Origin of the sequence: Acinetobacter sp. YH01006 (genome assembly GCF_013420445.1) — a bacterium.
GTDB classification, from domain to species: Bacteria; Pseudomonadota; Gammaproteobacteria; order Pseudomonadales; family Moraxellaceae; genus Acinetobacter; species Acinetobacter pseudolwoffii.
In genome coordinates, this window is sequence record NZ_VOYB01000001.1 from 230,687 (window position 1) to 288,357 (window position 57,671).

At 43.8% G+C, this 57,671-nt stretch carries 47 protein-coding genes (2 of these 47 running past the window's edge); 19 read left to right on the top strand and 28 right to left on the bottom strand.

Features of this window, described 5'->3' with window-relative positions; all coding sequences use genetic code 11:
- From FTT73_RS01145 to tatA, 4 genes are all read right to left on the bottom strand, one after another.
- Positions 1-1,450, bottom strand: the 5' portion of a protein-coding gene (locus FTT73_RS01145) for a PhoX family phosphatase (protein ID WP_180190883.1). Its footprint begins 881 nt before the window's first position; 1,450 of the gene's 2,331 nt are visible here — the first part of the coding sequence; its start codon is at positions 1,448-1,450; its stop codon lies off the left edge, out of view.
- 185 nt (positions 1,451-1,635) lie between these two features.
- The gene (tatC, locus tag FTT73_RS01150) at positions 1,636-2,415 is read right to left on the bottom strand and encodes a twin-arginine translocase subunit TatC (protein ID WP_180190884.1); all 780 of its coding nucleotides are present in this window, start codon (positions 2,413-2,415) and stop codon (positions 1,636-1,638) included.
- Entirely contained in the window at positions 2,412-2,834 is a 423-nt protein-coding gene (gene tatB / locus FTT73_RS01155; RefSeq protein ID WP_180190885.1) for a Sec-independent protein translocase protein TatB, read from the bottom strand. Before tatB ends, tatC begins: the two co-directional genes overlap by 4 nt.
- Positions 2,835-2,843: 9 nt before the next feature.
- A complete protein-coding gene (tatA, locus tag FTT73_RS01160; protein WP_100355649.1) occupies positions 2,844-3,062 on the bottom strand; it encodes a Sec-independent protein translocase subunit TatA in 219 nt (72 codons plus the stop codon).
- A gap of 185 nt (positions 3,063-3,247) precedes the next feature.
- Here tatA and FTT73_RS01165 point away from each other — a divergent pair, with 185 nt between their 5' ends.
- Positions 3,248-4,129: a permease gene (locus FTT73_RS01165; protein ID WP_180190886.1), complete on the top strand. Its 882-nt coding sequence runs from the start codon at positions 3,248-3,250 to the stop codon at positions 4,127-4,129.
- Positions 4,130-4,259: 130 nt separating this feature from the next.
- Here FTT73_RS01165 and rdgB read toward each other — a convergent pair whose 3' ends face one another.
- The 8 genes from rdgB to FTT73_RS01205 all read right to left on the bottom strand — a co-directional run bounded on the left by rdgB (position 4,260) and on the right by FTT73_RS01205 (position 15,103).
- Positions 4,260-4,886, bottom strand: coding sequence for an RdgB/HAM1 family non-canonical purine NTP pyrophosphatase (gene rdgB, locus FTT73_RS01170; RefSeq protein ID WP_074383999.1), 627 nt, complete (start codon positions 4,884-4,886; stop codon positions 4,260-4,262).
- A gap of 102 nt (positions 4,887-4,988) precedes the next feature.
- The gene (locus FTT73_RS01175; protein ID WP_005095562.1) at positions 4,989-5,579 is read right to left on the bottom strand and encodes a tetratricopeptide repeat protein; all 591 of its coding nucleotides are present in this window, start codon (positions 5,577-5,579) and stop codon (positions 4,989-4,991) included.
- On the bottom strand, positions 5,576-6,169 hold the full coding sequence (gene metW / locus FTT73_RS01180) for a methionine biosynthesis protein MetW (protein ID WP_005095565.1): 594 nt from the start codon (positions 6,167-6,169) through the stop codon (positions 5,576-5,578). The genes FTT73_RS01175 and metW overlap by 4 nt, the downstream gene beginning before the upstream one ends.
- Positions 6,169-7,329 (bottom strand): homoserine O-acetyltransferase, encoded by a 1,161-nt coding sequence (locus FTT73_RS01185; protein WP_005095567.1) that lies wholly within the window; start codon positions 7,327-7,329, stop codon positions 6,169-6,171. Before FTT73_RS01185 ends, metW begins: the two co-directional genes overlap by 1 nt.
- A 113-nt stretch (positions 7,330-7,442) precedes the next feature.
- Positions 7,443-9,140, bottom strand: a complete 1,698-nt coding sequence (leuA, locus tag FTT73_RS01190) for a 2-isopropylmalate synthase (protein ID WP_180190887.1) — start codon at positions 9,138-9,140, stop codon at positions 7,443-7,445.
- A gap of 428 nt (positions 9,141-9,568) precedes the next feature.
- Entirely contained in the window at positions 9,569-10,252 is a 684-nt protein-coding gene (locus FTT73_RS01195) for a Fe2+-dependent dioxygenase (RefSeq protein ID WP_005095572.1), read from the bottom strand.
- Between the two features lie 72 nt (positions 10,253-10,324).
- On the bottom strand, positions 10,325-12,655 hold the full coding sequence (locus FTT73_RS01200; protein ID WP_180190888.1) for a TonB-dependent siderophore receptor: 2,331 nt from the start codon (positions 12,653-12,655) through the stop codon (positions 10,325-10,327).
- A 312-nt stretch (positions 12,656-12,967) separates the two neighbouring features.
- Positions 12,968-15,103, bottom strand: coding sequence for a TonB-dependent receptor domain-containing protein (locus tag FTT73_RS01205; RefSeq protein ID WP_180190889.1), 2,136 nt, complete (start codon positions 15,101-15,103; stop codon positions 12,968-12,970).
- Between the two features lie 266 nt (positions 15,104-15,369).
- Between FTT73_RS01205 and tig the strand changes: the two genes are divergently transcribed.
- The 5 genes from tig to FTT73_RS01230 all read left to right on the top strand — a co-directional run bounded on the left by tig (position 15,370) and on the right by FTT73_RS01230 (position 21,144).
- On the top strand, positions 15,370-16,701 hold the full coding sequence (gene tig / locus FTT73_RS01210) for a trigger factor (RefSeq protein WP_180190890.1): 1,332 nt from the start codon (positions 15,370-15,372) through the stop codon (positions 16,699-16,701).
- Positions 16,702-16,858: 157 nt separating this feature from the next.
- The gene (locus tag FTT73_RS01215) at positions 16,859-18,046 is read left to right on the top strand and encodes an RNA-guided endonuclease TnpB family protein (RefSeq protein ID WP_218955672.1); all 1,188 of its coding nucleotides are present in this window, start codon (positions 16,859-16,861) and stop codon (positions 18,044-18,046) included.
- 265 nt (positions 18,047-18,311) lie between these two features.
- Positions 18,312-18,917, top strand: coding sequence for an ATP-dependent Clp endopeptidase proteolytic subunit ClpP (gene clpP / locus FTT73_RS01220; protein ID WP_005095582.1), 606 nt, complete (start codon positions 18,312-18,314; stop codon positions 18,915-18,917).
- 29 nt (positions 18,918-18,946) lie between these two features.
- On the top strand, positions 18,947-20,257 hold the full coding sequence (gene clpX, locus FTT73_RS01225) for an ATP-dependent protease ATP-binding subunit ClpX (RefSeq protein WP_005095585.1): 1,311 nt from the start codon (positions 18,947-18,949) through the stop codon (positions 20,255-20,257).
- Between the two features lie 170 nt (positions 20,258-20,427).
- Entirely contained in the window at positions 20,428-21,144 is a 717-nt protein-coding gene (locus FTT73_RS01230) for a DUF2846 domain-containing protein (RefSeq protein WP_100357538.1), read from the top strand.
- Positions 21,145-21,575: 431 nt separating this feature from the next.
- Here the strand turns inward: FTT73_RS01230 and FTT73_RS01235 are convergent, their stop codons facing one another.
- Positions 21,576-23,102, bottom strand: a complete 1,527-nt coding sequence (locus FTT73_RS01235) for a fumarate hydratase (protein WP_074384007.1) — start codon at positions 23,100-23,102, stop codon at positions 21,576-21,578.
- Positions 23,103-23,792: 690 nt separating this feature from the next.
- Here FTT73_RS01235 and FTT73_RS01240 point away from each other — a divergent pair.
- On the top strand, positions 23,793-24,032 hold the full coding sequence (locus tag FTT73_RS01240) for a DUF2171 domain-containing protein (protein ID WP_005095591.1): 240 nt from the start codon (positions 23,793-23,795) through the stop codon (positions 24,030-24,032).
- A gap of 426 nt (positions 24,033-24,458) precedes the next feature.
- Here the strand turns inward: FTT73_RS01240 and FTT73_RS16245 are convergent, their stop codons facing one another.
- From FTT73_RS16245 to FTT73_RS01260, 4 genes are all read right to left on the bottom strand, one after another.
- Entirely contained in the window at positions 24,459-24,590 is a 132-nt protein-coding gene (locus FTT73_RS16245; protein WP_257232843.1) for a hypothetical protein, read from the bottom strand.
- A 236-nt stretch (positions 24,591-24,826) separates the two neighbouring features.
- Positions 24,827-26,965 carry a phosphate acetyltransferase gene (gene pta / locus FTT73_RS01250; protein ID WP_180190892.1) on the bottom strand — a complete coding sequence of 713 codons (2,139 nt, stop codon included), beginning with the start codon at positions 26,963-26,965 and terminating at the stop codon, positions 24,827-24,829.
- Positions 26,966-27,019: 54 nt separating this feature from the next.
- Positions 27,020-28,240, bottom strand: coding sequence for an acetate/propionate family kinase (locus tag FTT73_RS01255; protein ID WP_005172750.1), 1,221 nt, complete (start codon positions 28,238-28,240; stop codon positions 27,020-27,022).
- Between the two features lie 449 nt (positions 28,241-28,689).
- Positions 28,690-29,955: a glutamate-5-semialdehyde dehydrogenase gene (locus FTT73_RS01260; protein ID WP_034609142.1), complete on the bottom strand. Its 1,266-nt coding sequence runs from the start codon at positions 29,953-29,955 to the stop codon at positions 28,690-28,692.
- Between the two features lie 322 nt (positions 29,956-30,277).
- On the opposite strand from FTT73_RS01260, the gene FTT73_RS01265 reads away from it, so the two are divergent.
- Entirely contained in the window at positions 30,278-31,615 is a 1,338-nt protein-coding gene (locus tag FTT73_RS01265) for an alpha/beta fold hydrolase (RefSeq protein WP_005172747.1), read from the top strand.
- Positions 31,616-31,639: 24 nt separating this feature from the next.
- On the opposite strand, the gene FTT73_RS01270 is transcribed toward FTT73_RS01265, so the two are convergent.
- Together FTT73_RS01270 and nagZ are read right to left on the bottom strand one after the other, a co-directional pair.
- Positions 31,640-32,506: a class I SAM-dependent methyltransferase gene (locus FTT73_RS01270; RefSeq protein ID WP_180078134.1), complete on the bottom strand. Its 867-nt coding sequence runs from the start codon at positions 32,504-32,506 to the stop codon at positions 31,640-31,642.
- Positions 32,507-32,626: 120 nt separating this feature from the next.
- Positions 32,627-33,649 (bottom strand): beta-N-acetylhexosaminidase, encoded by a 1,023-nt coding sequence (nagZ, locus tag FTT73_RS01275; protein WP_180078136.1) that lies wholly within the window; start codon positions 33,647-33,649, stop codon positions 32,627-32,629.
- 199 nt (positions 33,650-33,848) lie between these two features.
- Between nagZ and FTT73_RS01280 the strand changes: the two genes are divergently transcribed.
- The 7 genes from FTT73_RS01280 (at position 33,849) to FTT73_RS01310 (ending at position 43,916) form a co-directional block, all read left to right on the top strand.
- The gene (locus FTT73_RS01280; RefSeq protein ID WP_180078138.1) at positions 33,849-36,035 is read left to right on the top strand and encodes a carboxy terminal-processing peptidase; all 2,187 of its coding nucleotides are present in this window, start codon (positions 33,849-33,851) and stop codon (positions 36,033-36,035) included.
- A 439-nt stretch (positions 36,036-36,474) separates the two neighbouring features.
- Positions 36,475-38,325, top strand: a complete 1,851-nt coding sequence (locus tag FTT73_RS01285; protein WP_180190893.1) for a bifunctional diguanylate cyclase/phosphodiesterase — start codon at positions 36,475-36,477, stop codon at positions 38,323-38,325.
- 299 nt (positions 38,326-38,624) lie between these two features.
- Positions 38,625-40,217, top strand: coding sequence for a peptide chain release factor 3 (locus tag FTT73_RS01290; RefSeq protein WP_005095608.1), 1,593 nt, complete (start codon positions 38,625-38,627; stop codon positions 40,215-40,217).
- Positions 40,218-40,324: 107 nt separating this feature from the next.
- Positions 40,325-41,149 carry a hypothetical protein gene (locus FTT73_RS01295; protein ID WP_159516228.1) on the top strand — a complete coding sequence of 275 codons (825 nt, stop codon included), beginning with the start codon at positions 40,325-40,327 and terminating at the stop codon, positions 41,147-41,149.
- 49 nt (positions 41,150-41,198) lie between these two features.
- The gene (locus tag FTT73_RS01300; RefSeq protein WP_005172733.1) at positions 41,199-42,161 is read left to right on the top strand and encodes an RsiV family protein; all 963 of its coding nucleotides are present in this window, start codon (positions 41,199-41,201) and stop codon (positions 42,159-42,161) included.
- Positions 42,158-42,982, top strand: a complete 825-nt coding sequence (locus FTT73_RS01305) for a TatD family hydrolase (RefSeq protein WP_005172732.1) — start codon at positions 42,158-42,160, stop codon at positions 42,980-42,982. Before FTT73_RS01300 ends, FTT73_RS01305 begins: the two co-directional genes overlap by 4 nt.
- Before the next feature lie 127 nt (positions 42,983-43,109).
- Positions 43,110-43,916, top strand: coding sequence for an enoyl-ACP reductase (locus FTT73_RS01310; protein WP_005095616.1), 807 nt, complete (start codon positions 43,110-43,112; stop codon positions 43,914-43,916).
- Between the two features lie 211 nt (positions 43,917-44,127).
- On the opposite strand, the gene secB is transcribed toward FTT73_RS01310, so the two are convergent.
- From secB to rsgA, 4 genes are all read right to left on the bottom strand, one after another.
- Positions 44,128-44,586 (bottom strand): protein-export chaperone SecB, encoded by a 459-nt coding sequence (gene secB, locus FTT73_RS01315; RefSeq protein WP_004278389.1) that lies wholly within the window; start codon positions 44,584-44,586, stop codon positions 44,128-44,130.
- 38 nt (positions 44,587-44,624) lie between these two features.
- Positions 44,625-44,882: a glutaredoxin 3 gene (gene grxC / locus FTT73_RS01320; RefSeq protein ID WP_100329331.1), complete on the bottom strand. Its 258-nt coding sequence runs from the start codon at positions 44,880-44,882 to the stop codon at positions 44,625-44,627.
- A gap of 18 nt (positions 44,883-44,900) precedes the next feature.
- Entirely contained in the window at positions 44,901-45,308 is a 408-nt protein-coding gene (locus FTT73_RS01325; protein ID WP_005095619.1) for a rhodanese-like domain-containing protein, read from the bottom strand.
- A 93-nt stretch (positions 45,309-45,401) separates the two neighbouring features.
- A complete protein-coding gene (gene rsgA, locus FTT73_RS01330) occupies positions 45,402-46,460 on the bottom strand; it encodes a ribosome small subunit-dependent GTPase A (RefSeq protein ID WP_074384016.1) in 1,059 nt (352 codons plus the stop codon).
- Positions 46,461-46,584: 124 nt separating this feature from the next.
- Between rsgA and orn the strand changes: the two genes are divergently transcribed.
- The 3 genes from orn to FTT73_RS01345 all read left to right on the top strand — a co-directional run bounded on the left by orn (position 46,585) and on the right by FTT73_RS01345 (position 50,303).
- Positions 46,585-47,142, top strand: a complete 558-nt coding sequence (orn, locus tag FTT73_RS01335) for an oligoribonuclease (protein ID WP_004278381.1) — start codon at positions 46,585-46,587, stop codon at positions 47,140-47,142.
- Positions 47,143-47,598: 456 nt separating this feature from the next.
- Complete coding sequence (locus FTT73_RS01340; RefSeq protein WP_100329241.1) at positions 47,599-48,369, top strand: ThiF family adenylyltransferase; 771 nt, start codon at positions 47,599-47,601, stop codon at positions 48,367-48,369.
- 98 nt (positions 48,370-48,467) lie between these two features.
- Positions 48,468-50,303 (top strand): tetratricopeptide repeat protein, encoded by a 1,836-nt coding sequence (locus FTT73_RS01345; RefSeq protein WP_180190894.1) that lies wholly within the window; start codon positions 48,468-48,470, stop codon positions 50,301-50,303.
- A gap of 69 nt (positions 50,304-50,372) precedes the next feature.
- Here the strand turns inward: FTT73_RS01345 and FTT73_RS01350 are convergent, their stop codons facing one another.
- From FTT73_RS01350 to FTT73_RS01360, 3 genes are read right to left on the bottom strand one after another with little or no spacing between them, the layout of a single operon-like run.
- Positions 50,373-51,797: an efflux transporter outer membrane subunit gene (locus tag FTT73_RS01350; RefSeq protein WP_180190895.1), complete on the bottom strand. Its 1,425-nt coding sequence runs from the start codon at positions 51,795-51,797 to the stop codon at positions 50,373-50,375.
- A gap of 10 nt (positions 51,798-51,807) precedes the next feature.
- Positions 51,808-53,784, bottom strand: coding sequence for a MacB family efflux pump subunit (locus tag FTT73_RS01355; protein WP_180190896.1), 1,977 nt, complete (start codon positions 53,782-53,784; stop codon positions 51,808-51,810).
- Positions 53,785-53,786: 2 nt separating this feature from the next.
- Complete coding sequence (locus FTT73_RS01360) at positions 53,787-55,151, bottom strand: MacA family efflux pump subunit (RefSeq protein WP_180078148.1); 1,365 nt, start codon at positions 55,149-55,151, stop codon at positions 53,787-53,789.
- Between the two features lie 591 nt (positions 55,152-55,742).
- Here FTT73_RS01360 and FTT73_RS01365 point away from each other — a divergent pair.
- Entirely contained in the window at positions 55,743-56,192 is a 450-nt protein-coding gene (locus FTT73_RS01365) for a bacteriohemerythrin (protein WP_005172715.1), read from the top strand.
- Here the strand turns inward: FTT73_RS01365 and holA are convergent.
- The gene (gene holA, locus FTT73_RS01370) at positions 56,189-57,187 is read right to left on the bottom strand and encodes a DNA polymerase III subunit delta (RefSeq protein ID WP_074384021.1); all 999 of its coding nucleotides are present in this window, start codon (positions 57,185-57,187) and stop codon (positions 56,189-56,191) included. The two genes, FTT73_RS01365 and holA, sit on opposite strands and share 4 nt — an antisense overlap.
- Before the next feature lie 9 nt (positions 57,188-57,196).
- On the bottom strand, positions 57,197-57,671 hold the 3' portion of the coding sequence (locus FTT73_RS01375) for a hypothetical protein (protein WP_074384022.1). The gene runs 59 nt beyond the window's last position; 475 of the gene's 534 nt are visible here — the last part of the coding sequence; its start codon lies beyond the right edge, outside the window; it ends in the stop codon at positions 57,197-57,199.

The window sequence follows — 57,671 nt, forward strand, 5'->3', positions numbered from 1 at the left end:
CGTTATTCATATATTTGTCACCAGCACGGTAGCCGGTATTGATATCTTTTGGATCCCATTTTGCATCAGAGACAAATTTGTAAATGTATTCACCACGTGAGTCATCGCCCATGTAGAAGGCAAACTGTTGACCTTCAACGGCACGGCTAGCACGACAGTCTTCATGCGCAAAACGACCTAAAGCTGTACGTTTTACTGGGTTTGAGCGACTATCAAATGGATCAATCTCTACAATCCAGCCAAAGGTATTCGGTGCATTACGATAGTCTTGACTTGCTGACGCCTTAGTAACGTCCGCTGACCAACGGTCATACATATCTTGTGATTCAAGACTTGCTGGCGCTGTTTCCCAGGCATAACGAGAAGATTTATCTAAATAAATAGTGCGGCCTTGGTCATCCAGTTCAGGGATTTTTTCACCAAAGGCATCTTTAATATAAATGATGCTGCCTTTCTCATCACGTTTAACTGTACCGTCGGCATTTTTTTCAGTTTGATAAGAAATCTCTAAACCTAAGCCATAACGTTTAAGTGCTATTTTTTCAGCTTCAGTGCGTGCTGCATACTGGTCTGTTCCTGAACGTTGGAAATAACCAATAAAATTTTCTTCGGCAGTTAAATATGTACCCCATGGTGTATAGCCATTACCACAGTTATTTTGTGTACCGCGAGTTTGACGACCGTTAGGAGAGAAAGCTGTGTGGATTAATGGAGAGGTCGTTACCGGCCCAGCAAAATCCATCACTGTTGAAGCCGTAATACGGCGGTTAAAGGGAGATGATTTTACAATTTCAACAGCCTGAGACTCTGTATTTTTCTTAACATGCACAATTGAAACACCATGTGCATTCACTTCACGAATGACTTCATCTTCTGGACGGCGACCATCTACTTTAGTTGCACCCTTAGGGTGTAAAAAAGTTTGATTGATGTATTCATGGTTCATCACCAGCAGGCCATGCTCAGATGCATTTTCCTCATAACGGCCAGTTTTAGTGCTTAAACCAAAATAGCTCATACCATCATGGCAGTCACCCGCACGGAATTGAAAGCTTGGACCCGATGGAACCTCGCTATCATTCCAGTCTGGGTAAAGTGGATGAATCGAGTCACCCATTGCATAGAGGACAGTGGCTGTATAGCCTTCAGGAACAGTAACCCAGTCATCCAGGTTTTTCTTCACCGGGCTAAAGCTTAATTTTTCTGGACGTACATTGTTGTCCGCTGGAGGAGTTGGTTTGTTCTCATCATCCCCAATATTTGCATTATCATCGTCATCGCTACATGCGGTCAGGCTAGAAGCCAAAGCCAATGCTGCAGCGCCACTAGCTGTTTTTTTAATTAAGCTACGACGAGAAATACGCTGCTCTAAAATATCACGAAAGTGCATGTTATTTGAGTTGTTATTATCTAGCTCTTGATCTTCATGATAGGGTGTTTGGTATGTCATTTTTAGTTCCTAGCAAAAAAGGCTTGGTTATAAAGTTATGAACAAATTAGACCTAAAGTATGACAAAATGGTTAAGTCTATATTTCAATAAAGTTAAATAAATCAATATATTGGTGTAAATTTAAACAAAAAGACAGCCAAGGCTGCCTGAGTTAAATACGATTCTTTTTGTTTTTGGATTCTTGTTATTGTTGATCGGTTAAACGGCGTTTTTCGATCAGTTTTCCGGCCAGCAAACCCAGTTCAAACAGCAACCACATCGGTACAGCTAACATGATCATCGACAGTGCATCTGGTGGTGTCACGAACATCGCGACAAAGAAACAGCCGACAATAATAAAGCGCCGTTTCTCCACCAGGGTTTGTGTTGAAACTGCCCCAATCAGGATTAAAACCAAGGTAATAATCGGGATTTCAAAGGTAAAACCAAAGACCAGAAACAGCTTTAAACAGAAGCTAAGATAACTGTTAATGTCGGTCATCGGTGCCACAGTTTCCGGTGAGACACTGATAAAAAAATGCAGGATCGAAGGTAAGGCCACAAAGTAGGCAAAGCTGATCCCGGTATAAAACAGCACAATACTGCCGATCAAAAGCGGCAGCGCCAGACTCTTTTCTTTGGCATATAACGCCGGTTTAACAAATGTCCAGAGCTGATACAGAATAAACGGCATTGTGATCATCAGCGCCACAAAGAAATTCAGCTTAAACGGTGCCATGAATGTTGCCGTCACATCCGTGGCAATCATGGTCGAGCTGGCAGGCAATTGTGCCCGTAAAGGTTCAGATAACCATTGATAGGTCTGATTGGCGAAAGGCAGCAAACAGAAAAACAGGCCAATCAGGACAGCAACCACTTTAAACAGATGTTTTCTTAACACCACCAAATGCTGGGTAATCGGCATCTCTTCAAGGTTCAGCGCTGCAGCATCATTTGAGGCAGGTGTGGTCGGTAAAGACGTCATACGGCCACCTTCATTTCTGTATAGCGTTGTTGGGAAATCACTGCTTGAGTTTGTGCAGGCTGAGGTAAATACACCGCTGATATGGGCTGTACCACAGGCTGATAGCGAAGCACGGGCTGGGCAGCCTGAGGCTTTATTTTTAATTCATCAGTTGCAATCGGCTGCTGCAAATCTGCCATTTGTGCCTGCATCTTGGCTTCGAGTTGCTGGATCCGCTGCATTTCGGCCTGCATCTGTTCTCGCAGTTCGGACAAGCGTAATTCACGATCCAGATCGTTCTGAACATTGCTGATCATGCGCTTTGCTTTGCTGTACCATTTACCAGCAAAACGCGCAGCTTCAGGCAGTTTTTCCGGACCGAGTACCAGTAATGCAATAATGGCAAAACACAGCAGCTCGGTCATTCCGATATTGAGCATAGCGGACTCTTAACTCTTGATCGAGGTTTCAGGGGTTTTGACTTGTGCATCAATCGTTCGCGGTTCTTGCAGCTTGGCCATTTCTGCTTCTTCATCTTTGACTGATTTTTTAAAGTCTTTAATTGCACCGCCGACATCTTTACCCAGGTTTTTCAGCTTCGATGTACCAAACAATAAAATCACCACAATTGCAAAAATCAGCACATGCCAAATTGATAATCCTGCCATTATTTTATCCTCTATATTTCATGCCCCTATCTCAGCAGGCTTGTATGACAATGCAGTGACGCTTTAATGACAGTTTGCCGACACGGCAGCAGGGTAATGAGTAATTCATATGAAAAATCTATCATTAGATGAAAAGGATGCTGTGCTAGCATATAACCTGATATGGAAATCTCAGCAGCACTGTCATGGCCTTGATTCTTCCCCTGCTGTCTTTTTTGATTGGTTATTGGGGCGTGCAATATTTAAAGCCAATTCGACCTGTCTTGGCGGCTTTATTGGCACGTGTCCTGATTCCTGTGCTGATTATTTACAATATGGTGTTTTATAAAGCGGGCAGTCTGTGGCTGATGGGCTTTAGTATTTTTAGTTCAATTGTGCTGTTTAGCCTGTTTTATTATTTTGCCAAAGATAAATTGCGTGCGCTGTGTTTTAGCTATTTGAATGGCGTATGGCTCGGTCTGCCATTTGCCTTAGCAGTGTTTGGCACTGACGCAATGTCGACCATGATTGCACTTTATATTGGTGGCTCATTATTTGGGAATGTCAGTGCTGTCATTGCCGTGAGCCAAACTCGCCAAGATTGGACATTTATTCTGAAAAATATCCTGCAATCGCCACCGGTGATCGCACTCAGTATTGCAGGGGTTTTATCATTTTGGGACTTTAGTCATTATGAGTTTCATCCCACCCTTCAATGGGCATATGCAGCCAATAAATTTTTAGTCACTTTTGCAGGAATGTGCATTTTGGGCATGTGGCTTCGTCATGTCCGTATTCAGCTGAGGGATTTAAAGCGCAGTCTGGTGCTGATCAGCGGGCGCTTTATTTTTGCATTAGGCTTGGCTGGTATTGCCTATATATTCTTGCCGATTCCACATCAGCTCCTGACTTATAGTGTAATGATGATGTATTTCTTATTGCCACCGGCAGCGAACATCGTGGCTTTAGAAACCCATTATCAGGGCACAGGGCATTCCGCTAAATATATTGCTTCGGGGACGATTGCGAGTGCAATTTTGATTGGGATCTATGGGCTGGTGTTGCATGCGGTGATGCCTACGCTATAAAGTTTCCTTTTTTGGAGAGAAGGCTAGAAAGAGTTATAAAGTCCCCCTTTGAAAAATGGGGATTTAGGGGGATTCATTAATGTTTAAATCTCTCCCAACCTCCCTTTGGAAAAGGGAGGGGTAAAACAAATTATTTCGCCAAACTGGCTTTAAACAGCTGCATGGCCTGACCACGATGACTGATTTTATTCTTTTCTTCTTTGCTCATTTCTGCACTGGAAATACCGAGTTCCGGCAACCAGAACAGCGGGTCATAACCGAAGCCATTTTCACCGCGTGCTGCTTCTAAAATTTCACCCGTCCAGATGCCCTGGAAAATTTGTGGCAGTGGATCTTCAGCATGTTGAACCAGTGCCAGTACACAGACAAACATGCCTTCAATCGCTTCGCTATCTTTACGCAATGGTTTAAGGTCTACTAGAAGTTTCTCATTATTGGCGGCATCATTGCCATGTTCACCGGCATAACGTGCTGAGTAGATCCCAGGAGCTCCGCCAAGAACTGGCACACAAATGCCTGAATCATCGGCAATCGCCGGTTTACCTGAGATTTTAGCCGCGTGGCGTGCCTTGATAATGGCATTTTCAACAAAGCTTAAGCCATCTTCGATGGCATCTTCGATATTCAGTTGACCTTGAGGAATCACATCTACCGGCAGTTGCAGTTCCGCAAACATTTTCTCAAACTCGGCAATTTTACCTTTGTTATTACTTGCCAATACCAGTGTGCCTTGGGATAACCAATCTGTAGAAGCCATGTGTCACTCATTCTCTAAATATCAATCGTGCTATTTTAACTGCCATTGCGGGTTTGTAGGCAATAAAAAAGCACCCGAAGGTGCTATTTATACCATTCAGCTTTATTGTGCCTGAATCCATCTGTCGGCACGGTCACGCGCCTGACGGATCTGTTCCTGGGTCAAGTTTGCCGCCAATGCTGTTTTCTTGCCTTCAGAAAGGGTAATCACTTTATTGTCGAGCATGCCATCACGGGTAGACAGTTCATACCACTGATAAGCACCCATGTAGTTTTTCTTTTTCTCTTCCATCATGGCCAGGTTAAAGCTGGCACGGTTATCACCACGGCTGGCTGCTTTTTCAAAATACTGACGTGCCAGCGCTTCATCTTTTCGGGTGCCCATGCCATCTGCCAGCATACGGCCGACATTTAACTGCGCCACAGCTAAACCTTGATCGGCAGCAGCTTTGTACCAGGCAAAGGCCTGTCGTTCATCTTTTTGAATGTCTTTGCCATACTGGTATTTGGTGGCCAGATAAAACTGTGCACCGGCCTGACCTGCTTTAGCTGCTTTGATCAGACTGTTGATATCCATTATTGAATACTGAGCCGCTTGACTGGCAACAGAAGGACTTGGAGCAACATAGTCTGCATGGGCTTGCATGCCAAAAAGTCCAGCCAGTAGCGTCGTACCTAATAATAATTTTTTCATAGCGCGCTCACTCGATAAATTGCGACTTCACCAAATAGATTAGGGAGATGTTTGCTGAGCAAACTATCTTCTTGATTCCCGTTCACAGCGAGTCGATTAATAATTTTGATGTTATTTTCCGCACAGAGTGCTTCAAAGTCACGGAATGTACATAAGTGGATATTCGGGGTGTTATACCACATATAAGGCAAGGCTTCAGAAACCGGCATTTTTCCTTTGATCGCCAAGAAAGAACGGGTCTTCCAGTGGGCAAAGTTTGGAAACGTAATAATGGCCTGTTTCCCTACACGCACCATATCACGCAATAATACGTCAGGTGCATCTACAGCCTGCAAAGCTTGTGCCATGACCACATTGTCAAAAGACTGGTCGGCAAAGCGGCTTAAACCGAGGTTTAAGTCTTGTTGGATGATATTTAACCCGCGACTGACCGCAATTGCAATCTTTTCCTGATCAATTTCTAATCCGTATGCACGAATATCGTGTTTTTTACTCATTTGTGCCAGCAGTTCACCATCGCCACAACCGAGGTCGAGTACGCTAGAACCGGGCTTAATCCACTTTTCAGCGAGTTGTTGATCGATACGCATTATACGGCCTCCTTCGGTGTGGCTTTCAGGTGTTCTTCACCACCCAGGAATGCACGCAAAGATTTTACATACAGGGGAATCGGGAACAGGAAGGAATCGTGACCCTGTTCGGCATCAATATCCAGATAGCTCACCGGTTTATGGTTGCTAATTAAGGCATCCACAATTTCCTGCGAGCGGGCAGGGGTAAAACGCCAGTCAGTGGTGAAGGACACCACCAAAAATTTGCACTGGGTATGGGCCATGGCTTTTTTCAGTGACTGCTCATATTCACGTGACGGATCAAAATAATCCAGTGCTTTGGTCATGATCAGATAGGTATTGGCATCAAAGTTACGGCTGAACTGTTCACCCTGATAACGCAAATAACTTTCGACCTGGAATTCGACATCAAAACCATACATAAATTTGCCAGATTTCAGATCACGGCCAAATTTCTGCTTCATGGCTTCTTCGGACAGGTAGGTAATATGACCGACCATACGTGCCAGAATTAGACCACGTTTGGGGTAGCTGTCATTTTCCAGATAACGGCCGTTGTGGAAGTCAGGATCAGACAAAATCGACTGACGTGCTACTTCATTAAAGGCAATATTCTGTGCTGAAAGTTTTGGCGCACTGGCAATAATCACACATTTTCTTAAACGGTTCGGGTAATCCACTGACCATTGCAGTGCCTGCATGCCACCGAGTGAACCACCAATGATGGCATCCCAAGTCTGAATGCCTAAACGATCGGACAATAAAGCCTGAGTTTTAACCCAGTCGCGGACCGTGACCAGCGGAAAATCTGGACCATAAGGACGGTTTTCATTTTCAGGATTTGGTGACGTTGGACCGGTAGAACCGCTACAGCCCCCAATATTATTCAGTGATACCACAAAGAATTTTGCAGTATCAATGGCTTTGCCGGGACCAATACAGGCGTCCCACCAGCCAGCCTTTTTATCATCTTCATGATGATAACCTGCGGCATGATGATGACCAGAAAGGGCATGACAAATCAGAATGGCATTGGACTTGTCAGCATTTAAGGTACCGTAAGTTTCAACCATCAGTTCAAAACGGGGGAGGATGCGACCGCATTCAAGCTCTAACGGCTCTTCAAATTGGAACTTTTGTGGGACAACAATGCCCACTGAGTCAGCTGGAAAAGACACGGGGAGGATTCGCCTTAAAATCTTGAGTATGAATAATAAAAGGATACCACTAGCGGATATCCTTCTAAAGTCATTTTAGTGCTATGAATTATCGCTAATTCTAATACAGCCGGTTAGACCGCAGCAGCGATTACCTGATCAGTGCTTAATACACCTTGATCAATCAGACGGTTGGTCGAGGCAAGAATTGCTTCAATCGAAGAGGTCACGATGTTGTCATGTACACCCGCACCAAAGGCAGACTTGCCAGTGCCTTTGACTTGCAGTTCAATCAAGGCCAAGGCTTTGGCATGCGCACCTGAACTGATGCTGCGCTCTTCATAGTTCACCACATCAATCGGTAACTGAAGTGCATCCAAGATTGCAGAAATTGGACCATTGCCTTCACCGCGAACACGGCGGGACTGACCCTCAACTTCAAGATCCAGCTCAATCACCTGATTGCCATTGTCATCCGATAACTTGTAGTTTTTAGTCGAGTAATGTACATGTTTAACATCGACATAAGTCTCTTTAAACAACTTCCAGATCTCGGTTGCAGAAATTTCAGTGCCTTGTTCATCGGTACGTTTTTGTACAATTTGCGAGAACTCGATTTGTAAACGACGTGGTAAAGTCACGTTGTAATTCGATTCTAACAAGTAGGCGATACCGCCTTTACCTGACTGTGAGTTAACGCGAATCACCGCATCATAGTCACGACCCAAGTCTTTTGGATCGATTGGTAAATATGGCATATCCCACATTTCTTGGTCTTTCTGGAATTCGAAACCTTTTTTGATCGCATCCTGATGTGAACCGGAGAATGCAGTAAAGACCAAATCACCTGCGTATGGATGACGTGGATGTACTGGCAAACCGGTACATTCTTCTACAGTCGCGATAATTTCATTGATATTGGAGAAATCCAGGTTTGGCGCAACACCTTGGGTATACATGTTCAATGCGATTGCTGCCACATCGACGTTACCGGTACGCTCACCGTTCCCAAACACACAACCTTCAACACGATCGGCACCGGCCATCATCGCCAATTCAGAAGCGGCAATGCCGCAACCACGGTCATTATGACAGTGCACAGAAATAATTACGCCGTCACGACGCTGAATGTTGCGGTGCATCCATTCGATTTGATCGGCATAGATGTGTGGACCTGAAACTTCTACCGTTGCTGGCAAGTTCAAGATCACTTTATTGGTCGGTGATGCTTCCCAAATTTCAGTCACAGCATCACAGACATCTTTTGCGACTTCTAATTCAGTCGCAGTGAAACATTCCGGACTGTACTGGAAGACAAATTCAGTTTCAGGCTGTTTTGCGGCATATTCTTTGACTTTTTGTGCTGCATTGACGGCTAATTGTTTTGCGCCCGCTATATCTACATTTAAGACTTTCTCGCGGAAAGTCGGTGAATTGGAGTTGTAGATATGCACAATGGCACGTTTTGCACCCTGTAAAGATTCAAAGGTACGAGCAATTAAATGATCACGGGCTTGAACCAAAACTTCGATATAAACATCTTCAGGAATATGATCTTCTTCAATCAATTTACGAGTGAAATCAAAGTCAATTTGCGATGCTGAAGGGAAACCAATTTCAATATGCTTGAAACCGATTTTCACCAACATCTGGAACATCTTGAATTTTTGCTCCATGTTCATTGGCTCGAAGATCGCCTGGTTACCATCACGCAGGTCAGTACTCATCCAGATTGGCGCTTTGTTGATTTCATTGTTCGGCCATTGACGGTCTGGTAAGTCCACACGTTGATACATGCGACGGTATTTTTTACTTGGATCAGCCAACATCATGAGAGAGCTCCTTGTGTAACCTGATAGAGTCTGCGCTTGGTTGAAGCACTGGCAAAGGTTACCGAATAGATTGTGTCTATAATCGTCTACATACAGATTGGAACCAGCATTAAAACTAAAAATCTTCTGGAATATTTGGGATTTAGTTTTAATCAAAAAACCTGCATGATCAACTTATAACTTTAAGTTTAATCCAGTTAAACCGAAAAGTTTTTGCTTTTTTAATAGATTTTAGTCGTATCTTAATAAAGATTTTCTTATAAGCTTTAAGTTTTGAAAAATATTCCCATATATTTTAAGTATAGTGTTTTATATTTTCTTGATTTTGAAATAAGCCGTTATTTTTTACACCCAATCATGCCATATCAGCCTATATTTTTAGAAAAAATAGCCCTAGATGGCTAAAGGCATTTAATCCGGGCAAGCTTTTAAAGCTCGGCCCATTTGCGCATGAGGTTGTGATACAAATTGGTCAGTTTCATAACTTCTGCATGCTGATCGCCCAGTTGCATTCTCAAGTTTTGAATGCTTTGATCCAGATTAAACAGCATATGCCGTTCTGCATCATCACGAATCATGCTTTGTATCCAGAAAAATGAGGCAATTCGGCAACCTGAGGTGATTGGGGTGACTTCATGCAAACTGGTGGATGGATACAGAATCATATCCCCGGCAGGCAGTTTTACTTCGTGATAGCCATAGGTGTCTTCAACCACCAGTTCACCACCGGCATATTCTTCAGGTTCACTCAAAAAAACCGTACAGGATAAGTCGGTTCTGAGACGTTCATTCGTGCCACGAATACGGCGAATGGAGTTGTCGACATGAAAGCCAAAAGCTTCGTTATTTTCATAACGGTTGAACAGTGGGGGAATGATATCGAGTGGAATCGCAGCCGATAGAAATAGCGGATGTTGACCCAATGATTCAAGAATAATATTACTTAAATGATGGGTCAGGGGATGATCTTCAGGCAATTGCTGATTCTGTTTCACCGTTGCAGAGAGCGTACCAGCCGTAACCTTGCCATTCACCCACTCGATTTTATTCATCTCCTCCCGGAAATATTGCACTTGTTCTTTGCTCAGTACGTTTGGAATATGATGCAGCACGAAGACTTTTCCTGAATATTTTATATTGAAAATAGCATAGCCCCCATAAGGAGGCTATGCGCTTACATTGAATTAATATTTAAAGTTGATTGCCAATACTGCGCTACGACCTTCTGCTTCAGTGGCATAGTGAGATGCATAAGCTTTGGTAAAGTAACGTTCATCAGACAGGTTGTTGACGTTCAATTGTAAATCAACATTTTTATTTACGTTATAACGTGCCATCGCGTCGTAACGTACATAGCCCGGAACATATTTTGTATTCGCAGCATCGCCATAGACTTTATCCATTGCCACAGCACCCGCACCTAAAGTTAAAGCTGGAGTTATTGCATAAGTTGTCCACAGGGTTGCAGAGTTTTTAGGCACATTCTGCATTTGTTTACCTTTGGCAGGGTTATCCAGTGTACACACGCCTTGACGGTTACAAGATGGGCCTGGATTCACAGTTTCGCTGTCTAGATAAGTATAGCCAGCTGAAACTGCCCATTTATCGGTAATGTTACCGTTTAAGCCCAATTCGATACCATCAACTTGGGTTTCACCGCCATTAGTATATGTACTAGCATCCAGTTGAATCCGCGTATTTTGTTTTTCTGTTCGGAAAATGGCAGCAGTTAAATTCAGTTTTTCATCTAATAAGTCCCATTTTGTTCCGATTTCAAAAGTACGAGCTTCTTCAGGGTCAAGGTCTTTATTGTTGGCATTGACTGTTGCTTCAGAGCCATCACCTGCATCAATCCCTACTGGGTTTGCAGAAGTCGAATAACTCGCATAGATCGAACCATTTTCTACAGGTTTAAATGTTAAGCCTGCTTGATATGAGAAAAAGTCCGTATTGTTTTCAATTTTTACACCGGTTGCATTGGTTTTAAGTTCCGTATCGAATTTATCCCAACGTGCACCTAGATCGACTATCCATTGAGGATTGATTTCGATGCTGTCTAATAAATAGATAGATGTTGTTTCTGCAGTTGTTGTGGTGATGGCTTTATTTACAGTAATACTGCCTAACCATGGATCTCGTGAATTAGGGTTAAGAGCAGAAGTACACCAGTATTCAGATGCAGCACCTTGTCCATAACCGTAATTTGTAGAACATGCACCAGATGCAGAGTTACCTCCAATTGGGTTGGTCATTACAGGTTTACCATCTTTATCAAAGACTGGGTTGCCAGCAGCATCAACTGTTTGAACAGGTTCAACATTGCCAGAATTGTTAACTGTATAATTGCCTTTATCTGATTCTAGATAACTATATTCAGCACCGATATTAAAGCTATGTTGTAAAGCGCCTGTATTAAATTTGCCGCGTAAGCTTAGCTGATCGCTATAGCCTTCTGTGTCGGTAATACGTGTATTGGCACGGCGCCAAACTTCATCATTGGCAATATTTTTTTGACTATCGTCAGGTTGAGTCCATACATAATCATTTTTTGATCGGGTATAACTTGCAATGTTAGAAAGTGTTAAATTTTCATTTAAATCATGTTCTAACTTAAATGTACCAATTTGATTTTCTTGTTTTTGGAAGTCACGATTAAGCCATCCGTAGTAAATGCCTTGTTTTACATCAATGGGTTTACCAATAGTATCAGCAGTTCCAAGTGTACCGTAAGGTACACCAGCATCAGGCGTATCATCAGACTTTAAGTAGTAATAGCCCAAAGTCGCGCGAGTAGGGGTGTCCAGACCAAAGCTAATACTTGGCGCAATACCGGCACGTTTATATTCCGCACCATCTTTCTGGCCAGCTTTTTCATTATGATGGCCCATTACCGCAACACGTGCTGCGATACCATTTCCGAAATCTTTATTGCCATCTAAAGTAATACGTTGATAGTTATCTGTGCCGCCAGCGACCGAGCCTTCTAAAAAGTCACCTTTCTTCGCAACTTTAGAAATCATGTTGATGCTACCACCGGTCGCTCCTGCGCCGCCCATGGCAGACGCAGAACCTTTAGTCACTTCGACCTGTTCGACAGCAAACATTTCACGGTTTTGTGAAGTGGCATTACGAACGCCGTCTACATACATGGAACTTTCAGAGTTATAACCACGAATAAACGGACGATCGCCGTTTGGATTGCCCCCTTCACCTGCACCTAGGGTAATACCCGGCACAGTACGTAAAGCATCACTTAAAGTCGTCACTTGCGTATCTGCAATCAGCTGTTTTGAAATAACGGATACTGATTTTGGTGTGTCGAGTAAAGGAGCAACAAATTTGCTGTTTGCAGATTGATCTACTTTTAAGCTGGGTGCTTGTTCAGCTTTGACTTCTTGATGAATGGTGTCAAGTCGAACTACATTTTCTTCAGCAATTGCATGTGTTCCGACAATTGATAAAGACGAAACAATTGCAGAGGAAACGATTTTTTTACGTGTTTTAATGAAGGTCATGTTAAACCTAAGAAATGAATATTAAAAATGTATGCGAATAATAATGATTCTTGTTATTGTTTTTATCTTTTAATGATGGGAATTCATGATCTTTAAGAAAATATTAAATGAGTTTTTAAATGTAATGATGTAACAATTTTAATTTAAGCTTATGTTTTTAATAAATATTGATAAATTAATCTGATTATTAATTTTTTATTGAGAATAATGATGTTTATGGAAGGGCATATATTGGCAAGACTTTTGGGCATGCTGCTCTGAGGACCAGAAAAAACCCTGCCGGAGGCAGGGTTTTGAGTTACGATGCGTGCATTAGAAGTCGTATGAAACAGATAACCAGTAGTTGCGACCTGGTAGGTAAGTACCAGAAGTGCTACGACCAGTTGAAAGATATTTATAACCAGTCACACCATTCACAGTTTGGTGTTCAGTAAAATCTTTATCGAGTAAATTATTTACAGCCATATTTACACGAACTTGTTCATTCACTGAATAACTTGTACCTAAATTAAATAGGTTATAGCCAGCAAATTTATTGCCATACATTTTATAAACTTCTAAATTATCTCCAGACGTTGGGAGGCTTGTGAAACGAGTACGGCTAGATTTATACTCATGCTGTAGCCAAATATCTAAATCAGGATTAATGTGCCAAGTAGATGTTAAGTTAAAGGCATCACGAGGGTTATTGTTATAATACAAACCTTCATTTCCGCCATCTGTTACTTCACTTTTCGTGTAAGTATAAGATGCTTTGATATCCCACTCAGGCAAAATTGCATATTGTAAACTTGCCTCAGCACCATATACTTTAGCTTCTTGAGCATTGATATCTTGAGAGCATTCTTCAACAGGACAAATGGCTTGGTCGCTGATATCCTTGCTAATAATCGCATCTTCGATTTGATTATAGAATGCAGTAGTAGTGAAGTTAATTTTGTCCGTTGGCTGTAAATTAAAACCAAGTTCGTAGTTCGTCGATGTCTCTGGTTTTAAGTTTGGGTTACCAAATACATATGTTTTACCCTGGCCACTCATGTCAACCAGGCCATTTTCAAGATCTTTGGCGCTTGGCGCTTTATAACCTGTAGTAATACCACCTTTAATGGTCAATATATCATTGGTATTCCAGACTAAATAAGCGCGCGGACTGAAATGACCACCAAAACCTGAATGATCTTCATAGCGACCACCGAAAGTTAAGCCAAGTGAGTCTGCAATTTTCCACTCATCTTCAGCATAAATAGACCAAGAGTCTTTATCGAACTTATCTTTGCCAGTAATGTGTCGAGCGATATTGTCTTCAATCGTTTGCTTTTTAAACTCAAGCCCACCAGTAACTTTGTGATTGCCAAGTTGAGAAACTATATGACTGTCTGCAACTAAGTCGGTACTTTTTAATGTACGATCTGAGCCAATAAGAGGGCTTGTACTCCCTTTTTCAAATGCTTCAGTCGGAAGCGTTCTGCCATCAGTTTCAGTTTCAGTGTGACTGATATAGGTGTTCCAAATACCGAAGTCATAATCACCATCGTGACCAATTGCAATTTGATTACGCGTGAATTCTAATTCATTTTTATAACCACTTGCTTTCGCTGGGGTATCTTGAGTACCTAAGCGATTATCAGCATTATCATAGGTTTGAACTGACTGGAAACCATCTAACCATAAAGCATTTTGATTATCTGCTTGGAAAGACAGTTTTGCACCTACGTCGTAATTTTCAGCAGTTGTAGGTCGAGGATCTCGAGAAGTACCATTGTTGATACGTTCAGACTCTCCACGATCGTAGTAGCTACCACGAAGTTGTAAGCCCAGTTTATCGTTAACGATCGGGCCATTCACCAAGAAGCTGGTTTTCCATGAATCAGCTTCTTTACTGCTATCCATCACGTTACCACTAACTGTAACGTTACCATTCCAAACGTCAGATACTTTTTTGGTGATGATGTTAATCACACCGCCCATGGCATCCGAACCATAAAGCGTAGACATCGGGCCACGAATGACTTCAATACGTTCAATCGCTGAAAGTGGAGGCATAAAGCTCGTTGAAGCTTCAGAAAAACCATTCGGCATAATATTGTCAGTTGCAGTCGTTTGACGACGGCCATCAATTAAAATGAGTGTGTCTTCTGCCTTCATACCGCGCATGCTGACATTTAAACCACCCGTTTTCCCAACACCATTACGAACGTCAACACCAGGAACATCTGCCAATAAATCAGCAATACTGGTTGCATTTTTCTTTTCGATATCTTCTTTTGTGACCACACTAATGGAAGCAGGGGCATTTTTAATATCTTGTTCAAAACCTGCTGCAGAAACCACAATGGTAGACAAGGTGGTAGTTGGAACGTTTGAAGTACTATTTGTCTCTGCAAAAACAGATGTTGTTGTAACCCCAAGAATTGCCAACGTAAGTGGACGAAGACTAAAACTATGCATAACCAAATTCCCGAACCGAAGAATAAATTAGTATTGTTGCTTAAATAAGAAACTGGATATTAATGATAGTACTTATCATTTGCAATAAAAATATACACTTTCTCCATTTAATCCAGGTTGACGGAATATCTGAAAAGATGCCGATTCAAATAAAAAAAGGGTTTAAAAACTGGAACTCGCGCGTATTTTTTGTATATCCTTAAATGTTGTCATATAATGTGGCACATTTTTATAAACCTGTTATAACCTAATATATAGAGGAAGCCATGCAAGTAACTTCTGAAGCGGTTTCGGGCGTTGCCCGTCGTTTAAATGTTTCTGTACCGACGAGCCGTATTAATGAGCAATTTGAAGCTCGTTTAAAACGCACTGCTAAAACTGCGAAGATCAACGGCTTCCGTCCAGGTAAAGTGCCTGTAAACGTCGTTCGTCGTGAATACGGCGCGGGTATCTACCAAGAAGTGGTAAACGATATTATTCGTGACACGGTATTCGAAGCGATCCAGCAAGAGAAAATCAATGCTGTAGGTATGCCAAACATCGAAAAAACTGAAATGAAAGACGACGCGCTGGTATATACAGCGACTGTTGAAGTTTATCCAGAAATCGACGTGAAATTCGAAGGTCTTGAAGTTGAACGTAAAGCAGCTGAAGTAAACGACAAAGACGTTGAGAAGATGATCGAAAATCTTCAAAAACAACGTGCTGCTTGGGCTGAAACCAAAGGCATGGCGAAAAAAGACATGCAGGTAACTTTCGATTTCGAAGGTACTGTTGATGGCGAGAAATTTGAAGGCGGCGCTGCTGAAGACTTCAAACTTGTTCTAGGTTCTGGTCGTATGATCCCTGGCTTCGAAGACGGCATCGTTGGTATGAAGAAAGGCGAAGAGAAAGTAATCGACGTTACTTTCCCTGAAGACTACCAAGCTGAAAACCTGGCTGGTAAACAAGCTCAGTTCAAAATCACTGTGAAGCTTGTTGAAAAACAAAAACTTCCAGAAATTGATGCTGAATTCCTGGAAATCTTCGGTGTATCTGAAGAAGAAGGCGTTGAGAAGTTAAAAGCTGACGTTCGTAAAAACATGGAACGTGAAGTGAAAAACGGCCTGCGTAACCAGGTAAAAGGCGCGACTTTCGATGCACTTGTAGCTGCAAACGAAGTTGAACTTCCAGCGGCTATGCTTGCTCAAGAAATTGACCGTCAACGTCAACAAATGATTCAGCAGTTCACTCAACAGTTCGGTGCTCAAGGTGCGCAAGCATTTGATTCAAGCATGCTTCCAGACGAATTGTTCAAAGAACAAGCTGAAAAATCTGTAAAACTTGGCGTATTGGTTAGCCGTGTTTTAGCTGATGCGAAAATCGAAGTAGATGCTGCACGTGTTGAAGCGTATATCCAAGACATGGCATCTTCTTATGAAGATCCAAACGAAGTGATCGAATACTTCAAAAACGATGCGCAACAACGTCAACAAATCGAAGCTGTTGTACTAGAAGACCAAGTTGTTGATTACATTTTGGCTTCTGCTAAAGTAACTGATGCGACTGTAAGCTATGAAGACTTATTGAAAGAGCAGCAAGCTCGTCAACAAGCTTAATTTTAGCTTTCCATAAAAAAGGCGCTTGATGCGCCTTTTTTTCATCGAACTCTCTGTGGAAACCACCTCTCTTTAGGGGTGGAGGAAACGGAGGATTTTTTTAGAATACAAGCCAAATAAACTTGTTTTTCAAAGCATTTCAATTAATGATAAAGTTATGAAAAATGATACCCTCGTAATAACTGCTAAAGTGCAGATATTCCCGAACAAGCAACAAGTTCTTGAGCTTAAACAAATGTTTGAGCTGTATTCGCTTGCTTGTAATTGGTTGTCAAAAAAAGTTTTTCAAAATAAAATTCTCAATCAAGTTAAATTGCACTATCTTGTTTATGACCAAATGCGGTCTGAATTAGGCACAAAAGCCCAATTTACTCAGTCTGTGATTAAAACCGTTGTTGCTCGATATAAGTCTGCTAAGTCAAATGGTCACGATTGGTCATTGGTGAAATTTAGTGGTAACGATTACGACCTTGTATGGAATCGTGATTACTCACTTGTAGGTAATCAGTTTTCGTTAGGTGTAAGCTCAGGGCGCATCAAGGTTAATTTCGCTAAAAAACCTTTAAATCAATTTCAGAAAGCTAAAACCAAGTTTGGTTCTGCCAAGATGGTTAATAAATTCGGGAAATGGTTTTTACATATCCCAATGAGCAAGGAAGCCCCTGCTTTAACAATTGATGACGTTACTAATGTGGTCGGTGTTGATCTGGGCATCAACCATCTTGCAACCACCTACGCTAGTAAAGGAAAAACTGACTTCTATCGGGGTGGAATAGTTAAACAGAAGCGTGGCATATTTAAAGCAATACGCAAATCTTTACAGGAGAAACAAACTTCGTCTGCAAGGCATAGGCTTAAGCAGATTGGGAGTAGAGAAAACCGTTATATGACTGATGTTAATCATCAGATCACAAAGGCACTCACTCAAAAGCATCCAAAAGGCACTGTATTCGTTCTTGAGGATTTGACAGGTATAAGGCAGGCAACCGAAAAGGTACGTCTGAAAAACCGCTATGTCAGTGTATCGTGGGCGTTCTATCAGTTTAAGCAATTACTCTGCTATAAAGCCAAAGAAAATGGTCAGTCTGTTATTTTGATTGACCCCAAATACACATCACAAACTTGCCCGAAATGTGGATACCGTGAAAAATCAAATCGTGATAAGAAAAAGCATCACTTTGACTGTAAGCGTTGTCATTATCAATCAAATGATGATCGTATTGGCGCAATGAATATACATCGCAAAGGCATTGAGTTTGTTTCTCAATCTGACCCTTCGATGGTAATAGAACAAGCTTCTATTGCTAAGGTTGAAGTCAATCAACCTGATATGCCGACAGCCTAATTTTAGGTAAAAAAGGTGGGAGTAGAAATACGCTTGCACCACTTGTCAGGCATGAGCCTAGTAAACACCATGATTGGTGTGGCAAACCTCCTCATTTATGGGGAGGTCATTGATATTGATGCCTGAAAAAAAGCATTTCTGATTTTCACAAAACTAATGCAAAAAATATGATGGATTTATTGGCGAATTTTTTGCAATTTCAGTGATTATCCCTCATATTGTGATTATGGGTCAGGTCACAAAAAATTTAGGAATAAATAAACGTATGTATGTTCCAACGATTGAAAACGCTTTAGTGCCAATGGTGGTAGAACAATCCTCTCGTGGTGAGCGTTCTTTTGATATTTATTCACGCCTTTTGCGTGAACGTGTAATTTTTATGACGGGCGAAGTTGAAGACAATATGGCGAACCTTATCGTTGCGCAAATGTTGTTTTTAGAGGCTGAAAATCCAGATAAAGATATTCATTTATATATCAACTCGCCAGGTGGTTCAGTGACTGCAGGTATGGCAATTTATGACACCATGCAGTTTATCAAACCTGACGTGGTGACCTATTGTATGGGGCAGGCAGCATCTATGGGTGCCTTCCTGCTCAATGCCGGAACTAAAGGTAAGCGTTACTGCTTAGAAAATGCCCGTGTTATGATTCATCAGCCACTCGGTGGTTTCCGTGGTCAGGCTTCGGATATTGAAATTCATGCCCGTGAAATTCTATTTATTAAAGAACGTTTAAATCGTTTAATGGCTGAACACAGCGGTCAGGAATACGAGAAAGTAGCACGCGATACAGACCGTGATAACTTTATGACTGCTCAGCAAGCGAAAGAATACGGTCTTGTGGACGAAGTTTTAACTAAACGTCCATAAGTTTTAAAGATTCAGATAGTGGAGTAAATATGTCCGAACATCCTCAAGGACAAAAGCATTGTTCATTTTGCGGTAAAACGCAGTCTGAAGTCGGGAAGCTGATTGCAGGCGAGGACGCATACATTTGTAACGAATGTGTGGACGTATGCTTAGATTTGGTTCAAACCAGTCAACAGGTGGAAACCAATGACTGGGCCAATCGTCCTTTGCCGAAACCACAGGAAATCCGTGCGGCCTTGGATCAATATGTCATTGGTCAGGATATCGCAAAAAAGACCTTGTCGGTTGCAGTGTATAACCATTACAAGCGCCTGAAAGTGCAGAATAATGGCAAAAAAGCTGACGATTCAGTTGAACTTTCAAAAAGTAATATCATGCTGGTCGGCCCGACGGGCTCAGGCAAAACCTTGCTTGCACAAACGCTTGCGCGCCTTCTTGATGTACCCTTTGCCATGGCAGATGCAACCACACTGACCGAAGCAGGTTATGTGGGTGAAGATGTAGAAAACATTGTACAGAAGCTTTTGCAAAAAGCCGATTATGATGTCGAGAAAGCACAGAAGGGCATTATCTATATCGACGAGATCGACAAGATTACCCGCAAGTCTGAAAATCCATCGATTACGCGTGATGTATCGGGTGAAGGCGTACAGCAGGCTTTATTGAAAATGATCGAAGGTACGGTTGCTTCGATTCCGCCCCAAGGTGGCCGTAAGCATCCGCAGCAAGAATTCATTCAGATTGATACATCCAACATTCTGTTTATCTGTGGTGGTGCATTCTCTGGACTTGAGAAAATTGTGCAGCAGCGTCAGGAAAAAGGTGGCATCGGATTTACCGCAGAAGTGCGTAAAAAAGATGAAACCAAGAAGCTGTCTGATCTGTTCCGTCAAGTTGAAGCAACTGACCTGGTAAAATTTGGTTTGATTCCAGAATTTATTGGTCGTTTGCCGGTGATTGCTACTTTGGATGAGTTAGATGAAGAAGCATTGATGCAGATTCTGACTGAACCGAAGAATGCATTAACCCGTCAGTATCAACATTTGTTTGATATGGAAGACGTGGATCTGGTCTTTGAAGAATCCGCATTACGTGCCGTGGCGAAAAAAGCGGTTGAGCGTAATACTGGTGCGCGTGGTCTACGTTCGATCCTGGAAAATTCATTACTCGAAACTATGTATGACCTGCCAAGCCGCAGCGATGTCGGTACAGTAGTCGTCAATGAAGCGGTGATTAAAGGTGAAGCAGAGCCAGAATATCGTGCCGAGCGTCAACCGCATGAGCAGCAAGAGACAGCGACAAAAATAGATTTAAAAGTGGTGAATAGCAAATCTGCTTAACTGCTATTCATCCGAAACCTGCGAAAACTCCGTGTTTTCGCAGGTTTTTTATTTCCAAAAATAAAGCTGGATGTTAATCTGATTGACTAGGCGTGGATGCCTAAAACTTATAAAAAATAAATCGCAAAGCACTTGCATATAAAAGAATAAAGACGCAGTGAGGGATAAGCATGCGTGGAGTCGCAATTGTACTCATCAGCAGTTTGGCATTGCTGGGGTGTCATGGTAAGAAAGCCGTCGTTGAGCCTACACAGTCACTCAGCACTCTAAAAAATATTGATCTTGAAAAAAAACCGGGCTTTGTTGAACAGCATCGTATTGGTATGTTTACTATTGGTGGCTGGGTCAATCAAAAGCAGGGCAATCAGTTTCAAACGGTGAAACCACAACATGATCAAGCCGCCATCGTGTACTTATACCGTCCTGATTCTAGATGGAACCGTCAGGAAATTGTCGCTGCCAGCCTGTTTATCAATCAAGAACATATTCCAAGTCTTTTGCATAATCATTATTACTGGATTGAAGTTCCTACAGGAACGTACCGTTTAAGTACCAGTCGACCGTTGGGCGCTTTGCATTTTCAGAAGCCTAAATATCTGGATTTTAGTGTGGAAGCAGGACAATCCTATTTTATTAAATATGATGAAGAAAATATCAGCACCCGGCGTAGTGTCTCGGGGCCCTTCATGCTCATGCCGGAAAAAGTCGGTCTGAATGAAATTGCTTTTACTCAGCTTAAATCTCACAGTTTTAACTTTGTGGCGCAAGATCAGGAAACTGGCCAGATTCGCAAAAAAGCCCAGAAAATTGAACCAACTGCTTATGATCCATCATTAGATGTACAGTTGAAGGCACCTTTTAAACTTTGGGATCCGCGTACTTGGTAATGGAACATTTCCCAGAATAAATATAATAAAAAAGCACCGATAGAGGGTAATGTTGATCAGTTAAGGAGTTTAGAAATAGACTCTTTAATTTTTTAGTCATTCACAGCGGAGTATTAATTTTATAAATCAAATTCTTGTAAATTATTTGTTACTTTGGTTTCGCCCAAATGAGAAGCGAAGCTTCGCAAGGAAGGCATCTTGCGGAGCAACACTCCTCATCCGCAAAACTCGTCAGCCACCATCGACCAGTAAGTTTGTCGCAGAAACAATCATTTTTAAATCTTGCGGTGCAATACACCTCATGCCTCAAACAGTTGCGGATGACTTTTCTATCTATCAGATATAATCATGAATTTGAAAAAGAAAATGCCAGTCAATTCCTTAACTGACTGGCATTACCGATAGAGGGTGCTTTGTTATTGCAGTCAAAATTAGCCTGCAGCAGCGTCCACGACTGGAATCTTGCCAATTTTAGCTTGCCAGATTTTCGGTGCAGTCGCGTGAATAGAAGTACCATTCACATCAACCGCGACAGAAACCGGCATATCTTTCACGACAAACTTGTAAATTGCTTCCATACCCAAGTCAGCAAACGCCACCACTTCAGCTTCACGGATCGCTTTCGATACCAAGTAAGCAGCACCACCCACAGCCATGAGGTAAGTTGCCTGGTTGTCTTTAATGGCTTCAACGGCAGCAGGACCACGGTCTGCTTTACCGATCATGCCGAACATGCCAGTTGCTTCAAGGACTTGACGTGTGAATTTATCCATACGCGTAGCCGTTGTTGGACCAGCAGGGCCTACAACTTCATCACCGACTGGATCGACTGGACCGACGTAGTAGATAAACTTACCTTTCAGATCAACCGGAAGTTCTTCGCCATTGTTAAGCATGTCGACCATACGTTTATGTGCAGCGTCGCGACCAGTATAAATCGTACCGTTTAGAAGTAATGTATCACCTGGTTTCCAAGCATTCATTTCTTCTTGAGTAATTGTATCGAGGTCAACACGTTTAGAGCTTGAAGAATCCCAAGTGACTTCAGGATAGTCTTCAAGTTTTGGTGCGATGATGTTGGCAACACCCGTACCATCTAATGTAAAGTGTGCATGACGGGTCGCAGCACAGTTCGGGATCATACCGACTGGCTTACCAGCAGCATGACAAGGGTAATCCTTGATTTTAATATCAAGAACAGTGGTTAAACCGCCGAGACCTTGTGCGCCAATACCCAGAGCATTCACTTTTTCGAAGATTTCGATACGAAGTTCTTCAAGTTTAGATTGTGGACCACGACGAAGTAATTCGTCCATGTTGATCTCTTCCATCAATGCTTCTTTGGCAAGCATCATAGCTTTTTCAGCAGTACCACCGATCCCAATCCCGAGCATACCTGGTGGACACCAGCCTGCACCCATCGTTGGAACAGTTTTCAGTACCCAATCTACGATTGAATCAGATGGGTTCAACATTGCGAGTTTAGATTTATTTTCTGAACCGCCACCTTTGGCTGCTACAGTGATATCTACTTTATTACCAGGCACAAGCTTGTGGTAAATCACGGCAGGAGTGTTGTCTTTGGTATTCTTACGACCAAAAGCAGGATCGGCCAGAACTGATGCACGAAGCACGTTGGAGTTTTCTAAATAACCCTGACGTACGCCTTCATTGATTGCATCATCCAGGCCCATGGTTAAATCGAATTTAACATCCATGCCCACTTCAACAAATACATTGACGATACCGGTATCTTGACAGATTGGGCGGTGGCCTTCTGCACACATGCGTGAGTTAATTAAGATTTGCGCGATCGCATCTTTAGCAGCTTTGTTCTCTTCACGATCATACGCACGGCTCATCGCTTGGATAAAGTCTTGTGGGTGATAGTAAGAAATGAACTGAAGCGCATCTTTAACCGATGTGATTAAGTCATCTTGCTTGATAATAGTTGTCATACAAATATCTCTTGAGCGGGCTGATAGCTAGCGGGCTAAATTATAAGACAAAAGAATCGGGTTGTGGGCATTTTGGGCGAGCATTGGCCGAAAGTTTATAGTTTAGGCAATTTAAAGGAGGACTTTAGCTGCTCAACGGGTCAAATATGACAGTAATTGGTCATATTTAGTGTCATATTTCAGACTAAAAATAGTCATATTTATTGTTATTTTTGATTAAGTGTTTGAATTTTAAAAGTTATTTAAAAATTAATAAAAAACCAGATTGTCATATAACTGTCATAAAACTTTTACATAATGCAGCTATTGAAACGGGAGATCTTAACAATGGTTACAGGTATTTTAATGGCAAGTGGTTTTTGTGTATATATCGCTGCAACTTGGATGTATGGTCAGAAAGAAGATCAAGCCTAAGCTTCATCTTCTTTCTTTATTTTCAGGCATTAAATAATTAACCTTTCTTCACATCTTCACATCTTCACATCTTCACATCTTCACATCCAATTCATCAAGCTATAAAAATATCTGAATACTCAACTTCAAAAAGCATTTTTGTTATGTAGTGGGTTAAACCGTGCTAAGCGTTTACATTCTTAACCCTTCAAAACCCAAAGCCTGAAAAGCCTTACACATATGGCGTTTTTTATTGCTTAGACTGTTCCTCTCAACTTCTAGAAACAGGCAAATAGAATGAACAATTTTAATGCAAGTGATATTAAAGAACATGCTTCAGTCATTGCTTCATGTGGTACTCAAGTCGGGAAGGTAGACCATTTAGAAGGTCAGGATTCAATTAAATTGACAAGAAGTGATGATGAAAATAATGAGCATCATCTGATTCCCTTGAGTTGGGTAAGCGAAATCAAAGACGATAGCGTAGTGCTCAATAAAACAGCAGAAGATGTGCGTAAAGAGTGGACCACCTTATAAAAAATTAAAGTCAATGGACTGAAAAGCAGGGCTGTCTCAGCTTAATTTTTTATGTCACAGACTTTATTAGTAATCGTTGAAAATGCCAGTTCGAAAGACTGGCATTTATTATGCGTAGTTGATTCTTTTTTATTTGGTTTTGCATTCTGCCAGAAATGGATTTTGAGCCTGTATGATGATTTTATCTGAAAATTTCCCTTCATATTCAAAACCATTTTGTATGATTTTTAGCGTTTGAAAACCACATTTTTCCTAGGCACGACTTCCACCTCAATTATGTCCAAAGACTTTTGAGTTGTAATGGCTTAAAGAAAAACTCTTTGACCAACTTGAGCGCTTCACTGCCACAGCCTTGAGCTATCCAAGTGATTGTTGAGATTGCAATACAAAATTCAGCATGTTGAGCACAAGATTGATTTCTAGAATTCAAAGTTTACCGATCATTTCATCATGATGGTTTAAACAAATCGCAAAGTCATAACGGGTTGGATCAGCCAAACAGCGCTGACTATGTGCCTGCATATCTTCAAGTGTAAAATGCCATTTCAAGCCGGTCATATAACGTATTTCATCGATTTGCGTGAGCGCTAAAAATGTGAGTAGATTTTCAACTTTCACTAAGTGTAAGTAGATGCGGTTCTATTTAAGATCAGTGTTGATGTGATGCTCTTTGAGAGCATTTTTTATTTTTAGAAAAGTAATCGACAGATTATAGAATGTCCGACTTTAGAACAAAAATGATTAAAAAAACCACCCCATCTTGCGAGAGGGTGGTGAGTGCGGAGCTATTAAGTTTATTGAGCCTGCTGTTCTGCCTGAATCGCGGTTAAAGCGATGGTAAATACAATATCATCGACCAAAGCACCACGAGACAGGTCATTCACCGGTTTGTTCAAACCTTGCAACATTGGCCCGACACTGACTACATTGGCAGCACGTTGCACAGCTTTATAAGTCGTATTACCCGTATTTAAATCCGGGAAAATAAAGACATTGGCACGTCCGGCCACTTGTGAATCTGGTGCTTTTTGACGGCCAACACTTTCAACCGAGGCAGCATCATATTGTAATGGCCCATCAATCAGCAGGTCAGGACGACGTTCTTTGGCAATTCGTGTTGCTTCAGCCACTTTCTCGACATCGGCACCCATACCTGAAGTTCCGGTAGAGTAAGAAATCATGGCAATCCGCGGGTCAATGCCAAAGGCTTTGGCAGAATCTGCTGATTGAATCGCAATCTCGGCCAGCTGCTCTGCATCTGGATCAGGATTAATCGCACAGTCGCCATAAACATAGACTTCATCTGGCAGCAACATAAAGAACACAGAAGAAACCAGTGAATAATCCGGTGCAGTCTTGATCAGCTGAAAGGCAGGACGTACGGTATTGGCCGTGGTATGTACCGCGCCAGAGACCAGACCATCAACCTGATCCAGCGCCAGCATCATGGTGCCGAGCACCACTGTGTCTTGCAGCTGTTCACGCGCTTGCAGTTCGTTGAGTTTGCCTTTACGTAGCTCGACCATCTTGTCGATATAGTTGTCACGAATCAGATCCGGATCCAGAATTTCCAGATCTTCAGGCAATTCGATACCACGAGCTTTTGCCACTTCTAAAACAGATTCGGGATTGGCCAATAAAATACATTGTGCAATGCCACGCGACTGACAGATTGCTGCAGCTTGTATCGTACGTGGTTCATCACCTTCAGGTAATACAATACGTTTTTTGGCCGCAATCGATTTTTGTACCAGTTCATGCCGGAAGGCTGAAGGCGATAGACGTGGCTTATAAGAACCATTCAACATCTGACCGAGCCATTCCGGATTGATGTGACTCGAAACAAAGCGCGTGACCTGATCTGCACGTTCCGTATCATCTACTGGAATTTCATTGCTGAAGTTCGCCAGTTTTTGTGCGGTTTCAAAGGTGCTAAGCGGTGTATGTAAAATTGGTAAACCTTGTTTGATGGCGGTCTGGCAAAATTCCAATACGTGATCATTTGGCTGATGATGTTCAGTTAGCACCAAGCCAGCCAAAGGAATACCATTGCTGCTGGCCAGACTGCTTGCCAATAACACATCAATCCGGTCAGATGCACTGATGATCAATTCACCTGCTACAAACTTATGCAATTCATGTTCAATATTGGCCGAAATCAGGCTGCTGTGCTGGACACGGCGCTGTTTCGCTTCGCCTTCATTAATCCAGTAGGCCTGAATATGTGCCGCCAGATCAGATATACGCGGCACACTTAAAGTTTTACTGAAAGGCACCAGTCCAATTACAGGTAACTTTTCTGAACCAATATGTGGATGGGTTTGCTGGATGGCACGAATAAATTGTGTGGTTTCTTCTGCAAGACGTAGATCCGGATCAAGCGTTACAGGAATCTGTGCAGATTCTTCAGGCAGACCTTTGGTTCGCATCAGCAGGATGCCAGACAGGCGGGTTGAACTGGCGCCACCAAAGTTGCGAATCTGGTTTTCAACTTTATCGGCAGTCTGACCTGGCTGCTGGATATTGGCATTGCTGACCACAATCACTTTGGCATCCAAAGCCTGCGCCAGCGAGGCATTCAGATCATCGGCAAAACTGTCCTGAGCATTTGGCAATAGACCTTCGACAATAATCAGGTCATGCTGTCTGGCAATTTGACGATGCAGACGTACCGCTTCTTCCAGCAGTTCATCCTGTTCACCCAGATTAATCTGCTGCAAGACTTTGCTATAACGGATTGGTTCAACAGTTTCACTTTGAGAAATATGACGATACAAAGCCGTAGTACGGTCTTCGACTTCATTCAATTCCTGAGCAAAAGGTTTGAGAAAGCCAGCTTTAACCCCTTGGCATTCCAGTGCATAAATCAGGCCTAAACATGCAGAAGTTAAGCCTACGCCTTCCCCAGTGGGAACCAATAAAATCGTTTTCATAAGTTACGTCAGTCACACAATAATAAAAATCAGTTAAAAAGTGGCCCTGCTTGCTTATGCAAGCGCTACCTCAGCTTCAGACTTTTTTGCGTTTTTTTGCTCCACTTCAAGTTCTACAACGCTATGTACTTCTTGAGCGATACGGCCTTCTTCGTCTGTTGGCACTACCCAGATTTGTGGACCTGTACCTGAATCGATACGGCCTTCAGTGCCACGTTTCAAGTCATTATTGGCACTTTTATCCAGGTTGAAGCCGAAGTGGGGCAGATAAGTCATGGTTTTTTCACGGATATAGGCAGAATTTTCGCCAATACCGCCAGTGAAGAACAAGCCATCAATACGTGGCAGACCACAGCTCAGTGCTGCCAGAGATTTGGCTAGACGGTAGCAGAATACTTCAATCGCTAATGCAGCATCTTCATTACCTTGTTCCGATGCTTCAATCAGGGTACGCATGTCATTGGACAGATCAGACAAGCCCAAAAGACCGCTCTGGCTATTCAGCATCTTGTCAATTTTATAGATATCCCAACCCAGGTTCTTTGCCAGGAAGCTGTGCAGGCTTGGGTCGACATCGCCACTGCGGGTGCCCATGACAATACCTTCAAGCGGGGTTAAGCCCATTGACGTATCTACACTTTTCCCATTCCACACGGCACAGGTCGAGCTGCCATTACCGAGATGTGCTGTTAACCAGCCTCCTTGTTTCAGGCTACCTGCCAGTTCAGAACCACGGTCTGAAACATAAGCATGGCTGGTGCCGTGGAAACCATAACGACGCACACCATGGGCTGTATATAAGAATTTTGGCAGGGCATAGCGATATGCATGTGCTGGCATGCTTTGATGGAATGCGGTATCAAATACTGCTATTTGCGGTAAGTCTGGGAACAAGCGTTTGGTGGCTTCAATGCCAATCAGATGTGCCGGATTGTGTAAGGGCGCAAGCGGCGTTGCTTCACGAATCTTTTCAATAATTTCATCATTGATCAATTCTGCTTTGGTCAGGCTGCCACCATGTACCACACGGTGACCAATCGCATCTGGGCGATAGTTAGCCAGACGCTCCAAACCAACTTCAAGGGCTTTTTTATGATCTGCAAATGGAATATGGATATCGACTGGTTCGTTACCGACAGTCACGCCTTTGATACGAGCATTCTCTGTGCCTAAGTTCTCAGCTAAACCATGAATACGGAAGTTCTGTTCCTCAAGAAGTAATGCAAACTTGATTGAAGAAGAGCCACAATTAATAACTAATACTGATTTAGACACGATTGATTACCCGATTTTTAATTAAAATTCTCGTCCATTGACTTGATCCAGTGATCAGCAAAAAAGCACTAAGCTGAATCAATATTGATGTTTTAACATTTGTTTTTTTTCTGTCCTAGATAGACTTTAGCAGATTAGACTTAAGCATTATCGACCAGACTGACAATAATAACTAAAATTTATCAGTTCATAGTTTTCATTTATAAATAAAATGATGCTGAAAATATAATCAATAAAGCTGCCAAATTCTATTTTCAATGTCGTACTGGAACAGATTGCTTTCAGTTTAGTGCCTAAAACAGCAAATATGACTTATACATACAATTCTATACAGAGATTCATCAATAAAATGACCCAAAGGTTCTGATCCATTTCGGTTTTAATTTTTATATCCATAAAAAATCAGCCTTGCGAACAAAACTGATTTTTAAAGTGATCAGCTGAAATAGTTATTGGCGAATCTGACCATCACCAAATACGATCCATTTTTGTGAGGTCAGGCCTTCAAGACCAACCGGACCACGGGCATGAATTTTATCGGTTGAAATTCCGATTTCCGCGCCTAAGCCATATTCAAAACCATCAGCAAAGCGGGTCGAGGCATTGATCATCACCGAACTCGAATCGACACCGGCCAAAAACTCGCGTGCCAGACTGTAATTTTCAGTAATGATCGAATCGGTATGATGTGAGCCATACTGATTAATATGTTCAATCGCTTCTTCTATGCCAGAAACCACTTTGATGGCCAGAATTGGGCCCAGATATTCGGTATACCAGTCTTCTTCAGTGGCCGCAATCACTGCATCAGCAAGAATACGCTGGGTTTCTTTGCAACCACGGAGCTCTACTTTTTTCTCCTGATAAAGTTCTGCGATGCGAGGCAAGAACTCTTCAGCGACTTTTTCATCGACTAGCAAAGTTTCCATGGCATTACACACGCCATAACGATGGGTTTTAGCATTTAAAGCAATGGGTAAGGCTTTTAACAGATCCGCCTGTGCTTCCACATAGATATGGCAATTACCATCTAAATGTTTGATCACCGGGACACGAGCTTCTTCAGTAATGCGTTCGATCAGGCTCTTGCCGCCACGAGGCACAATCACATCGACATATTCGGTCATGGTAATGAGCTGGCCGACTGCAGCACGATCAACGGTATTGATCACTTGTACTGCTGATTCTGGCAGGCCGGAAATTTTCAGCGCATGTTGAATTGCCGCGGCAATCGCCTGATTGGATTCCAGTGCTTCTGAACCGCCACGTAAAATAATCGCATTGCCTGATTTCAGCGCCAGTGAAGCCGCTTCCAGGGTCACGTTGGGACGTGATTCATAAATCATGCCGACCACACCTAAAGGTACACGCATCTTGCCCAGTTGAATGCCAGATGGGCGATAAGCCATATCGCTAATTTCACCAATCGGATCTTTCAGGCCAATCACATCTTTCAGGCCTTCTAACATACCTTTAAAGCGTGCGGGGTTGAGTTCTAAGCGATCAAGCAGGGCACTGTCCAGATTGTTATTATGCGCTTTGGTCATATCTTTCTGGTTGGCAGCCAAAATAGCTGGCTGGCTATTTTCCAAAGCCGTATAAATAGCCGATAGTGCGTTGTTTTTGGTTTGGGTGGACGCACGAGCCAAAATGCGAGAAGCCTGGCGTGCCTGCTGTCCTACCGTTTGCATATATTGTTCAATAGACTCTTGCATAGCGCTTTGATCACTTAGAAATTTCACTTCGATATTAACAGTCTGCTGCCGGACAATGAAGCCCATCTGTTAAAAATCATCCGTTTTCGCGGACTTCTAAACATTTTGAAATTGTTTTCTGTTTAAAAGCAGATAAGTGGTCGCTGAAGCGGTTGCTTGTGAAAAGCCGCTCTGTATAGAATGAAATAAGCGACATTGAAGTCATATATAATTATTAAAGAGCAGGATGCGTGTTCAGGCTCATCGGAATGTGTCTGAAGCATAAGATCTGTTAATCATGACTTGCACAATAAAAATAAGGCAAGGACGGAGGAAAAGGAAAATGAATTCCATTATCCACATGGATGCCCATGTATTGGATTCGCAAAGCCATTATGGTTTTTTTGATCTTTATGATAAGCACAGTTTTAAGCAGCCAGCACGAAGCACCTGGATGGATGGCTGGAAAATCGAATATATGGCGATTGCCCGTCCGGATACCTTGCATCTCAGGCCGATGGTGATCATTGGGGGCGCCTTCCAGAATTTTAATTCCTATAAATATTGTGTCGAACAGCTCTTCGCTGCCGGCCCGATCATTCTGATTGACTTGCCTTCGATGGGAGCCAACCAGCAGATCAGCAATGTGGATACTGGTCTGTCGGCTGGAACTCTGGAGCTTGAAGACCTTGCTGCCATGCTGGGGCAATGGCTGGAGCAGATGCAACTTCCTCAAGTTTCAATTTTAGGCATGTCCTTAGGCTCAGTAGTCGCCTCCTGTCTGGCAGACCAGCGCCCTGAACTGGTGGATCGGATGATCCTGATGGGCGTAATGCAGAAAACCCGCAAAAGCTGGCGCATGCTATTGGAAGAATCCTTGCATCTGATGAAAGAACAGCGCATGGATGAATTTGGTCAGGCCGTCATTTTATATCTGGTCAATCATGCCCGTCTCAAAGAAACCCGCATGTCACCAACAGCAAAGCGCTTATTCTTCAAGCAGATGTCAGAATTCACGGTGACCGAACAAGAGCGTTATGATATTAACTGCAACCGTCTATTGCGTCTGACCCACGTGCCGATTCCACAGTGCAAGGTTCTGGTGGCCTGTGGTCAATATGACAGTTTTACCTTGCCACATGAGAATGCCAATTTTGCCCTGCAATGTCCAAATATGCAGTATGTACAAATTGCCGGTGCTGACCATGTGCCTCAGTTGCAGCGCAGGAAAGAAACTATGCATCTGTTTGCCACCTTCTTGCGTGATGAAGCAGTCGAGCAGTTGCCGGGAATTATTCCGTTTAGCCGTGAACAGATGCAGCAGATTGAACGGCGCGGTGAAGAACGGATTTGTGTGCAACAGCCACAACGTTATTTGAGTCATCGTCATTCGGATCTGCTGTTGAATGTAGAAATTATCGACATGAATTTCTTTGGAGTATTGCTGGAGTTAGACGCAGGACAGACAGAGTGTGCCGCAGCTTATCCGCGTGATCTGGCCTTGCATCTGGAAGATGAAAACGGCGAGTTCAAGATCGAATGTCTGATCTTTGAACAGGATGAGACTCAAGTGCGGGCCCTGTTTAAACATGGCAGTTTTGAAGTGGCAGAACGTTTATTGGCTTTTGTGCAACAACAGAAAATCCTTCAGCAAGAAGACGCTTTCGATGCAGTGATTTAATCGGGGCTTAATAAAAAAACAGCATCATTTAACGCTGTTTTTTTTCACTGCATGAATCATCCAGACCAGATCACCGAGATGTTCATCCTGCTCCGGTGTCAGATTTTGCTGACGAGGCTCGGCAAAATAACGTTGCGGTTGTTGTACCTCAACCTGATCGAAACCGGCATCTTGAAAAAAGTGCTGTAATTCTTGGGGGGTTTTAAAATGAAAGGTAAAAGCACTGCGTGACATGAATTTAAGCAGACGGCTACAGCTCCAAATAAAATTTGCCAATTTATTTTTGACGGGTTCCGGGTAAATGTCGCTAAGGTAATGCAAGGCTGGAAAATGTCGTGCATTCTCTGCAATACCTTGCAACAGAATACGCAACATGCGTTGATCAAAGTAATTAATCAGTCCCTCATTAATTACCACCAAAGGTTGGTCGGGATCAAACATCTGAAAGATACAGTCCAACTCTTCACTAAAAATATCTGCAGTGAGCACTTCGGGAGCCTGCTGATCAATCTGCTGCAAGGCTTGGGTCTTGATTCTGGCCATGTCGGGAAGATCCAGTTCACGATAATTAATCTCGGGAAATTTTTGTCTGAAATTCCAGCTACGTGGAGACAAACCGCAGGCAATTTCAAGAATCTGAAGTTGTGGATGCTGCTCGATCAACTGACACAGATGTTCATCAATCATCTGATGGCGCTGCTTGAGTGTGGTACGCATGCTGCCACCTACAGAGCGTTCTGCCCATACTTCAAGTGGATGTAGCAGTGTGGCCAGAAATTTGCCTTTAGTCGTGGCAAAGACCGGATGTGAGATCCCCATTTGATACCAGATATAGCCGGTATAATGTGCTGTAAAAGAAATATGGCGATGCTGCGAAAGTGATTTTGGCATAGGGTTCTGACCTTATTGTTATTTTAGTTGGGTGCTACAGAAGTAACGCCTTTTAACATCATAATAAAAAAGGAACACTTTGTCGTGTTCCTTTATCATCTTGATTGGATTTAAAAAGTTTCAGCTAGTCTGCTGCTTGAATACCAGTATTTCGTCACGGATATTGCGCCATGCTTCTCCCAGATCAAGCTCTGACCCAATCTGGATGTTCGGGATGTTGCCGCGCATGCGTTCCAGACGTTGCTGGTTCGGGATAGGCAGATCCTTAATCCCTTCCAGTGCAATGCATTGTGCTGCACGGTCATTGCAGACCAGACCCATGTCACAACCCGCTTTGAGGGCGGCCTGAATTCGGGCATCGGCACCGCCTGCCACACAGGCGGCCTGCATGCTTAAATCATCCGAGAACAGAACGCCGTCAAAACCGAGTTGCTGACGCAAGACTTTCTGAATCCAGAATTCCGAGAATCCGGCCGGGTTTGGATCGACCTGACTATAGATGACATGAGCCGGCATTAAAGCATCGAGTTGCGGCTGTAACTGGATAAAGGTCTGCATGTCTTTTTGCTGAATGTCTTCATAGCTGCGCATATCAATGGCTGCCGCAACATGTGAATCCGCTTTGACTGAACCATGACCTGGGAAATGTTTCCCGGTTGACGCCATTCCTGCACGTTTCATCCCTTTTAAAAATGCGCTGGCCAGTGGAATAATATCCGGAATATTTCTGGCAAAGCTTCGGTCACCAATCACATCACTGATGTCGTTTAAATCCAGCACCGGCGCAAAACTGAAATCAATCCCGACAGCCAGTACTTCAATCGCCATCAGCCAGCCGCATTTTTCGGCCAAATCTAAAGCACGCTGCGAATCATGAGCATACAGTTCGCCAAATTTCCCCATCGCAGGGAGCAGGGTAAAGCCCTGTCTTAAGCGCTGCACACGTCCACCTTCCTGATCGACTGCAATCAAAATATCAGGACGAATCTGGCGCATGTGATCGGTTAAGGCACGGACTTGAGCCGGAGATTCGATATTGCGACCAAATAAAATGACTCCACCGACTTGCGGCGCACCGAATAGTTCAATATCTTCTTGAGTCAGGGTTGTGCCTGCGATGTCGAGCATCAATGCGCCAATCATATGCGGAATCCGTTTTAGAATTTTTCCGGGAAACAATACCTGATTTCTGCAATGATTTGCTACACTTTGTCAGCACAGAATATGATAAAACTACACGACATAAACATATTAAGTTGTTTAAGATGCTGAATACGTTAAATTCTGGTCGAAAAGCAACACGGTCACATTGGTCTCTAGGCCAAGGAAGTACGAATTATTTATGAAATTTCAAACGATAGCTTGCGCCGTTGCGATTGCGACAGGTGGCTTCTTTTTTACCCATGTCGTGAATGATGCGATTGCAGCCAATAGTGCAGAAGTGGTCAGCAAAGCCATTCAGCCATCTCAAGAACAGGCGTTAGTATCACGTCAACTGGCGACGCTGGTGGATCGTCAGCACTATTTGAATATGCGTCTGGATGCCCAGACTTCGCAGCGTATTTTCGATTTCTATATCGATAGTCTGGATCCGGAACATAGCTTATTTCTGGCACCAGAAGTTGAAAATTACAAGAAACGTTATGGAGCCAATTTCGGTGCTCACCTGAAAGCTGGCAATTTGTCGGGTCCTTATGAAATCCATGCGCAATATCGTCAGCGCCTGACTCAGTTCTATACTTATATGCTGGATGAGCTGAAAAAACCACAGAACTTGAATCAGCCAAATGTCTATATCGAAACTGATCGTGAAAAAGCACCATTCTTTAAAACTGAGGCTGAACAGCGCGCGCACTGGTCAAAAATGCTGGTGTCCCAGCTGATCAATCTGACCATCAGTAAAGAAGAAGAACAGGCCAAACAGAAAGCACTGAAGGCCAATCCAGAACTGGCCAATGGACAAGACCTTACCGGTCCTGAAGATCTGACGCCTGCACAAACCTTGACCAAGCGTTATACCCGTCAGCTGGAACGTGTCAGCCGGATCAAGAGTGATGATGTGCTCGACAAGACCTTGAATGCGATGATGCTGACCTATGATCCGCACAGCAATTATTTCCCGCCTGTGGATGCGATGGAGCTGAATCGTCAGACCACTTTACAGCTGGAAGGCGTCGGCGTATCGATTCGTCCGGAACGTGGCAATGAAGATTACACCAAGATTGAAACCATCGTTGAAGGTGGTCCGGCCAGCAAATCCGGTCAGGTCAAATCAGGGGATCGTATCATTGGTGTAGCCCAAGACGGCGAACAGATGGTCGATGTCATTGGCTGGCCAAGTAATGAAATTGTCGGTCTGATTCGTGGTAAACGTGGCACTAAAGTCACTTTACGCTTGCTCGGTGCGGGTGCTGCCATGGGGCAGGCACGTAATGTGACCATTACCCGTGACGTGATTCAGGAAGAAGATGCCGGTGTGCGTACACGTGTGGTCGACATTCAACGCGATGGCAAGAAATATCAATATGGTGTGATCGAAATTCCATCGTTCTACCTGAACTATCGCGCACGCCGTGCCGGTACGGATTATCGTTCGGTGTCTGAAGATACCAACAAAGCCTTGAAAGAACTCGCGGCGAAGAATGTTGCCGGGATTATTGTCGATTTGCGCAATAACCCAGGTGGTTCACTGGAAGAAGTGGCACGTATGTTGGGGCAGGTGATCAAGTCTGGTCCAGTGGTGCAGATTCGTGATGGTAATGGCAATGTTAGCGTCTTTGAAGATGATGATGGCGGTGCACAAACCTATGCGGGTCCTTTGGCAGTAATGATCAATCTGGCCTCTGCCTCGGCCAGCGAAATTTACTCCGCAGCGATTCAGGATTATGAACGCGGGATTGTGATCGGCAGTACCACCACTGGTAAGGGTACGGCGCAGGTGCAACTGGATAGCTTGGCCCATGGTCAGGCGACACTGACACAGCGTAAATTCTACCGGGTGACTGGTGGTAGTACCCAGAATAAAGGGGTTGTGCCAGACATTAAACTGGTCGATATTTATAATGAAGAGTTTGGTGAGCGTAAGGCTAAAAATGCCTTGCAGTGGGATACCATTCCAACCGCACCGTTTAAACGTGAAGGTGCAGTACAGAAATATGTACCTGAATTGGCTAAACTTTCTCAGCAACGGGTCGTGCTGGATTCTCAGTTCAAGTATCTGGAACAGCGTAAGGCGGTGATGAAAAAAGCCGAGGAAGAAAAGCGTCAGGTACTGGACTTGCAACAGCGTAAAGCAGAGTTGATTGTCATGGAGCAAAAAACGCTGGAGGCAGAAAATACCCGCCGTATGGCTACAGGTCTTAAACCTTATCCGAACTGGGAAACTTATCAGGCTTCAATGGATGCACTGATTGAAACCCGTGCCAAAATGAAAGCCAAAGAGCGTCCGGCGCTTCCTGAAGAAGAAGCCTTTGTGATCGAAGCTGCACATGTGTTGCTGGATTATGCCAAGTTACAGGCCAAACAGTAACTTTTAAGCGTGTCCATTTAAGGATCTAAAAAAATAGCCTGTTTCGACAGGCTATTTTTTTATGACATCCGGCTATTTAAAAATCAGAATAAATTTTTCATATGAATTGCTAGCTGTCTAAATAAAAAGAAAAAAATTGTGACGGTGGTCGAATAAATAAACTGGAAAAATAGATTTAAACATTTGCTAAAATTTTCAAGACTCATAAGATAGAAGTCATATTTTATGCTGATGCTCATCATGATTTCAGAATCTGTTCTCGACCCTGAATTAAAAAAATATAAATTCTAATTTTATTTAAAACCAGAGGCTTTGCACAGCGACACATGTGCATTGCTTGTCAACTTTACGATTCTGACGGCTTTAAACTTGACCAGGTGGAAATAGAAATACACGTGAGGGGAATAATAACAATGATGACCAATACGGAACATTTTATATGATCCCTATTCAGCATGATATCAGTCTGGTCATCGGATCAACTCTCTTTGCTTTCGTCGCTGGCTATTTTTTGATGCCGATTCAAAAAATATGGTGGCGTGAGTCGCGAAGAAAATTTGCAACACTCATGCTATTTGCAACGGCCGCATTACTGGGGCTGTTGATCTGGTCGATCCATTTCACTGGGATGACAGCAATTCATTTAAGTCATGTCTATCATTTTGATTTCAGCTGGATGTTGCTCTCTTATTTGAGTGTCTTTACGGCTTCTATTTTTACCCTCTGCTTAATGATCCAAAGCATCTGGTCATTTTCCCGAGTGGCTCTCGCGATCGTGGTGATGAGTCTCGGGGTCTCAACCATGCACTATACAAGTAGTCTTAGGGCCAACTTTGAGAGAACAGAGATTACGCCAATCACAGAATCTTCACATGCGACTTATGATCTGTTGTTCGCGGTTGTGTTAATCAGTGCTCTGTTACTGATTGCCATGATTCGTCTGGTTCTCTCAGAATTGCGCCTGGCCTCTCGGAATCGCCAACTGCGATGGGCCAATAAAGAGCTCGAAAATCAAAATATCCAGGATAATCTCACCAAATTACCCAACCGTTTATACCTGGCTGAATACGCAGATATCTTGTTTTCCAAGCAACAACATCAGCAGGAAATTGCCTTTTTATATATTGATCTGGATCGTTTTAAGGCGGTGAATGATGTGTTTGGTCATCAGGTCGGAGACCAGTTGCTGATTCAACTGACTGCGCGTATTCATCAGTTATGGGGTGACCGTTCCAAGCTGCTCAGAATTGGCGGCGATGAGTTCCTGATGGTGCTGGAAAATACGTCCGTCAGCAAAGCTTCAGAAATGTCAGAGCAGATTCTAAATCTGATTCAGGACAGCTTCCTGATTGATGGCAAAACCATTAATATTTCGGGCAGTATCGGAATCGCGATATATCCGGAGCATGGCAAGAATCTGCAAGATTTACTGGTGAATGCCGATGCAGCAATGCTCAGTTCTAAATATCAGGGCCGCAATACCTATTCAGTCTTTAATTTTTCTTCTGATCAGCATGAATCCAAGAGCCAGAGCAAGCTGATTAATGATCTGTATAAAGGAGTTGAAGATCAGCAATTTGTACTGTTTTATCAGCCCAAATTTACCAGTGAGCGAAAAATTTGTGGGGTAGAAGCCCTGATTCGCTGGCAGCATCCGTTACATGGGTTGCTGGGTCCCAATATGTTTATTCATGGCGCTGAGAAAACTGGGCTTATTATTCAGATGGGCTATTGGGCACTGGAGCAGGCTTGCAAACAGATCCAACTCTGGGAAAAAAATAATACCGACTTTTTCCCGATTGCCGTGAATTTGTCTGCGGTGCAGTTTGAGCATAAGCATCTATTAGCTAATCTGCAAAACCTGTTTAAACGCTATAAGATCAATCCGCAGCATTTGATGATCGAGATTACTGAATCGACCGCCATGCATTATATCGATGCCAGTATTCGTACCCTTGAACAATTACGTAATATCGGCATCCAGCTGGCGATTGATGATTTTGGAACCGGACATTCCAGCTTTTTATATCTAAAAAATCTGCCCGTGGATGAACTGAAAATTGATAAAGAGTTTATTCAGGATCTTAGCGTCGGCTCTAAAGAAGAAATGATTCTGGAAAGCATTATTCGGCTGGCGATTAAACTGGGTTTAAAAGTAACGGCTGAAGGCATAGAAACCACGCTGCAAGCAGATATTTTGACTCGACTCGGTTGTCAGCAATTACAAGGTTATTTGCTGGCAAAGCCGATGCCAGTCGAGTCATTGGAAATACAGGATTTTCTGTCTTAATTTGAATTTTTATACGCTACTAATGCGGTACTAAAGAGTACGGTGGACCTATATTTAGCGTTATTCAGCAGGCCAGTTGAATGACACAAACTCCCATATTTAAGCTTCATAACCGTATTATTTCTGACTCAATCTGGGCTGAAAAATCCAGCAGTCAGCAAGTGTAGATCTTATAAATACTGTCATTTCCTTCAGCCGTGGGCATACTTATTGGCTTTAGAAATCTGCTACAATATCGCCAATTTTCATATTGATCGTTTTTGATCTTGAGCACTGCGGTTCTGCAGTAGGTATTTTCCATGAGTTTTAAAGATGAGTTAGCGGCGCAGGTCGCTCAGCGACGTACATTCGCCATTATTTCCCACCCCGATGCCGGTAAAACCACCATGACAGAAAAGCTGCTGTTATGGGGGCAGGCGATTCAGGTTGCAGGTATGGTGAAAAGCCGTAAGTCTGACCGGGCCGCTACATCAGACTGGATGGAAATGGAAAAAGAACGTGGCATCTCGATCACGACCTCGGTGATGCAGTTCCCGTTCAAAGACAAGATGATCAACCTGCTCGATACCCCGGGACATGAAGATTTCTCGGAAGATACCTATCGTACCTTAACCGCCGTTGACTCGGCATTAATGGTGATTGATGGTGCAAAAGGGGTAGAAGACCGGACCATTAAATTGATGGACGTGTGTCGTATGCGCGATACACCGATTATTTCTTTTGTTAACAAAATGGACCGTGAAATCCGTGAGCCACTCGAGCTTCTGGATGAAATCGAAAACGTTCTGAAAATTAAATGTGTTCCGATCACCTGGCCATTGGGTACGGGGCGTGATTTTGCCGGTGTATTTAATTTAATCGAAGAAAAATTCTACATTTACAAAACCGGTTTTGGTTCAACCATTCCTACAATCGAAATACGTGATGGTTATGACTATCCGGATCTTCGTGAGAAAGTTGGTGAGCTGGCGTGGGCTGCATTTGAAGAATCACTTGAACTGGTGCAAATGGCCAATGAGCCATTGGATCGTGAAGAATTTCTGGCAGGCCGTCAAACGCCGGTATTGTTCGGTACAGCCTTAGGTAACTTTGGGGTTGACCATGTGCTGGATGCCTTCAGTCAATATGCACCGCCGCCGAAGGCCCATCCTACTCAGGCTCGTGTTGTCGAAGCTGATGAAGAAGGCTTTAGCGGTTTTGTCTTTAAAATTCAGGCCAATATGGACCCGAAACATCGTGACCGTATTGCATTCATGCGAATTTGTTCAGGTAAATATGAAAAAGGCCTGAAAATGAAGCATGTACGTCTGGATAAAGATGTGCGGATTAGTGATGCCTTAACCTTCCTGGCCGGTGACCGCCAGCATCTGGAAGAAGCGTGGCCGGGCGATATTATCGGACTGCATAACCACGGCACCATTCAGATTGGTGATACCTTTACTTCAGGTGAAAAGCTACAGTTCACAGGTATTCCGCACTTTGCACCGGAAATGTTCCGTCGTGTACGCTTAAAAGATCCTTTGAAATCGAAACAGTTGCAAAAGGGCCTGAAAGAGTTGTCTGAAGAAGGTGCAACACAGGTATTTATGCCACAGCATAATAATGACCTGATCGTGGGTGCAGTGGGCGTACTTCAGTTTGAAGTGGTGGCGTATCGTTTGAAAGAAGAATATAAAGTTGACTGTGTTTACGAACCCGTGAACATCAATACTGTTCGTTGGGTGTCTTGTGATGACGAGAAAAAATTTAACGAATTTAAGAAAAAAGCCCACGACCAGTTGTCAGTCGATGGCGGTGGTCACTTGACTTATCTTGCGCCAAGCCGAGTGAATTTACAGCTCATGCAAGAACGTTATCCGGACATCGTGTTCCATAATACGCGCGAACACTAAACTTTCAGGTATTCAAATATCGTCTAAAAATATCAAACAGCTTCTCCGGAAGCTGTTTTGTTTTATGTTACATTTAAACTATTCATAACCTGATAGATTGTTTAAAAATGAAGTTCAGCAAGGAAGCCGCCCTCGGTGCTGTCATTGGTTTAAGTCTTGTCCTGAGTGGCTGTGATAAAAGCGAAAAAGAACCGGAACTTGACCAGCCGGATGGAAAAACAACCCCAGTTAAGCAAAGTGCCAGTATTTTGCCTTACCTGAATATTCAAGAACAACCGGCCAAGATCGCCTTGCCATTTTGTGAAACCAAAAACTGTATCAATGTCGATATCCAGACTTTATATACGGCTGATCCATGGATGAATCACTGGATCGAAAAACAGCAGGCCAAGGTAATTCAGGATCAAATTGGCTTAAAACAGGATATGAGTTTACAACAGGCGATGAATGCCTATGTGAAAAAATCGGATGCCTGGCAGGCTCAACTCCAGCTCAATCAGGCTTATGAATTATCGCTGTATACCCGCATTCCCTATCAGCGTAATCAATATGTCTTGCTGCAAATTGGTATTGATAGTAAACAGGAAAATATCAGTGTGTATGAGCGCTATTATTTTTTTGTAGCCGATCGTCAACAACAAAAAATGCTGACCCCACTGGATATTATCGATCCCAAACAACAGTTGTTAATGGACAAGATCATTCAAACCGCTTATGAAAAATGGTTAAAGGACAATAATCACGAGGTTCAGCAGCAAGCACCGAAAAAACTGTATTGGGGGCAGGCTGAGTGGTTCTTCGATCAGGAAGGGATTGGTCTGCATTATCGCAGTCATGACATTAGCAAAGATGCCAAACAACTGGATATCTATTTAACAAAAGAACAAACACAACAGGTCTTGAAAGCCGAAGTCTATCGGAATATGTTCTAAAGGTCGTAATCCTCTCAGGATTAATTACACGTTTTGAAAAGGGTAATGAATGCCAAAATATAAGAATATTTTTTGTCTATCGATACTGGCATCCGCAGTTTTACTGAGTGCATGTCAGCCGAAGAGCAATGAGCCGAAAGAGCCGACTTCTCCTGAAGTGGTACAAACCGAGCCAGAAGTCCTGAAACTTAGTGGTGATACCGAAAAACTCAAGCTGGTGATTCCAGAGTGTGAGGGTAAAAACTGTCCGGAAATTTCGATTGAACGCCTGAACAGTAATCAGCGCTTTATTGATGAATGGATCGATCAGCAGATTTTGCAACAGTTAAAAAATATCCTGTCTGTCGATGCGATTGAGCCGGCAAAAGCCACTGCTGCCAGTGAAGCCGAAGTGGCTGCTTCTGAACCAAAAACAGCCTTGTCGACGGTCACTACACCAAAACAGCAGCTTGAGCAGCAAATTCAGCCTTCTATGCAGACCTTCTTGAATCTGGACAAGGAGCTCAAAGCACTGAGTGCCAGTCATAGCATTAGCCTGATGATTAAGCCCAAGATTCTGAATTCGGGTGATCCATTGGCGACTGTGGTGCTAAACAGTAGCCATTATCTGGGAGGTGCGCACGGAGCATCTGCACAGCGCTATTATAATTTTGATCTTGAACAGCAAACACTGGTCAAGCTGGATGACATTATTGCCGAGAAGCAAAAAGCCAAACTCGAAGCACAGGCGTATGAGGCTTTTAAAGTCTGGGTCATGGAGTCCAAGCTGGCAAAAGATGTCGCTGAATATGAACAGGCCTGGAAGTTCATACTGACCGATAATTTTTATCTGGCCAAAGAAGGTTTGATCTTACAATATGCCGAATATGAAATCGGACCTTATGTGGTGGGTTTGCCGCGCTTAATGATTCCTTATGCGCAGCTACAAGGCGTGCTAAAACCGCAATATCTGCCGCAAGCTGAAACAGCAGCCTCTGAGGCACAGCCAGCGTTAGCATCTAAAGCCGAATGAAGTTAAAACTGTTCGATACGCATACCCATTTTGATGTTCCCGATTTTGATCCTGATCGGGAACATCTGGCCTATGCGGCCAAAGCGGTAGGTGTGGAACATCTGGTTCTAATTGGCTTTTTGCAAAACCGCTTTCAGGATTTGTTAAAAACCCACCATTTTATCAACGGGTTGGAAAATGCACCGCATAGCCACTTGGCACCCGGCTTGCATCCGTTTTATATTGAACAGCATCAGGCTGAACATTTATATGATCTGGAGCAGCTACTTAGAAATGAACAATGCATTGCCATTGGTGAAATCGGTCTCGACACATTTTTAAAGCAGCATAAACAACCTGAAATTTTTCAAAAGCAGCAAGATTTTTTCGCTGCACAAATTGAACTGGCACAACAATTTGATAAGCCGATTTTGCTGCATATCCGTAAATCACATGCAGAAGTTTTACAAATTTTAAAACAGCATCAGTTTAAACAGGGTGGAATCGCACATGCCTTTGGCGGAGGTGTTGAGGAAGCCAAGGCTTTTGTCAAGTTGGGGTTTAAGCTTGGTGTTACTGGTCAGATTACCAATCCGAATGCCAGAAAACTGCATCAGGTGGTACAGGCAGTCGGTGCAGAACATCTGGTACTGGAAACCGATTGTCCGGATATGACGCCGTTATGTTGTCAATGTTCGACTGAGCATAGAACCCGAAATACCCCGGCAAATCTGCCCTATGTTCTGGAAGGTTTGGCACAAAGCTTAGGGCAAGATCAAGCCAAATTGGCACAGCAACTCTGGCAGAATACCCATCAGGTTTTGAATTTGGCCGATGAATAATGCCGGTTTTTATTGCCTGACTGTATCTGCTGTAATTGGGTATCTGTTAAAAAAAGATGCATTATGCAATTTCTAAAATGCCTCAGACTTGGCATCATGCATATATATTATTTTAGGTGAGATTCACATGGCACAAGGACTTTTGGCGGGTAAGCGCTTCTTGATCGCGGGTATTGCGAGTAAATTATCCATTGCTTTTGGTATTGCTCAGGCATTACATCGTGAAGGTGCTGAATTGGCTTTTACTTATCCAAATGAAAAGCTGAAAAAGCGGGTAGATGACTTTGCTGAACAGTTTGGTTCAAAACTGGTTTTTCCTTGTGATGTGGCGGTAGATGCTGATATTGATAATGCATTCGCTGAGCTGGCGAAACACTGGGATGGTCTGGATGGCGTAGTGCATTCTATCGGTTTCGCACCGGCGCATACTTTGGATGGCGACTTTACCGAAATCACAGACCGCGAAGGTTTCAATATTGCACATGACATCAGTGCCTATAGCTTTATCGCGATGGCACGTGCGGCAAAGCCTTTGCTACAAGTTCGTCAAGGCTGCCTGTTAACGCTAACTTATCAAGGTTCTGAGCGCGTAATGCCGAACTATAACGTGATGGGTATGGCCAAAGCCTCTTTAGAAGCCGGTGTTCGTTATTTAGCTTCGAGCTTGGGTCAGGAAGGTATTCGTGTCAATGCCATCTCTGCGGGTCCAATCCGTACTCTGGCAGCTTCAGGCATTAAATCATTCCGTAAAATGCTCGACTTAAATGAAAAAGTTGCGCCATTAAAACGTAATGTAACGATTGAAGATGTCGGCAATGCAGCATTATTCCTGTGCTCGCCATGGGCCAATGGCATTACCGGTGAAATCCTGTATGTCGATGCCGGTTTCAATACCGTGGGTATGAGTGCTGATTTAATGGCGGATGCGGAATAAAAGTCTATTCTCTGCCGTGGGAGGGAGAGTTCCTCCCTTTTTTAAAGGAAGGTTAGGAGGGATTATTTTTCTTTAATCTCGCTAAACCCTTTCTTAAAAAAAAGAGTGAATGAGCAAAATCCCCTCATTCCCCCTTTGATAAAGGGGGAGTTCACTCAAGGCCATAAAAAAGACCGCATAAGCGGTCTTTTTTAGATTTGCAGGACAGCGATTAAGCCTGACCATCTACAGCGGCAGTTTGTGCACGTTGCATATTGGCTTCAAATTCAGCATCGAAGTTGATTGGGGTAAGCAGCAACTGTGGGAAGCTACCTTTAGTCACCATATCATTCACTGCTTCACGCAGGAACGGGAACAGAATGTTCGGGCAGTATGCGCCCAGGATGTATGGAAGACGCTCTTCTTCAACGCCATCTACCAAGAAGATACCGGCTTGAGTCACGTCGACGATAAAAGCAGTATCACCTTCATTGGTCGCTTGAACAACGACTTTTAAAGCCACTTCAAAATGAGTCTCATCAATTTTTTCTGCAGAAGAAGAAAGATTGATGTTGAGCTCAGGTTGCCATTGCTTGGTAAAAACTTGTGCCCCAGGAACCTCAAAAGAAATATCTTTGGTGTAAATACGCTCTAATGCCAATTGTGGTTGAGCTTGTTGTTCTTCACTCATTCTTTGATCCTTAATATAAAGTGATGATTTTAGTAGAATTAAGCCAGTAATTCATCAAGTTTGCCTTCACGCTCTAAAGCATAAAGCTGGTCGAAACCACCGATGAATTGATCCTTAATAAAAATTTGTGGCACAGTGCGGTGATTGGTACGCTGCATCAATTCAAGACGTACTTCAGGTGCTTCTTGAGATAGATTAATTTCTTTATATGCGACACCTTTGCGCTCAAGCAACTGTTTTGCACGCACGCAATAAGGACACACAGTCGTTGAATAAACAATAACGTCAGCCATGATCAATCTCCTGTTCGTGGATTATTTGCTTTTCACCAAAGGTAAACCCTGGGCTTTCCAGTTGCTGATGCCGCCATCAAGACGGTATGCATCGGCATGACCCACTTGTTGTAGCGCAGTACCAGCCACCTGTCCAAGGTTACAAATGAACACCAAAGGGCGATCAGATGCTTTCAGCTCTTCAACATGCTTTGTAATCTGGCTATATGGAATGTTACGGCTGCCGCTGATATGACCTTCACGGAAGTCTTTGGCATCCCGTAAATCAATCAGCATGGCATTTTTTGCTTTGACTAAAATTCCCAGCGACTGCGGAGAAATTTTACGACCGTTACGTTGACCTTCGATAATGAAGAACAAAACTACCAATACCGCGAGTGTTCCAAATAAGAAGGGGTGATTCCCCATAAACTCGAACCAACGTTCCACAATTCACCTAATTACAATTTTAAAATTGCCAAGAGTATAGCTCATAAATATGGTGATCAAAATCACCGCTTCAAGGGTTGAGGCACAAGAAAATTAATTTTTTTGCTGTGCTTCAGTGATTTCATCGATTAAACGCAAATAGCTGTCCAGTCGGCGCGGTAAAATTTCACCCGCACTCGCGGCCTGACGTAAAGCACATTGTTTTTCATGCTTATGCGTGCAGTTCCGGAACTGACAGTGTCCGAGCAGGTTTTCAATTTCAGGAAAACCGATTTGTACCTTATCTAAAGGCAGATGCCACAGGCCAAATTCACGAATTCCCGGAGAGTCGATCAGGGCAGCACCTTCACCAAAACCGATCAAACGGGTTGAGGTGGTGGTGTGCTGACCGAGTGCCGAGTTTTCCGAAATAATATTGGTTTTCTGGGCTGCATCTGGCACGATCGCATTGATCAGCGTACTTTTACCGACACCCGATTGACCGACAAAAGCCACCGTTTCATTTTCCAGACGATTGGACAATCCAGTCAGATCACCATCGGACTGGGTTTGCATTACTTCATAACCGAGGTCTTGATATTCTTGTAGCAGAATCAGAATTGGATCGTTCTCTTTTAACAAATCGGCTTTGTTCATCACTAGAAGCGCAGGAATATCGGCATCGGCACAGGCCACCAGATAACGGTCGATCAGGCCCGGTGCTGGCTCAGGCAATGGTGCAAACACAATCACAATCAGTGAAATATTGGCCGCTACCGGTTTAACCTTGTGATAGCGGTCAGGACGGGTCAATAAGGATTTACGTGGATGAATCGCCGTAATAATTCCTAAACCGGTATTCGGATCGGCTTGCCATTTAACCCGGTCACCCGTGACCAGTAAATCCAGATTGGTTCGGGTATGACAGCGCCAGACGCTGCCTAGTTCAATTTCTTTCCAGAAAGGTTCAGGCTCACCATCGGCGACCACAGGTTTTTCAGGGTGAATGTCAGGAGTAGACAAAGCTTGCACTTCAAGTTGGCGGCCGTAGTGTTGCACTACCAAACCTTCCAGATCACTGGAGGTATCGAGATCTTCTTGACGTGTTTTCTGTTGTTTCTGAATGCGGCGCTGTTGTTGCTCTGTCAGACGACGCTTACGTATTAAGGCCATTCATATCCTAAAAAACCGGGTAAATCAGATGGCAAAAATAGCATGAAGCAGCCCCCGAATGACACCCAAGATGTAATTAATTTGCTACTATAGTTGTTTTTAAACCCAATAAGATTGCACATTTATGAGCAGCACCGCTGATACCCGCCTGATTTGGATTGACCTTGAAATGACAGGTCTAGACACAGACAATGACCAAATTATTGAAATTGCGACGATTGTAACCGATGACAATTTGAATATTCTGGCAGAAGGTCCTGTGCTTGCGGTGCATCAGCCTGCACGTCTGTTAAATGCCATGGATGAGTGGAACACTCGTCAACATGGTCAATCGGGTCTGATTGAACGGGTGCGTCGCAGTAAACTGACGGCTCAGGATGCAGAACAGCAAACCATTGAATTCCTGAAAAAATGGGTCAATCCAAAGTCATCCCCGATGTGTGGCAACTCGATCTGTCAGGATCGCCGTTTCTTGCATCGCCTGATGCCTGAGCTGGAGCAGTATTTCCATTACCGTAATCTGGATGTATCTTCAGTGAAAGAGCTGGCAAAACGCTGGCGTCCAGAAATTATGAGTGGTCTCAAGAAAAATGCTTCGCATCTGGCGATGGATGACATTCGTGATTCAATTGCCGAACTGAAATACTATCGTCAATATTTCTTTATCATGAATAAAGACTAAGTTTAGATGGATTGAAAGAGGCGCAAGCCTCTTTTTTTATGAGATTGATGCTTTTTTCTTTTGATATAAACTCTCAATCAGTTCAAATATCACCCAGGATATCAGTACCAAAATCAGATGGGTCTGGGTTTCATGGCGATCTAGGATCACATATCCGAATAGGCCTAAAATCAGCAAACGAATAAAAATACTCAGCGCATAGTTTTTCTGTTTTTGGCTACTGTAAAAATAAAAATGTAGAGTGATCAGGATAAAATTGAGAGCCAAAAGAGCATTGATCAGCACAGTGTTTGACTCCCATATTTAAAGTTTTATGTATGAATTTTATCCAATTATAAATGTTCCTGAATTTATCTTTCTGATTTTGCTGATAGATTTTGTATCAAAATTTTAGAAGCAGTAAAAAAATGCTGACTTTGCTAAAATAAGCCGTGATTTAACAGCTATTGATGACTTATGACCGACCTGCTTCAAGACGATGAATATGAGCGCCGCTTTGCGGGTGTTGCCAAAATTTATGGAGAAGACAGCTTCAGTCATTATGAAAAAAGTCATGTGATGGTGATTGGCATCGGTGGTGTCGGTTCTTGGGCAGTAGAAGCGCTGGCACGTAGCGGTGTGGGCGAGCTGAGTTTGGTCGATATGGATGTGGTGGCGGCATCCAATATTAATCGTCAATTGCCTGCCATGAGCACGACCTTGGGCCATGAAAAAATTGCAGTGATGGCCGAGCGTTGTCATGCCATTAATCCACGGATCAAGATTAATCTGATTGATGACTATCTGACGCCGGAAAATATCAAAGAAATTTTAGCAGGTAATCCTGATTTAATTCTCGACTGTATTGATGATGTGAAGGCCAAATTTGCCTTGATGCTGCATTGTCGCTTTAACAAGATTCCCTTGATTGTGTCGGGCGGGGCAGGCGGTAAACTGGATCCCCTGAAAATTCGTGTCGCAGACTTATCTAAAACCGAACAGGACCCGATGCTGGCCAAATTGCGTGCCCAGTTACGCGGCAAAGGTATTTGTAAAAAACCTAAAGAAAAATTCGGCATTACCTGTGTCTATTCAATCGATAATCCGTTCTCGAGTGCCGATGTCTGTGCCAGTGCCGGCTTGCGCTGTGGTGGTTATGGCTCTGCCGTGGTGGTGACATCAAGCTTTGCCATGGTCGCTGTGGCAGAAGGCTTGAAGAAGCTGGATAGTAAAAGAGCAAAAGCCTGATTTACAAAATAAAAAGCACAAGATATGTGCTTTTTTTGAGACGGCGTTTAGAATGAAAGGATTCATTTGCAGAACAAAAATAATGTTTTGGAGCAGTTATGTGGTTCTTGCTGGTATTGATTTTGGGGATAGGGGCTTTGGGAATCTGGATGTGGAAACGTCCGGATCCGGTGAAACGTGATCAGGCCAAAGCTGTGCAGCATGATCTATGGATTGAGCAGCTTGATGCACAGCTCAAGCATGCGGCGCGCTTGAGTTCAGATCCTGAACATCCGAATTATGCACGCGCCTATCAGATTTACCAGAATCTTGCCCAGCAACAGGAAATTCCACAGGCTTATGTCGGCATGGGGCTGATGCATTTGCAGGGTCTGGGACATGCGCAAAATACGGAAACAGCCATCAGTTATCTCGATAAAGCCTTTCATCTGGGCAGTGATGACGCAGCTTATCATCTGGGGCAGATTCATGAGGAGCAACGCTATCAAATGGCTGACCCGGAAAAGGCGCTGTACTGGTACCGACATGCCGTAGCCCGTGGCAATCTGGATGCCCAGTACCGCATCACTGAACTTTCTTCCACTACAGAAACAAATCCAGAAGAGAAGAACGCTGAACAGCAGCGCTTGGCCTTACTCATTCAAAATGCCGGGCAGGGACATAGCAATTCGCAGTATCAACTGGCGCAGTATTATTTAACAGATTCAGCGGCTCAAGATTTGGTTCAGGGAATTCATTATCTGTTTTTAGCTGCGCAGCAAGATCATCTGGCTGCCAATCAGCAGATCGCCGATGATTATGCGCGTGGACAGAGGCTGCCCCAAGACCAGACTCAAGCCCTGCAATTTATTAAACGCTGTATCAGTCTTGGTGATCAAAAAGGTCTCTATGATTATTATGCTGGCGTACTGCAAGGCCGTATCGATACCGACCAGCGTCAGCGCGTGTTCCAGCATTTGATGCAGCAGTCCAAAGAACATGCCGATGCGCATTCCAAGACTTTAATTGGACTGGCTTATTTTCATGGCTGGTATGTCGATAAAAATGAAACCATGGCGTTTCGTTACTGGTCTGAAGCTGCCAATACTCAGCATCCGCCCGCTTTATGCATGATTGCCGCGCTGTATTTTGAACAGCATCTAGTGGCTTATGAGCCGCAAAAGGCATTTGAATTATATCAGGCAGCATTTCAGCTCAGTTCCGATGATGCTTATGCACAAATGGGTCTGGCACTGTGTTATTTAAATGGCATCGGTACTGTAAAAGACACAGCCAAAGCCACCCGCATGATTCAGGCAGTGGCCCAGCAATACTGGCAGATCGAGGCTCAGTCTGAGGCAGATTTAATTTATGTGGTCGGGCGTTTTTATAGTCTGGCGGAATATCCATTGCCGACACACGACAAAGCCATTCAATATCTGAATCAGGCGGTTGCGAAAGGCTCCAAGGAAGCAGCCTGGTTCCTGTATCAGGCTCTGTCAGGTCTTTATCCGGTCTTTATCCTTAATCCAGAGCAGGCCAATCGTTATCTGCATCAGGCTGCACAACTGGGACATGCACAGGCACAGGCAGAATTGGGCTTGGAGTATCTTAAAGGAAAACAGATTGCGCAGGATATTGCCTTAGGTTTGAGCTATCTGCAAAAAGCGGCTGCTCAGCAGAATAGTGTGGCACTGAATGCGCTGGGGGAAGCGTTTGAAAATGGCATAGGCACTGAGGCAAATATCGAACAGGCGGTACAGTATTACCGTCAGGCGGCAGCGCAGGTCAATGCCGATGCTTATAGTCATCTGGGACGTTTATATACCAAGGGAATTGGGGTGGAACGCGATATTGGAGTCGCGCGGGACTGGCTGGAAAAAGGCAGTTTGCTCGGGCATGAGCGATCAACTGAATTATTGAAAAATGTGCATGCCTATTTGCAAATGAAGTAATTTTTATTGACATCACGCAATATAAAAAACCGCTGTTAGACAGCGGTTTTTTTATGGTTCAAGCTTTGTTTAAGGTAATTGCTGGATTGGACTGCCACCTAATGCCTGCATTAAAGTCACATAGGCATTGTACTGGTTCTGTCGGGTTTGTACCAAAGACAGCCGTGCATTCCGTGTGGTTTCCTGTGCATCCAGCAGGTTCTTTAACGCCACCGCGCCATTACGATAACGTACTTCAGTCAGACGTTCGGTACGTTCAGCCAGTTCGACATTACGTTGCTGCAAAGTGACTTGCTTACTGATTTCAGTCCGGTTCGATAAGGCATTTTCCACATCGGCAAAGGCTTCATACATGGTCTGGCGATATTGAATGATGGCTTTTTCATATTCCAGTTCATTGACTTTTAGATCACGCTTCATGTCGTTCCATTGCAGGAATGGCAAGGTCAGGCCAGCACCTAAGGTCGCTACCGGATTTTTAAGTGCATCCGTTAATGAAGTATTAGCACCAACACCGACGCCAGTAGATAAAGCTCCAGTTAAGCTAATCGACGGATAATAGCTGGCTTTATTGGCATCTTTATTGGCCAGCGCTTTACGCAAACGTAGTTCAGTTGCTTTCAGATCTGGACGACGCGACAGCAGACTTGCAGGCAAACCCGCTTCAATTGCCGGCAAGGCAATATTTGGCAAGCGGCTAGGTTCCTGAATCGAAAGCTGTTGCACCGGCATGTGCAGCAATACCGCGAGTCCGGTACGTGTTTCCACACGTTGTTGTTCAATCTGGCTCAAGGTTGCCTGCTGGCTTTGAATGGCTTGTTCAGCCTGAGTCAAATCCAGTCCAGACACCGCACCGGCGCGATATTGCACCTGCACCAGATCATAGGTTTTTTGTGCGGTGGCCAGGTTTTGCTGAACCACGTTATAACGTTCATTTAGATAGCCCAGTTGCCAATATAGTTGCGCTGTCGTTCCAATCAGACTTTGTGCCGTGGCCTGCAAGTCCTGTTCAGAAGCCAGTGCTTCCCAGCGTGCTGCTTCGGTCTGATTGGCCAGTTTACCAAACAGATCCAGCTCATAGCTAAGACCCGGATAACCCAGAGAGATCCCGGTTGAAGAATCGCCGTCACCATCCAGACTAAAACGATGTCCGGTTGAAATACGTGCATCACCCACGCGGACACCTTGCTGGCTTTGAGCCTGTCGGGCTTGAATCCGAGCCTGCTGTAAGCTGATACCCGCTACTGCCAGATCGGTATTTTGAGCCAGCACCTGATCGACCAAATTATTCAATTGCGGGTCTTTAAATAGGGTCCACCACTGATCAGCAAGGACATCGGCATGAATCTGCTGATTCAAGACCTGATGGTTTTGAAAGCTGCCCGGCATCTTCAGCGCAGGCTGCTCATACGGGGTTTTTACCACTGCCGCACAGCCCACCAGCGAGCTTCCCAGTAACAAGGCACTGGCAAGTTTGGTTAAATTCATTTGCATATCAGGTTCCTTATTCTCGAGAAAGCGCATCAACAGGGTTCAGGCGAGCAGCATTACGTGCCGGAATAAAACCAAACACAATTCCAATCAGGCTTGAGCAGACAAAGGCAGCCACAATCGAAGTGGTTGAATAGGCCATCTGGAAAGTACCGCCGGCAAAGTGGGTAATTAGCTGGCCAATCCCGAGCGAGAGCAGCACCCCCAAAATACCGCCTAAAATACACACCAGCACTGCCTCAATCAGGAACTGCTGCAAAATATCACTTTGACGTGCACCCACTGCCATCCGCACCCCAATTTCCTGAGTACGTTCAGTCACGGACACCAGCATGATATTCATCACCCCGATCCCGCCGACCACCAGTGAAATCACCGCAATCGCCGAAATTAAAAGCGTCATAGTCGCTGTGGTCTGCTGAATGGTTTCACGAATACTGTCGGCATTCTGGGTAAACACGTCCTGCGCGCCATGGCGCTGTACCAACAGGTTTAAAATTGCATTTTCAGCCGCCGCACTTGGGTATTCATCCTTAATCCGCACAATGATGCTGCGAACGTTAGATTGCCCCAGCATACGACTCATCACGGTAGAATACGGCAGGTAGACATTCAGGCTGTCATTATTGCCCATCATGCCTTTTTGTGCATCAATCACCCCGATAATCCGGCTCGGGACGCTACCGAGTAAAATCACCTGTCCCACCGGATTAGTACCATCTTTAAAGAAGGTATTTTTGGTATTGGTGTCAATGACAACATCTTGCGCCTGTTGCATGACGCTACTGCGGTCAAAAGGCTGACCGGACTGGAAAGTCATGCCACGCACGTAGAAGAAATCTTCACTGACGCCGTTGACCGTAGTTGAAGCTTCGATTTCTTTATAACGGCCGGTGACACTGCTGTTCACCGACGGACTGACGCCATCGACATACGGTTGTTCGGCCAGTGCATCGGCATCGGCCGGAATCAGGGTTTTGGACTGTGAAGATCTGGAATTATCCCCAAAGCCTCGACCCTGAAATACGGTAATGGTATTGGTCCCCAGACTGCTGATATTTTCCAGAATCTGCTTTTGTGAGCCATTACCGAGTGCCACCACCGAGACCACCGAAGCAATACCGATAATGATTCCGAGCATGGTGAGGAAAGTCCGCATGCGATGTGCATTCATGGCCAGCAAGGCCATCCGGAAGGCTTCACCCAGACGGTCAACTGCAGAACGCCATGAAGAAATCTTCTTTTGTTCACTGCGGATCAGCGGCTGTTTTTCCAGATGCTCATCGACTTCAGGAACATTGGGCTGGTCGGAAATGATATTACCGTCTGAAATTTCAATGATTCGTGTCGCGTTTTTTGCCACATTATGATCATGCGTAACCAGAATGATGGTATGACCCTTGGCATTCAGTTCGCGCAAAATACGCATCACCTCAATACCGCTGTTCTTATCCAAGGCACCTGTCGGCTCATCGGCCAGAATCACATCACCGCCATTCATCAGCGCACGGGCAATCGACACACGTTGCTGCTGACCGCCTGACAGTTGACTCGGACGGTTCTGGGTTTTTTCGCCCAGACCCAGATCGGTCAGAATCTTGACCGCACGCGCATGCCGTTCCGATGAATCTGCACCCGCATAAATGGCAGGGACTTCGACATTGCCTGCTGCGTTTAAATCGCCGAGCAGGTGATAACGCTGAAAAATAAAGCCGAAATATTCACGACGTAACTGCGCCAGTTCATCTGCTTCCAGTTCCCGGGTTTCACGGCCTTTGACCTTGTAGCTACCCGTGGTGGGTTTGTCCAGACAGCCCAGAATGTTCATCAGGGTGGATTTACCTGAACCAGACTGACCAACAATCGCCACCAGTTCACCCGGATAAATCTCCAGATTGACCCCTTTTAAAATCTGGACCGTACCTTCACCCGCAGGGAATTCACGTACCAGATTTTTCACCTCGAGGAGAGGCTGCTGTTGTGAATTCATATTTACATTCTCATTGGGCCACGGCTATTGCCACCGCGTTTTGCTGCATCATTGGAGGTGTCAGAACCATCAGCAATGACCACCTGATCACCACGTTTTAGACCTTTAATCACTTGTGCAGTGGCACGGTTATTCAAACCGATCAGTACAGGGGTTGGTTTTGCAGTACCATCAGCCTGCAAGACACGCACCATGGCGCGCTGTGCTTTGCCCTGTTCAATCAGTGCCAGCTCCGCTTCAGAAAGATTCAGGCGGGCAGGGCGTTCACCAGCAGGACGATTGCCTTGAGCAGATTCAGCTTCAGGAAGTGCTGCCGGATTAGCTTCGCCGCGAGAACTGTCACCGCGAGAACCTTCAGCCCGATTAGCACGTGGCGGACGGTTTGAGCCTTGAATCGCAGCGGCCGGAATCGTCAGCACGTTTTTAGCTTCATCCAGCACAATATAAACTTGCGCCGTCATATCAATACGCAGTTTGCCATCTTCATTCGGTACATCGAATAAAGCGTTGTAATACACCGCAGAACTTGAAGATGAGCCTGTTGCATTGGAATCGGTATTAATCGAATTTGGTGCAGGTTCAACCTGGCGCAATTTGGCGTAAATCTTTTTCTCGTTATTGCCCAGTGTGGTGAAATAAACCGTTTGACCTTCTTCCACTTTCATCACATCTGCTTCAGAAATTTCAGCTTTAATGGTCATGGTGTCCAGCTTGGCCAGCTTCACAATGGTCGGTGCACTTTGATTGGCATTCACGGTTTGACCTTCTTCGGTCACAATCGCCACAATCGTGCCATCCATCGGTGCCACAATCTGGGTATAACCCAAGTCTTCTTTGGCAGTTGCCAAGGTCAGGCGCGACTGTTCGATCTGTGCATTGATTGCCGTGATATCGGCCTGAGCCGTTTTATAACTGGCAAATGCAGATTCCAGCTCTGAACGGGAAGTTGCATCCTGTGCATACATGGCTTTCTGACGATTGTATTCAGCTTCAACTTTGGCCAGATTCGCCTGTCTCACTGCAAGCTGTGCCATCTGGTTTTTAATGCTGGCTTCAGCAGTTTTTAAATCATTTTCCTGACGAACAGAATCAATTCGTGCAATCAGCTGACCCTGTTTAACCTGATCACCGAGTTCCACATACATTTGTCTCACCTGGCCAGAAACCTGGGCACCTACGCTGACCATTTTGGTGGCTTCTAAAATACCGGTCGCCAGTACAGAACTTTCAATATCACCCTGTGTTACTTCAGCAGTAATATACTGTGGCGGCTGTTCTTTAGGTTTGAGGAAATACCACCCCGCAGCGATTAACACAATGGCAATCACGGCGGCCATAATTAGTTTCGTCGGTTTTATTTTTGGCATATTGAGTACGAATTCGGATCAAAGATAGGGATTGATTATAAAAGCGAAATTGGGATAAATCGTGAATTTTTTGAATTATAATGAGAATTATTTTCTATTGGCTGATTTCTGAAAATATCGTCCATACAGACCATTTTAAAATGCTCCATGAATTGCTTGTTCTGACATTCATAACAAGACTTTGACCCTCTATAGATAACATCGATCCTATTTAAAAGATCATCAGGTGACTCTTGAATAAAATGATCACTGTCCCCAACAGTATTTTTTCAATCAAAGCGCTGCACAAATAAAATCGAGTGTGAATCAATAAAGACATAAGACCAAACATACTAGATTTGTTGTGTGATATTTGTTTTAAGGCTGTTTCTGGCTTAATTTTCCTCCCTCTAGTCCAGAGAGCAAAAACCAGTTGAAAATTAAGTAGAAAAAAAAATTAAAAACCCATGTTTTATATATGGATTTAAATAAATAAAGCTTGTAAGATTTAATTCCATAAAAAAATTATGGTTTTACCACTTAAGAAGAAAACGCACATTTATTGTGCAAAAATAATACAACTTTGCTCGCAACATTGATGAGGGTTTAACGATGGAATGGAATGAAAGCTATAATATTGGAATCGACGTAATCGATAATCAGCACCGTCAAATTTTAGATTATATCAATGCTTTGGAGCAGGTAAAAAGCACAGGAGATCGCGATCGAATCAAAGAGGTCTTGGAGGATTTAATCGATTATACCCAGTCACATTTCAGCTTTGAAGAAAACCTGCTGGAACAGGTCAGTTATCAATACCTACCTTCGCATCGCGGTATACATGAATTATTTGTGAAACGACTCAATGATTATCGTCTCAAGTTCGAGAAGGGAGAATCGATTGAAAATGATTTATATCGTTTATTGTCCAAATGGCTGATCAATCATATTCAACATGATGATCAGGACTATGTCGATGCAGTGCGCGATAATATGTTGAGTTATTTACGTGCTCAGGAAAGCAAAAAAGGCAAGGGCTGGTTTGCACGTTTCTTTGGTTAAGCACTCGGCGCTAAAAATAAGCGTTGACCGCACATTTCAGCAATGGCCTGTAAGATGAGATGTTCAGGGTTCTCTTTGGACATTCCTTTAATGGCTGCATCAATACGGATTAACAGCTGGGGCCAGCTCAAAAAGCGTTGTGGGCTGAGACGGCGTAAAGCTTGCTGATATAGCCCGACTTTGGTTTTCCAGATTCCAATTTGCAAGGCATTTTGCGGCTGTTCAAACAGTTGCATCAACAGACGCATTTCCTTGCTCAGGCTCCATAAGATCAGGCTCATCGGTTCACCTGAAGCGACCAGATACTGGAAAATCTTGATCGATTGCGAGAGATTGCCTTGCAGTAGGGCATCACTCAAATCATAGGTGCTATAGCGTGATTGATCCTGTAAGCAGGCATATAAATGATCAATCTGAATCACATCAACTTCTGCAAAGGTGTCACTGACCCGCATCAGGCTGTTTTTGGCTGCCAGCAAGTTGTGCTCATGATGCTGTTCCAGCCATTGCCAGGCATCATGGGCCAGTTTAATCCCCAGTTTCTCTGCTTCAACTGCCAAAATTTGCTGACGATCGCGTGGATAATTTGCAGTAAGCGCAACGCAGACACCATTGGCCTCAACCGTCTGGAAGAAGCTGGATTTGAGGCTGCTCGCATCTTGCTTGGGCATAACAACCAATAGCAGATTATCACTGTCTTGTTGTAAATAGCTTTTCAGCAGTTTGAGGCTACTGGCATCTGGTTTGATATTGCCATGCACTTCAACTGCCAGTTGGGTTGAGAACAATGACAAACTGTTCAATGCATTAAAGACATTTTTCCACTCAGAAACTGAACTGACATCATAACGTTGACGTTCGATGTCTTTGGCTTGCCAATGTGTGCGAAAGGCATCGATCAGGTTTTGTTCTAGCAAAGGCTCTTGACCATGCAAGACCCAGGCACCGCGAGCTTCATCGACACGTTTTAGGGCTTGCAGATAGTCAAGTTTCATAAGGCGTTCTTATTGAGCAGGTTGCGCTGGGGTATTTTGTTTGGCCAAGGGTAGGCGGTTCGATGAAATCTGACGCGCGATCTGCTGTGCCACATCATCAATAATCACCTGATTGAGAAACTTTTGTTCCTGGTCATCAGTGTTGACTGTTTCAATGTCATATTGATAAGTACGCGTTGCCACCACAGTGCGTGGTTCAGTGATCGGATTGCCTTGTGCATCTTCAATGCGAAAAGTCACATTTAAACGTAGCAAGGTTTCTACCAGCTTACCATTCAATTCTAAGCGGCGCGGCGTGTAATCGAGAACACGCAATACATAAGCATTAGGTGCATTACTTAGCTGTACGCCTGCAGCACCGAGGTAAACTGCCAGTTTTTCTTGCAGTTCTTCAGTATTGGGCGGTAAAGACAGGCTCATGACAGAGTAAGCAACAGGTGCGGAGCTCGGATTGGTTCCTTTCAGATGAAAACCACAGCCGACT

Coding starts and splice junctions, on each gene's coding strand:
- FTT73_RS01310 (WP_005095616.1), top strand. CDS start 43,110: ATGGCACAAGGACTTTTGGCGGGTAAGCGCTTCTTGATCGCGGGTATT.
- nagZ (WP_180078136.1), bottom strand. CDS start 33,649: ATGATTGGCGCATTGATGCTCGACATCGCAGGCACAACCCTGACTCAA.
- tatB (WP_180190885.1), bottom strand. CDS start 2,834: ATGCTCAATATCGGAATGACCGAGCTGCTGTGTTTTGCCATTATTGCA.
- FTT73_RS01365 (WP_005172715.1), top strand. CDS start 55,743: ATGGAATGGAATGAAAGCTATAATATTGGAATCGACGTAATCGATAAT.
- tatA (WP_100355649.1), bottom strand. CDS start 3,062: ATGGCAGGATTATCAATTTGGCATGTGCTGATTTTTGCAATTGTGGTG.
- FTT73_RS01345 (WP_180190894.1), top strand. CDS start 48,468: ATGTGGTTCTTGCTGGTATTGATTTTGGGGATAGGGGCTTTGGGAATC.
- FTT73_RS01265 (WP_005172747.1), top strand. CDS start 30,278: ATGAATTCCATTATCCACATGGATGCCCATGTATTGGATTCGCAAAGC.
- FTT73_RS01285 (WP_180190893.1), top strand. CDS start 36,475: ATGATCCCTATTCAGCATGATATCAGTCTGGTCATCGGATCAACTCTC.
- clpP (WP_005095582.1), top strand. CDS start 18,312: ATGTATGTTCCAACGATTGAAAACGCTTTAGTGCCAATGGTGGTAGAA.
- leuA (WP_180190887.1), bottom strand. CDS start 9,140: ATGATGTTGGCTGATCCAAGTAAAAAATACCGTCGCATGTATCAACGT.
- FTT73_RS01175 (WP_005095562.1), bottom strand. CDS start 5,579: ATGAAAAAATTATTATTAGGTACGACGCTACTGGCTGGACTTTTTGGC.
- FTT73_RS01350 (WP_180190895.1), bottom strand. CDS start 51,797: ATGCAAATGAATTTAACCAAACTTGCCAGTGCCTTGTTACTGGGAAGC.
- FTT73_RS01165 (WP_180190886.1), top strand. CDS start 3,248: ATGGCCTTGATTCTTCCCCTGCTGTCTTTTTTGATTGGTTATTGGGGC.
- FTT73_RS01235 (WP_074384007.1), bottom strand. CDS start 23,102: ATGACAACTATTATCAAGCAAGATGACTTAATCACATCGGTTAAAGAT.
- FTT73_RS01240 (WP_005095591.1), top strand. CDS start 23,793: ATGAACAATTTTAATGCAAGTGATATTAAAGAACATGCTTCAGTCATT.
- FTT73_RS01300 (WP_005172733.1), top strand. CDS start 41,199: ATGCCAAAATATAAGAATATTTTTTGTCTATCGATACTGGCATCCGCA.
- holA (WP_074384021.1), bottom strand. CDS start 57,187: ATGAAACTTGACTATCTGCAAGCCCTAAAACGTGTCGATGAAGCTCGC.
- FTT73_RS01290 (WP_005095608.1), top strand. CDS start 38,625: ATGAGTTTTAAAGATGAGTTAGCGGCGCAGGTCGCTCAGCGACGTACA.
- FTT73_RS01360 (WP_180078148.1), bottom strand. CDS start 55,151: ATGCCAAAAATAAAACCGACGAAACTAATTATGGCCGCCGTGATTGCC.
- rdgB (WP_074383999.1), bottom strand. CDS start 4,886: ATGGCTTCTACAGATTGGTTATCCCAAGGCACACTGGTATTGGCAAGT.
- FTT73_RS01270 (WP_180078134.1), bottom strand. CDS start 32,506: ATGCCAAAATCACTTTCGCAGCATCGCCATATTTCTTTTACAGCACAT.
- orn (WP_004278381.1), top strand. CDS start 46,585: ATGAGCAGCACCGCTGATACCCGCCTGATTTGGATTGACCTTGAAATG.
- metW (WP_005095565.1), bottom strand. CDS start 6,169: ATGCGTATCGATCAACAACTCGCTGAAAAGTGGATTAAGCCCGGTTCT.
- FTT73_RS01205 (WP_180190889.1), bottom strand. CDS start 15,103: ATGCATAGTTTTAGTCTTCGTCCACTTACGTTGGCAATTCTTGGGGTT.
- FTT73_RS01340 (WP_100329241.1), top strand. CDS start 47,599: ATGACCGACCTGCTTCAAGACGATGAATATGAGCGCCGCTTTGCGGGT.
- clpX (WP_005095585.1), top strand. CDS start 18,947: ATGTCCGAACATCCTCAAGGACAAAAGCATTGTTCATTTTGCGGTAAA.
- FTT73_RS01215 (WP_218955672.1), top strand. CDS start 16,859: ATGAAAAATGATACCCTCGTAATAACTGCTAAAGTGCAGATATTCCCG.
- FTT73_RS16245 (WP_257232843.1), bottom strand. CDS start 24,590: ATGACCGGCTTGAAATGGCATTTTACACTTGAAGATATGCAGGCACAT.
- FTT73_RS01280 (WP_180078138.1), top strand. CDS start 33,849: ATGAAATTTCAAACGATAGCTTGCGCCGTTGCGATTGCGACAGGTGGC.
- FTT73_RS01230 (WP_100357538.1), top strand. CDS start 20,428: ATGCGTGGAGTCGCAATTGTACTCATCAGCAGTTTGGCATTGCTGGGG.
- FTT73_RS01200 (WP_180190888.1), bottom strand. CDS start 12,655: ATGACCTTCATTAAAACACGTAAAAAAATCGTTTCCTCTGCAATTGTT.
- FTT73_RS01355 (WP_180190896.1), bottom strand. CDS start 53,784: ATGAATTCACAACAGCAGCCTCTCCTCGAGGTGAAAAATCTGGTACGT.
- pta (WP_180190892.1), bottom strand. CDS start 26,965: ATGAAAACGATTTTATTGGTTCCCACTGGGGAAGGCGTAGGCTTAACT.
- tig (WP_180190890.1), top strand. CDS start 15,370: ATGCAAGTAACTTCTGAAGCGGTTTCGGGCGTTGCCCGTCGTTTAAAT.
- FTT73_RS01295 (WP_159516228.1), top strand. CDS start 40,325: ATGAAGTTCAGCAAGGAAGCCGCCCTCGGTGCTGTCATTGGTTTAAGT.
- rsgA (WP_074384016.1), bottom strand. CDS start 46,460: ATGGCCTTAATACGTAAGCGTCGTCTGACAGAGCAACAACAGCGCCGC.
- FTT73_RS01260 (WP_034609142.1), bottom strand. CDS start 29,955: ATGCAAGAGTCTATTGAACAATATATGCAAACGGTAGGACAGCAGGCA.
- secB (WP_004278389.1), bottom strand. CDS start 44,586: ATGAGTGAAGAACAACAAGCTCAACCACAATTGGCATTAGAGCGTATT.
- tatC (WP_180190884.1), bottom strand. CDS start 2,415: ATGACGTCTTTACCGACCACACCTGCCTCAAATGATGCTGCAGCGCTG.
- FTT73_RS01305 (WP_005172732.1), top strand. CDS start 42,158: ATGAAGTTAAAACTGTTCGATACGCATACCCATTTTGATGTTCCCGAT.